This window comes from Paractinoplanes hotanensis (assembly GCF_023717965.1).
Classification (GTDB): domain Bacteria; phylum Actinomycetota; class Actinomycetes; order Mycobacteriales; family Micromonosporaceae; genus Actinoplanes; species Actinoplanes polyasparticus.
The window spans coordinates 1-55266 of the sequence record NZ_JAMQOL010000078.1 but is presented as its reverse complement, the minus strand read 5'-3'; the positions used below and the strand labels follow the sequence as shown (position 1 = coordinate 55266).

55 protein-coding genes and 2 pseudogenes (1 of these 57 only partly in view) are annotated in these 55266 nt (G+C 71.2%); 27 read left to right on the top strand and 30 right to left on the bottom strand.

Annotation, left to right across the window (positions count from 1 at the left end; all coding sequences use genetic code 11):
- A protein-coding gene (locus LXN57_RS44095) for a sensor histidine kinase (RefSeq protein WP_251804282.1) crosses the window boundary here: on the bottom strand, nucleotides 1–1799 show its 5' portion. It extends 175 nt beyond the left edge of the window; only the first 1799 of its 1974 coding nucleotides appear in the window; the start codon lies at nucleotides 1797–1799; the stop codon falls past the left edge of the window.
- 91 nt (nucleotides 1800–1890) lie between these two features.
- Here LXN57_RS44095 and LXN57_RS44090 point away from each other — a divergent pair, with 91 nt between their 5' ends.
- Nucleotides 1891–3066 (top strand): CPBP family intramembrane glutamic endopeptidase, encoded by a 1176-nt coding sequence (locus LXN57_RS44090; protein WP_251804281.1) that lies wholly within the window; start codon nucleotides 1891–1893, stop codon nucleotides 3064–3066.
- Nucleotides 3067–3176: 110 nt separating this feature from the next.
- On the opposite strand, the gene LXN57_RS44085 is transcribed toward LXN57_RS44090, so the two are convergent.
- The 6 genes from LXN57_RS44085 to LXN57_RS44060 all read right to left on the bottom strand — a co-directional run bounded on the left by LXN57_RS44085 (nucleotide 3177) and on the right by LXN57_RS44060 (nucleotide 8869).
- On the bottom strand, nucleotides 3177–3452 hold the full coding sequence (locus LXN57_RS44085; protein WP_221374631.1) for a hypothetical protein: 276 nt from the start codon (nucleotides 3450–3452) through the stop codon (nucleotides 3177–3179).
- Nucleotides 3453–3464: 12 nt separating this feature from the next.
- Nucleotides 3465–5321: a bifunctional sugar phosphate isomerase/epimerase/4-hydroxyphenylpyruvate dioxygenase family protein gene (locus tag LXN57_RS44080; protein WP_251804280.1), complete on the bottom strand. Its 1857-nt coding sequence runs from the start codon at nucleotides 5319–5321 to the stop codon at nucleotides 3465–3467.
- Between the two features lie 158 nt (nucleotides 5322–5479).
- Nucleotides 5480–6688 (bottom strand): FAD-binding oxidoreductase, encoded by a 1209-nt coding sequence (locus LXN57_RS44075; protein WP_251804279.1) that lies wholly within the window; start codon nucleotides 6686–6688, stop codon nucleotides 5480–5482.
- 110 nt (nucleotides 6689–6798) lie between these two features.
- Nucleotides 6799–7461 carry a hypothetical protein gene (locus LXN57_RS44070; RefSeq protein WP_251804278.1) on the bottom strand — a complete coding sequence of 221 codons (663 nt, stop codon included), beginning with the start codon at nucleotides 7459–7461 and terminating at the stop codon, nucleotides 6799–6801.
- The gene (locus LXN57_RS44065) at nucleotides 7458–8189 is read right to left on the bottom strand and encodes a hypothetical protein (RefSeq protein ID WP_251804277.1); all 732 of its coding nucleotides are present in this window, start codon (nucleotides 8187–8189) and stop codon (nucleotides 7458–7460) included. Before LXN57_RS44065 ends, LXN57_RS44070 begins: the two co-directional genes overlap by 4 nt.
- Entirely contained in the window at nucleotides 8186–8869 is a 684-nt protein-coding gene (locus LXN57_RS44060; protein ID WP_251804276.1) for an ABC transporter ATP-binding protein, read from the bottom strand. The genes LXN57_RS44065 and LXN57_RS44060 overlap by 4 nt, the downstream gene beginning before the upstream one ends.
- A 98-nt stretch (nucleotides 8870–8967) precedes the next feature.
- Between LXN57_RS44060 and LXN57_RS44055 the strand changes: the two genes are divergently transcribed.
- Genes LXN57_RS44055 through LXN57_RS44045 form a run of 3 tightly spaced genes read left to right on the top strand, consistent with a single transcriptional unit; the run spans nucleotide 8968 to nucleotide 11415 of the window.
- Nucleotides 8968–9936: a sensor histidine kinase gene (locus tag LXN57_RS44055; RefSeq protein ID WP_251804275.1), complete on the top strand. Its 969-nt coding sequence runs from the start codon at nucleotides 8968–8970 to the stop codon at nucleotides 9934–9936.
- On the top strand, nucleotides 9933–10637 hold the full coding sequence (locus LXN57_RS44050) for a response regulator transcription factor (protein ID WP_285904750.1): 705 nt from the start codon (nucleotides 9933–9935) through the stop codon (nucleotides 10635–10637). The genes LXN57_RS44055 and LXN57_RS44050 overlap by 4 nt, the downstream gene beginning before the upstream one ends.
- A complete protein-coding gene (locus LXN57_RS44045; RefSeq protein ID WP_438872983.1) occupies nucleotides 10606–11415 on the top strand; it encodes an SAM-dependent methyltransferase in 810 nt (269 codons plus the stop codon). The genes LXN57_RS44050 and LXN57_RS44045 overlap by 32 nt, the downstream gene beginning before the upstream one ends.
- 229 nt (nucleotides 11416–11644) lie before the next feature.
- Here the strand turns inward: LXN57_RS44045 and LXN57_RS44040 are convergent.
- Nucleotides 11645–11887, bottom strand: a pseudogene (locus LXN57_RS44040) (helix-turn-helix domain-containing protein); the annotation flags it as partial.
- A 193-nt stretch (nucleotides 11888–12080) separates the two neighbouring features.
- Nucleotides 12081–12632, bottom strand: a complete 552-nt coding sequence (locus tag LXN57_RS44035) for a CGNR zinc finger domain-containing protein (protein ID WP_251804273.1) — start codon at nucleotides 12630–12632, stop codon at nucleotides 12081–12083.
- Nucleotides 12633–12734: 102 nt separating this feature from the next.
- Between LXN57_RS44035 and LXN57_RS44030 the strand changes: the two genes are divergently transcribed.
- A complete protein-coding gene (locus LXN57_RS44030; protein ID WP_251804272.1) occupies nucleotides 12735–13685 on the top strand; it encodes an EamA family transporter in 951 nt (316 codons plus the stop codon).
- 6 nt (nucleotides 13686–13691) lie between these two features.
- On the opposite strand, the gene LXN57_RS44025 is transcribed toward LXN57_RS44030, so the two are convergent.
- Genes LXN57_RS44025 through LXN57_RS44015 form a run of 3 tightly spaced genes read right to left on the bottom strand, consistent with a single transcriptional unit; the run spans nucleotide 13692 to nucleotide 17045 of the window.
- Nucleotides 13692–14828 carry a winged helix DNA-binding domain-containing protein gene (locus LXN57_RS44025; protein ID WP_251804271.1) on the bottom strand — a complete coding sequence of 379 codons (1137 nt, stop codon included), beginning with the start codon at nucleotides 14826–14828 and terminating at the stop codon, nucleotides 13692–13694.
- Nucleotides 14829–14838: 10 nt separating this feature from the next.
- Entirely contained in the window at nucleotides 14839–15504 is a 666-nt protein-coding gene (locus LXN57_RS44020; protein ID WP_251804270.1) for a response regulator transcription factor, read from the bottom strand.
- A complete protein-coding gene (locus LXN57_RS44015; protein ID WP_251804269.1) occupies nucleotides 15495–17045 on the bottom strand; it encodes a sensor histidine kinase in 1551 nt (516 codons plus the stop codon). The genes LXN57_RS44020 and LXN57_RS44015 overlap by 10 nt, the downstream gene beginning before the upstream one ends.
- Nucleotides 17046–17281: 236 nt before the next feature.
- Between LXN57_RS44015 and LXN57_RS44010 the strand changes: the two genes are divergently transcribed.
- From LXN57_RS44010 to LXN57_RS44000, 3 genes are all read left to right on the top strand, one after another.
- Nucleotides 17282–18082 (top strand): CPBP family intramembrane glutamic endopeptidase, encoded by an 801-nt coding sequence (locus tag LXN57_RS44010; protein ID WP_251804268.1) that lies wholly within the window; start codon nucleotides 17282–17284, stop codon nucleotides 18080–18082.
- 68 nt (nucleotides 18083–18150) lie between these two features.
- Complete coding sequence (locus LXN57_RS44005; protein ID WP_251804267.1) at nucleotides 18151–18786, top strand: DedA family protein; 636 nt, start codon at nucleotides 18151–18153, stop codon at nucleotides 18784–18786.
- A gap of 45 nt (nucleotides 18787–18831) precedes the next feature.
- On the top strand, nucleotides 18832–19140 hold the full coding sequence (locus tag LXN57_RS44000) for an antibiotic biosynthesis monooxygenase (protein WP_251804266.1): 309 nt from the start codon (nucleotides 18832–18834) through the stop codon (nucleotides 19138–19140).
- Here LXN57_RS44000 and LXN57_RS43995 read toward each other — a convergent pair.
- The 3 genes from LXN57_RS43995 to LXN57_RS43985 form a co-directional block, all read right to left on the bottom strand.
- Nucleotides 19133–19372 (bottom strand): hypothetical protein, encoded by a 240-nt coding sequence (locus tag LXN57_RS43995; RefSeq protein ID WP_251804265.1) that lies wholly within the window; start codon nucleotides 19370–19372, stop codon nucleotides 19133–19135. The genes LXN57_RS44000 and LXN57_RS43995 overlap by 8 nt on opposite strands.
- A 139-nt stretch (nucleotides 19373–19511) precedes the next feature.
- A complete protein-coding gene (locus LXN57_RS43990; protein ID WP_251804264.1) occupies nucleotides 19512–21311 on the bottom strand; it encodes a potassium channel family protein in 1800 nt (599 codons plus the stop codon).
- Nucleotides 21308–21694, bottom strand: a complete 387-nt coding sequence (locus tag LXN57_RS43985; RefSeq protein WP_221374616.1) for a DUF6394 family protein — start codon at nucleotides 21692–21694, stop codon at nucleotides 21308–21310. The genes LXN57_RS43990 and LXN57_RS43985 overlap by 4 nt, the downstream gene beginning before the upstream one ends.
- Nucleotides 21695–21829: 135 nt before the next feature.
- Between LXN57_RS43985 and LXN57_RS43980 the strand changes: the two genes are divergently transcribed.
- A complete protein-coding gene (locus tag LXN57_RS43980) occupies nucleotides 21830–23464 on the top strand; it encodes a PAS domain S-box protein (RefSeq protein ID WP_251804263.1) in 1635 nt (544 codons plus the stop codon).
- Nucleotides 23465–23579: 115 nt separating this feature from the next.
- Here the strand turns inward: LXN57_RS43980 and LXN57_RS43975 are convergent, their stop codons facing one another.
- Entirely contained in the window at nucleotides 23580–25013 is a 1434-nt protein-coding gene (locus LXN57_RS43975) for an LVIVD repeat-containing protein (protein WP_251804262.1), read from the bottom strand.
- A 126-nt stretch (nucleotides 25014–25139) separates the two neighbouring features.
- Between LXN57_RS43975 and LXN57_RS43970 the strand changes: the two genes are divergently transcribed.
- From LXN57_RS43970 to LXN57_RS43950, 5 genes are all read left to right on the top strand, one after another.
- Nucleotides 25140–25811 (top strand): DUF305 domain-containing protein, encoded by a 672-nt coding sequence (locus LXN57_RS43970; RefSeq protein WP_251804261.1) that lies wholly within the window; start codon nucleotides 25140–25142, stop codon nucleotides 25809–25811.
- A 9-nt stretch (nucleotides 25812–25820) separates the two neighbouring features.
- On the top strand, nucleotides 25821–26933 hold the full coding sequence (locus LXN57_RS43965) for an NAD(P)H-dependent flavin oxidoreductase (protein ID WP_251804260.1): 1113 nt from the start codon (nucleotides 25821–25823) through the stop codon (nucleotides 26931–26933).
- Nucleotides 26933–28447, top strand: coding sequence for an acetyl-CoA acetyltransferase (locus LXN57_RS43960; protein WP_251804259.1), 1515 nt, complete (start codon nucleotides 26933–26935; stop codon nucleotides 28445–28447). Before LXN57_RS43965 ends, LXN57_RS43960 begins: the two co-directional genes overlap by 1 nt.
- Entirely contained in the window at nucleotides 28444–28923 is a 480-nt protein-coding gene (locus LXN57_RS43955; protein ID WP_251804258.1) for a hypothetical protein, read from the top strand. Before LXN57_RS43960 ends, LXN57_RS43955 begins: the two co-directional genes overlap by 4 nt.
- 93 nt (nucleotides 28924–29016) lie before the next feature.
- A complete protein-coding gene (locus LXN57_RS43950) occupies nucleotides 29017–31107 on the top strand; it encodes an MMPL family transporter (protein WP_251804257.1) in 2091 nt (696 codons plus the stop codon).
- A gap of 523 nt (nucleotides 31108–31630) precedes the next feature.
- Here LXN57_RS43950 and LXN57_RS43945 read toward each other — a convergent pair.
- Together LXN57_RS43945 and LXN57_RS43940 are read right to left on the bottom strand one after the other, a co-directional pair.
- Nucleotides 31631–32269, bottom strand: coding sequence for a response regulator (locus tag LXN57_RS43945; protein WP_251804256.1), 639 nt, complete (start codon nucleotides 32267–32269; stop codon nucleotides 31631–31633).
- Entirely contained in the window at nucleotides 32262–33401 is a 1140-nt protein-coding gene (locus tag LXN57_RS43940) for a GAF domain-containing sensor histidine kinase (RefSeq protein ID WP_251804255.1), read from the bottom strand. Before LXN57_RS43940 ends, LXN57_RS43945 begins: the two co-directional genes overlap by 8 nt.
- A 121-nt stretch (nucleotides 33402–33522) precedes the next feature.
- Between LXN57_RS43940 and LXN57_RS43935 the strand changes: the two genes are divergently transcribed.
- From LXN57_RS43935 to LXN57_RS43920, 4 genes and pseudogenes are all read left to right on the top strand, one after another.
- Nucleotides 33523–34203, top strand: a complete 681-nt coding sequence (locus LXN57_RS43935) for an SDR family NAD(P)-dependent oxidoreductase (protein ID WP_251804254.1) — start codon at nucleotides 33523–33525, stop codon at nucleotides 34201–34203.
- Entirely contained in the window at nucleotides 34200–35180 is a 981-nt protein-coding gene (locus tag LXN57_RS43930) for an S-adenosylmethionine:tRNA ribosyltransferase-isomerase (protein ID WP_251804253.1), read from the top strand. The genes LXN57_RS43935 and LXN57_RS43930 overlap by 4 nt, the downstream gene beginning before the upstream one ends.
- Before the next feature lie 172 nt (nucleotides 35181–35352).
- Entirely contained in the window at nucleotides 35353–35697 is a 345-nt protein-coding gene (locus tag LXN57_RS43925) for a GNAT family N-acetyltransferase (protein WP_308206707.1), read from the top strand.
- A 143-nt stretch (nucleotides 35698–35840) separates the two neighbouring features.
- A pseudogene (locus tag LXN57_RS43920) lies at nucleotides 35841–37440 on the top strand (ABC-F family ATP-binding cassette domain-containing protein).
- Between the two features lie 105 nt (nucleotides 37441–37545).
- On the opposite strand, the gene LXN57_RS43915 reads toward LXN57_RS43920, so the two are convergent.
- The 4 genes from LXN57_RS43915 to LXN57_RS43900 all read right to left on the bottom strand — a co-directional run bounded on the left by LXN57_RS43915 (nucleotide 37546) and on the right by LXN57_RS43900 (nucleotide 40874).
- On the bottom strand, nucleotides 37546–37992 hold the full coding sequence (locus tag LXN57_RS43915; RefSeq protein WP_251804252.1) for a DUF6918 family protein: 447 nt from the start codon (nucleotides 37990–37992) through the stop codon (nucleotides 37546–37548).
- Between the two features lie 202 nt (nucleotides 37993–38194).
- Complete coding sequence (locus LXN57_RS43910) at nucleotides 38195–38956, bottom strand: esterase/lipase family protein (protein ID WP_251804251.1); 762 nt, start codon at nucleotides 38954–38956, stop codon at nucleotides 38195–38197.
- A gap of 84 nt (nucleotides 38957–39040) precedes the next feature.
- Nucleotides 39041–39991 carry an ABC transporter substrate-binding protein gene (locus LXN57_RS43905; RefSeq protein WP_251804250.1) on the bottom strand — a complete coding sequence of 317 codons (951 nt, stop codon included), beginning with the start codon at nucleotides 39989–39991 and terminating at the stop codon, nucleotides 39041–39043.
- A gap of 115 nt (nucleotides 39992–40106) precedes the next feature.
- Nucleotides 40107–40874 (bottom strand): MBL fold metallo-hydrolase, encoded by a 768-nt coding sequence (locus tag LXN57_RS43900; RefSeq protein WP_251804249.1) that lies wholly within the window; start codon nucleotides 40872–40874, stop codon nucleotides 40107–40109.
- A gap of 93 nt (nucleotides 40875–40967) precedes the next feature.
- Between LXN57_RS43900 and LXN57_RS43895 the strand changes: the two genes are divergently transcribed.
- Nucleotides 40968–41924 (top strand): TIGR03885 family FMN-dependent LLM class oxidoreductase, encoded by a 957-nt coding sequence (locus LXN57_RS43895; RefSeq protein WP_251804248.1) that lies wholly within the window; start codon nucleotides 40968–40970, stop codon nucleotides 41922–41924.
- Here the strand turns inward: LXN57_RS43895 and LXN57_RS43890 are convergent, their stop codons facing one another.
- Entirely contained in the window at nucleotides 41925–42428 is a 504-nt protein-coding gene (locus LXN57_RS43890; protein WP_251804247.1) for a hypothetical protein, read from the bottom strand.
- A gap of 158 nt (nucleotides 42429–42586) precedes the next feature.
- Here LXN57_RS43890 and LXN57_RS43885 point away from each other — a divergent pair, with 158 nt between their 5' ends.
- Complete coding sequence (locus LXN57_RS43885) at nucleotides 42587–43387, top strand: methyltransferase domain-containing protein (protein ID WP_251804246.1); 801 nt, start codon at nucleotides 42587–42589, stop codon at nucleotides 43385–43387.
- Here LXN57_RS43885 and LXN57_RS43880 read toward each other — a convergent pair.
- A complete protein-coding gene (locus LXN57_RS43880) occupies nucleotides 43362–44543 on the bottom strand; it encodes an LCP family protein (protein ID WP_251804245.1) in 1182 nt (393 codons plus the stop codon). The genes LXN57_RS43885 and LXN57_RS43880 overlap by 26 nt on opposite strands.
- Nucleotides 44544–44847: 304 nt before the next feature.
- Here LXN57_RS43880 and LXN57_RS43875 point away from each other — a divergent pair, with 304 nt between their 5' ends.
- Nucleotides 44848–45267, top strand: coding sequence for a hypothetical protein (locus LXN57_RS43875; protein ID WP_251804244.1), 420 nt, complete (start codon nucleotides 44848–44850; stop codon nucleotides 45265–45267).
- On the opposite strand, the gene LXN57_RS43870 is transcribed toward LXN57_RS43875, so the two are convergent.
- Nucleotides 45213–45899, bottom strand: coding sequence for a S1 family peptidase (locus LXN57_RS43870; RefSeq protein ID WP_251804243.1), 687 nt, complete (start codon nucleotides 45897–45899; stop codon nucleotides 45213–45215). The genes LXN57_RS43875 and LXN57_RS43870 overlap by 55 nt on opposite strands.
- Before the next feature lie 156 nt (nucleotides 45900–46055).
- Here LXN57_RS43870 and LXN57_RS43865 point away from each other — a divergent pair, with 156 nt between their 5' ends.
- Together LXN57_RS43865 and LXN57_RS43860 are read left to right on the top strand one after the other, a co-directional pair.
- Nucleotides 46056–47492: an aldehyde dehydrogenase family protein gene (locus tag LXN57_RS43865; protein WP_251804242.1), complete on the top strand. Its 1437-nt coding sequence runs from the start codon at nucleotides 46056–46058 to the stop codon at nucleotides 47490–47492.
- 75 nt (nucleotides 47493–47567) lie between these two features.
- The gene (locus LXN57_RS43860) at nucleotides 47568–47723 is read left to right on the top strand and encodes a hypothetical protein (protein WP_251804241.1); all 156 of its coding nucleotides are present in this window, start codon (nucleotides 47568–47570) and stop codon (nucleotides 47721–47723) included.
- Between the two features lie 7 nt (nucleotides 47724–47730).
- Here LXN57_RS43860 and LXN57_RS43855 read toward each other — a convergent pair whose 3' ends face one another.
- The 3 genes from LXN57_RS43855 to lepB form a co-directional block, all read right to left on the bottom strand.
- Nucleotides 47731–48375, bottom strand: a complete 645-nt coding sequence (locus LXN57_RS43855) for a class I SAM-dependent methyltransferase (RefSeq protein WP_251804240.1) — start codon at nucleotides 48373–48375, stop codon at nucleotides 47731–47733.
- Nucleotides 48376–48379: 4 nt separating this feature from the next.
- Entirely contained in the window at nucleotides 48380–49429 is a 1050-nt protein-coding gene (locus LXN57_RS43850) for an alpha/beta fold hydrolase (RefSeq protein ID WP_251804239.1), read from the bottom strand.
- Between the two features lie 317 nt (nucleotides 49430–49746).
- Nucleotides 49747–50382, bottom strand: coding sequence for a signal peptidase I (gene lepB, locus LXN57_RS43845; RefSeq protein ID WP_251804238.1), 636 nt, complete (start codon nucleotides 50380–50382; stop codon nucleotides 49747–49749).
- Nucleotides 50383–50699: 317 nt separating this feature from the next.
- On the opposite strand from lepB, the gene LXN57_RS43840 reads away from it, so the two are divergent.
- Nucleotides 50700–51644 carry a DUF6928 family protein gene (locus tag LXN57_RS43840; RefSeq protein WP_438872982.1) on the top strand — a complete coding sequence of 315 codons (945 nt, stop codon included), beginning with the start codon at nucleotides 50700–50702 and terminating at the stop codon, nucleotides 51642–51644.
- Between the two features lie 143 nt (nucleotides 51645–51787).
- On the opposite strand, the gene LXN57_RS43835 is transcribed toward LXN57_RS43840, so the two are convergent.
- On the bottom strand, nucleotides 51788–52321 hold the full coding sequence (locus LXN57_RS43835; protein ID WP_251804236.1) for a GNAT family N-acetyltransferase: 534 nt from the start codon (nucleotides 52319–52321) through the stop codon (nucleotides 51788–51790).
- A 141-nt stretch (nucleotides 52322–52462) separates the two neighbouring features.
- On the opposite strand from LXN57_RS43835, the gene LXN57_RS43830 reads away from it, so the two are divergent.
- Together LXN57_RS43830 and LXN57_RS43825 are read left to right on the top strand one after the other, a co-directional pair.
- Nucleotides 52463–52747: a hypothetical protein gene (locus LXN57_RS43830; RefSeq protein WP_251804235.1), complete on the top strand. Its 285-nt coding sequence runs from the start codon at nucleotides 52463–52465 to the stop codon at nucleotides 52745–52747.
- A gap of 115 nt (nucleotides 52748–52862) precedes the next feature.
- The gene (locus tag LXN57_RS43825; RefSeq protein ID WP_251804234.1) at nucleotides 52863–53288 is read left to right on the top strand and encodes a hypothetical protein; all 426 of its coding nucleotides are present in this window, start codon (nucleotides 52863–52865) and stop codon (nucleotides 53286–53288) included.
- A 37-nt stretch (nucleotides 53289–53325) separates the two neighbouring features.
- Here LXN57_RS43825 and LXN57_RS43820 read toward each other — a convergent pair whose 3' ends face one another.
- Nucleotides 53326–54522: an MFS transporter gene (locus tag LXN57_RS43820; RefSeq protein WP_251804233.1), complete on the bottom strand. Its 1197-nt coding sequence runs from the start codon at nucleotides 54520–54522 to the stop codon at nucleotides 53326–53328.
- Nucleotides 54523–54605: 83 nt separating this feature from the next.
- Between LXN57_RS43820 and LXN57_RS43815 the strand changes: the two genes are divergently transcribed.
- Nucleotides 54606–55172 (top strand): CGNR zinc finger domain-containing protein, encoded by a 567-nt coding sequence (locus LXN57_RS43815; RefSeq protein ID WP_251804232.1) that lies wholly within the window; start codon nucleotides 54606–54608, stop codon nucleotides 55170–55172.
- Nucleotides 55173–55266: the final 94 nt, after the last annotated feature.

Sequence of the window (55266 nt, the reverse complement as noted above, 5' to 3'; positions counted from 1 at the left end):
CCGGCCGCGGACAGCACCGACGTCTGCAGGCCGGCGGCAACCCGTGCCCGCTCGTCGCGTGCCCGCTGCTCGGCGTCGGCCGACACGACGGCCACCGCGCCCTCCTCGTTCCGCAGGCGGCGTTGCCGGCGGCGGCGGGCGTCCCATCCGGCCAGCCAGCCCGCGCCGAACGGCACGGCCAGGGTGAACCAGGCGCAAACCGCGGTGAACAGAACCAGGGTGACCGTCTCGGCCGGGGTCAGGGGCGGGGGCGTGCCGCCGTACGCCTCACCGCCGGCGCCGTCCGAGAGGGCGAGCAGGACGGCGAAGCTGAGCGCGGACGAGAACACGAGGGCGACCAGGCCGATCCAGGTGAGCTTGGGCCGGGTCGCGTAGGCCGCCACCGCGTACGCCGCCGCGATGTCCGCCCCGAAGTTGAAGACGAAGAGCCAGGCCTCCTCGGGCGGCGCCAGGCCCACGGCCATCAGCAGGGGCCCGAGCCACGCGGTCAGCGCCACCGCGATCGTCGTGGTCCACGGGCGCTTCCGCCGCCACAGCAACGGAGCGGCGTGTGCGAGCACCGCCAGCAGCAGCAGTGTGGCCGCCGCGGGCGGCACGCTGCCCTCCTCGATCATGAGGGCCACCCCGGAGAGAGGCAGCAGCAACGTCAGAAGGGCCAACCCCGCGTCCAGTACGACCTGACTACGCAGCCAGACCCGGAGGCGCACGGGCGCGGCCACGGCCGGGAGCACGGCTCGGACCGACCAGCCTCCCTCCGTACGGGGACCGGCCGTGACCGTGCCGCCGAAGGCCGCCGCCCGCTCGCGCATGCCGGTGAGCCCGCGCCCGCTGCCCAAGCCCTCGACCGGCGCCGTGGCCCCGTCGTCCTCGACGGTCAGGGTGGCGCCCGTGCGGTCGTACGTCCGGGAAACCCGCACCGTCGCCCCGGGCGCGTATCGCAGCGTGTTGGTCAGCGCTTCGCGCGCGATGCCGTGCAGGGCTTCCGCCTGCTCGGGCGGCGGGTCGCCGGTGACCTCGACGTGCACGATCTGGCCGAGCTGGCGGAAGTCGTCGGCCAGATCGGCCAGATTCGTGGGCTCCTGCGCCCGGGGCAGCACGTCGACCAGCTGATGCAGGGCGGCCAGGGTCTCGCGGCCGGTGCGCGCGGCGAAGTCGAGCGCCTCGGCCCGCAGCTCGGGCTTGCCGATGAACTGGGCGGCCGAGGCGTTCACGACGATGGACGTCAGGTGGTGGGCGCTGACGTCGTGCAGCTCGCGGGCGAGGCGCCGCTGCTCGGCCGCCGCCGCGTCCCGCCGGGCCTGCTCGGCCTGCTCCAGCCGGTGGGCGGCCGCGTCCCGGTCGTCGAGCCAGCGCCGCCGCACCCGCCCACCCGCGGCCACCAGCGCATAGAACGCGACGGAGACGAGCAGGTCGAGCGGCTCGTCGTCGAACACCAGCGCGGCCTGCAGGACGAGAAGGCCGGCGACGACCAGCGTGGTCGCGCGGCGCGAACAGCGCAGGGCCACGTGGAACAGGGCGACGGACTCGGCGATCGAGAGCACGAGCAGCGCGTCGCCGGGAAAGAAGTATTCCTGCTGCGGGGTGGCCCAGGTGCCCAGGGCCAGCCCACCCGACACGATCGCGACCGCCACGACCGGCCGGCGTCGCCGCAGCACGAGACCACCGCCGACGACCGCGACGACCGCGACCGCCGCGGCCAGCCGGGTCGGGTCGGCCCGGCCGAGCACCGGCACGGGCCAGTACGCCAGCTGCGCCCCCACGAGCAGCGCGGGCAGCACCCAACTCTTCCAGCGACCCATGATGCGGACACCCTATCTATGCCCTGGGGCAGGGGTCGGATTCCGGCCCAGGCCGGATTCGCCGGGGGACGCGGATCGACAGACTTCTCCCATGCCTTCCGTGCAGTACCACCGCCTCGCCCGCACCCCCGCCCACCGCTGGTGGCGGCCCGTGCTGGGCACCCTGTTCATCCTGGCCGGCGGCGCGATCGTCGCCCTCTTCTCGTACCTTGCGGTCACCGCAGTGGCTCTGCTGGCCGGACAGCCGAACAACGCGGACGGGATGCCCAGCTTCGGCGACCGCGCCGACCTGGCCCTCGGCTTCCTGTCCATCGCGGTGCTGTTGCCGCTGACCCTGCTGGCGGCCCGGTGGATCCAGCGGCGCCCGGCGGGCACGCTGTCGTCGGTCACCGGACGGCTGCGGTGGCGGTTCCTGCTCACGTTGCTGCCGGTCGCGCTGGTCGCCGTCGCGGTGCTGCTGGCCGGTGGTCTGGGCTTGTCGACGGTGACCGGCGTCGAGGACACCGGCCTGGCCGACGACCTGGCCGGGTGGGGTCCGTTCGCTCTGTCGATGGTGCTGTTGCTGCTCGTGGTACCGCCGCAGGCCGCCGCGGAGGAGTATCTGACCCGGGGCTGGCTGCTGCAGGCGGCCGGGGTGTGGTGCCGCCGGCCGTGGGCGCCGATCGTGTTCCAGGCGCTGGTCTTCGCGGCCGCGCACGGATGGGGGACACCGTGGGGGTTCGCCGATCTGTTCGTCTTCGGCGCGGTGACCGGCTGGCTGACCGTGCGTACCGGCGGGCTGGAGGCGGCGATCGCCCTGCACGTCGTGAACAACCTGCTGGCGGCCGGGGTGGCGGCGGCGTACAACCGGCTGACCGTGACCGAGACGGCGGCTGACATGCCGTGGCAGATGTTCGCGGTCGACCTGGTGGTGCTGCCCGCCTACGCCGTGGTGGTGCTGGCGCTGGCCAAGCGGCAGCGCCTGGTCACCTCAGGCGACGTGGCGGGCGGGGGGCAGCCCGCCTCGGACGACGTAGTGGGCGGGGCGCCGTTCGCCTCAGGCGACGTGGCGGGCGGGGCGCAGCATGGTCAGGGCGCGCAGAGCCTCGGCGCGGGAGATGGGCTGGTCGTCCTCGGCCTGGACGGCCAGGGCCATTTCGATCGCCTGCCGGATCCAGGTGGTCTTGGGGACCTCGGCCGCCTTGGCGGCGGCCGCCACAGCCTGCTCGAGCTCGACCGGCAGGCGGAGCGAGCGGACGACCATGACGGTCGACCCGGCGGGCGGTAGCGAGTCGAGCAGGGCCCGCTCGTCCTGCGGGGCGGGCGGGGGCTCGAACGAGAGCCCGTTCATGAACGAGATGAGCTGTTCGGGGGTCTGCGGTGTCGCGTCGTCGTGACTCATCGGGTCTCCTCCCACCGGCTGAACTCTTTCAGCTCGTCGTCCGCCATCTCCCGCGCGCCGATGACCTTCCAGGTGAAGCCGGTGGTCTGGTAGACCGCGACGATCAGCGGTCGACCGGCCACCGTGCGGCTCCACACGGTGAGGACCGGGACGCCGGTGGCGCTCACGGCCCGCCGGGGCCAGCGCCGGCGGGCATCGAGCGCCTGCCAGACCTCGTAGGGCTCGATGCCGAGCAGGGCGGCCAGCGCCCAGTCCTCCCATTCGTACGGCACCACCCCAGCGTACTACGCGCGTGATACGAGGCGCTGGGCTCGATGGGCGGCCATCCGCACCGGATCGTTGGCGAAGCCGTAGCCGCGGTAGCCGCCGATCCGCTGGACGATCTCGATGAACACCCGGTGGCCGAGGACCGGCGTGAAGAGCTGGAGGTACTGGCCGTGCTCGTCGGAGTCGTAGAGGGCGCCGAGCTTGCGTACGGTGTCGCGCAGTTCGGGTGGCAGGTCCGTGCGAGCGTCGAGGTCGTCGTAGTAGTTGCCCGGGATGGGCACGGTCTCGAGGGCGGCGGCGGTGCGGGCCAGGTCGTCGGTGAGCAGGGTGAGGCTCTGCGGGTGGGGGACGGCGGGGGCCCAGTCGCCGCGGCGCAGCAGCGGCACACTGAGCGCCAGGCGGACCCGGCGGTTGGCGTTGCGGACGGCCAGCGTGCGGACCAGGCCGAACGGGGCCGCGAACTCGCCCGCCTCGTCATCGGTCAGGCCGAGGACGCTGCGGTAGAACAGGGCCGCTTCGTCGTAGCGGTCGAACGGCTGGGCCAGCGAGAGGTGGTCGATGGCGGTGATTCCGGTTTCCCGCGTACGGGTCTCGCCCGTCGGCAGGAAGTCGTCCAGCCAGTAGTCGCCCCGGCAGAAGAAGATCTCGGTGCCGTCCGGCGCGGACACGGCAGTCAGGTCCGCCTCGCTCTGTCGCCGGCGGCGGGGGAGGGGCTCGGCGAGCAGCTCGGCGGCTCGCCTTGCCGAGGCGGCCGGGTCGGTGCTCTCGAGCGCGAACGCGCGGATCGCGGCTTCGCCCTCGGCCGGGCGAGGCGCTCCCGAGTTGAGCAGGATCCGGGCGGAGCCCTGCTCCCACAGCTGGACAGCCTTGGACCGGTGCTGCCCGGTGTGCGCGAAACCCAGCGCCCGTAGCAGGTTGTCGAGCTCGGGTCCGGTCTCCGCGTCGACGCCGAGCTCCACGAACGCGATGCCGTCGAGGGCGGGCGCCGGGGTGAGCGTTTCGCATGGTCCGGCTGGACGGGTTTCGCGTGATCCGGCTGGACGAGTTTCGCTCGGTCCGGCTGGACGCGTGAGGGTGCCGGCCAGGGCGATCAGGGAGCGGCGGGCGTCGACGGCCGTGCGATGGGGGTCGGCCTGGCGGAAGACGTCGTTGAAGACCTCCAGCGACAGCGGGCCGCGGTACCCGGCGTCGAGCACCGACTGGGTGAAGCCGGCGAGATCGAGCCGGCCCTGCAGCGGGAAGAGGCGGTGGTGGCGGCTCCACTGCAGCACGTCCATGTCGAGGCGGGGCGCGTCGGCCAGCTGCAGGAAGAAGATGCGGTCGCCGGGCAGGCCGGCGATCTTCCCGTACGCGTCGGTACGCGAGAGAACGTGGAAGCTGTCCAGGCAGAGGCCGAGCGCGGGGTGCTCCGCGTGCCGCACGATCTCCCACGAGTGCTCCCACGTCGAGACGAACCGCCCCCAGGCCAGCGCCTCGTAGGCGATCCGCATGCCGCGCTCGTCCGCCATCTCGGCCAGCCGTCGCAGCTGGGCCGCTGCGAGCGCGTCGTCGTCGACGGTGTCGGGCGCGACGGACGAGCAGATGAGAACGGTGTCGGCCCCGAGCCGCGCCATCAGGTCGAGCTTGGCCCGGAACCGCCGCTCGACGGTGGCGAACCGCTCCGGCGGAGCGCCCTCGGCATCGCGGAACGGCTGGTAGAGGTCGATCCTGAGCCCGAGATCGGCCACCCGCTGCCGGATCGCCTCGGGTGAGCTGACCGAGGCGACGAGGTCGTTCTCGAAGATCTCGACACCATCGAACCCGGCGCCGGCCGCGGCGTCCAGGCGATCCTCGAGCGTCCCGGAGAGGCAGACGGTGGCAATACTCGTCCGCATCGGACCTCCTTTGTACGAACCAGTACGTTCACACTAGGAACGGCGAGGCGGGCCGGCAAGCCCAGACGGCGACCAGGCAAGGATCCTAGGACGGTTTACCCGTGGTGGCGCACGGCACCGCCCGGCCGCGACTGCATCTTGTCGAGGCGGATGGACGGTCAGGCCGTCGCGGCGAGGGTTGCCGGGGGGATGGCGTGGCCGGTGGTGAAGAAGTTGGTGGGGTCGTAGGTGGCCTTGATCCGGCGCAGGGTGGCCCAGTTCGCCGGGGTGAAGGCGGTGGCCGTGCGGGTCGGGTCGGCGAGGAAGTTCAGGAAGCTGGTGCCGTGCCCGGACGCGGCCAGGGCCGCGGCTGTCATGGGGGTGGGGACGCGGTCGAGGATCACGGAGAGCGGGTGGGCGCGGTGGGCGGCGGGGCCGGTGTCCTGGCTTGTGCGGCCGGCCCAGTGGCGGATCTCGACGGTGGTGTCGGGTTCGGTGATCAGGGCGGCGATCAGGCTGTCGTCCAGTGTGGAGACCTGGTCGAAGGTGCGGGCGGAGGTGCCGCCCATGGCCGCCTCGGCGTAGGGGAGGGCGCTCATCGTGCCGGAGCGGACCGGACCGGCCTGGGCCAGCAGCGGGGCGAGCAGGCGGCGGCCTTCGGTGGGGTCGCCGGCGTACAGGGACTTGATGGTCAGGGTGTTGTCGCGGGTCAGCACGACGGCGGTGCTCAGTTCGTCCGGGATGCTGTCGATCCAGTGGCGATAGAAGGTCAGCACGTCGGCCGCCCGGGTGCGGTCGAAGGTGACGGCGCCGGCGTAGACGGTCGATACGGGGTGCAGGCGGAACTCGAGCGCGGTGACCACGCCGAACGAGCCGCCGCCGCCGCGCAGCGCCCACAGGAGGTCGGGGGTGGCCGTGCGCAGGACTCCGTCGGCCGTGACCACCTGCGCGCGGAGCACGCTGTCGGCGGCCAGGCCGTACGCCCGGGCCAGCCAGCCCAGGCCGCCGCCCAGGGTGTAGCCGGTGACGCCGACGTCCGGCGACGAGCCGGAGAGCGGGGCCAGGCCGAACGGCGCTGCCGCCTTCAGGACGTCTCGCCAGCGGGCGCCGGGTGCGACGCGCGCGACGCGGCGGTCCGGGTCGACGAGGACGGAGGTCATCGCGCCGGTGTTGAGCAGCAGCGCCCCGTCGTGGGCGACGTGCGTGCCGTGGCCGGTGGCCTGGACAGCGAAGGGCAGCCGCTGTTCGCGGGCGAGACGGACGGCCGCCTGAACGTCGGCCGTGCTGTGGCCGCGCACCACGACCGCGGGTCGCGGGTCGAGCGCGGGGTTGAGTGGCCGGCGGAACTCGTCGTAGCCCGGCTCGCCGGGGCGGAAGGTCGTCGTCATGCCGTTTGGACCGGGCCGGCGACCGAAACTCATCGCCGCGCTGTCCCCGAACTGCCGGGGGCAGGTCGAAGGGGGAGTCAGGCGCGTTTGTGGAGGGCGAACGTCGTACCTCATGCGTTCCGCCGTCGGAGACTCACGGCGGCTGCGACAAGCAGCGCCACCGGCCAGAGGACGGCAGCAGCCGCCCCGCGCCCCAGCTCGAGCAGCGCGGTGTCGGGCAGCCACGCCGCGCTCGAGGGGAAACGACCCAGCATCACCGGGCAGAGGATGAGATAGAGGATCAGCCCGGCCGCGACGGCGGCCACCGCGTTGCGCAGAATCCCACCCAGCCCGGCGCCGGCGAGAGCCACGCTGACCAGATACGGCGTCCCGGCTGGGGCGGCGAGGACGGCGACGACAGCCACGAGCGCGATGGCCTTGGCGGCGGCGAGGCCGAAGCGCCGGGGGACAGCGAGCAACGTCGCCCTGATCTGACCACCCGACTCGTACTCGTGCGTCGCGGCCAGGACGCCGAAGACCAGGAACCCGGCCTGCGTCCACCGCAGCGCCGTCCGGATCGGATCCGTCCCCGGCGCCGCCCGATGGGCCGCCAGCGCCAGCACCACCGTGGCGGCCCAGGTGAGCCCGGCGGCCCACCGCAGCGACGGCAGCGTCCCGAGCTTGCGCAACTCGGCGTGGACGGCGTTTCCCAGCCCGGCCATGGCTGCGAAGCGGGCGGGCGGATGGGCGCGGGTGGGGCCGGCGGAGGAGCTGGGCGACGATGCGACGGTCATGCGGACCGCCGGGTGAAGAAAAAGCCGGCGGCGACCAGGAAAGCAGCCACCCAGGCCGTCATCACCAGGCCGGCGGTCACCGGCGGGATGTGGGTCTCACCGGGCATGCTGCGGAGGAACATGTGAGCGCCGACGATGTCGGGCAGGTAGGCCGCCCAGGGAGTCAGCTTGGTCAACAGGTAGGAGACCGAGACCACCGAGCTGTTCACGATGAAGACGGTCAGTGTGATGATGCCGTTTCGGAAGATCAGGGTTGTCGCGAAGGCCAGGAGGCCCAGCAGGGTCCAGTAGAGGACGGCCGCTGCTATGCGGGCCGGCGCGAACGGCGGCGCGTAGTCGGGCAGCATGACCTGAGTCAGCACCATGGTGGCGGAGGCGGTCAGCGTGCCCTGGACCGCCACGACGAGGGACAGGGCCACGCCCTTGGCGACCAGCAGGCGGGAGCGCCGGGGCATGGCCAGGAGCGTCGCCGTCATCTGGTGGGCGCCGGGCGAGTCGTCCCCGGTGGACGTGTATTCGCTGCTCACTGCCACCACGCCGAGGATCAGCGCGCCGAGCAGGCCGATGCCGAGGTTCTCGTAGCCCAGGTCGGCGATCCGCTCGGACTCGAGCGCCCGGCGCAGACCGGGGGTGTTGACGAAGACCAGCGCGGGCGCGGCGACCAGCCCCAGCGCCAGGCCGACCCAGGCAGTCGGCAGGCCGAGCAGCTTGGACAACTCTGCCCTCACCACGTGGCTGCGCCCGTCAGGGAGAGGAACGCGTCTTCCAGCGAGTCGTGGTCGCCCCGGACCTCGGCCGGCGTGCCGCGGGCGACCACCCGGCCGTGATCGATCACGACCACGTCGTCGACCGGGAAGTCGAGCAGATGACTGGAGAGCAGCACCGTGCGTCCCTCGGCGGCGCATCGGCTCAAAAGCGCGCGCATCCACTGGATTCCCGCCGGGTCGAGGCCGTTGAACGGCTCGTCGAGCACCAGCACCGGCGGGTCGCCGAGCAGGGCCGCGGCCAGGCCGAGACGGCGGCTCATGCCGAGGGAGAACCGGCCGGCCCGTTTGCCGGCCGCCGCGGTGAGGCCGACCGCTTCGAGCACCTCGTCGACCCTTGCTCGCGGCAGCGCGTTGCTCGCGGCCAGCCAGCGCAGATGGGCCCGCGCCGTGCGGGCGCGATGAGCGCCGCTGCCGTCGAGTAGCGCGCCGACGACCGTCAGAGGGCGCGGCAAGGACGCGTACGGCTGGGAATTGATCGTCGCCGTGCCCGTCGCGGGCCGGTCGAGCCCGAGCAGGATGCGCACGGTCGACGTCTTGCCGGCGCCGTTGGGGCCGAGGAAGCCGGTGACGCGGCCGGGGCGGGCCTCGAAGGACACCTCGTGCAGGATGCCGGGGCGGCTCACCCGGTCGATGGAAATCATGCGGGAAAGTCAACGGGAGGGCGCCGGCGATGTCGTCGGACCACGGTCAGAACTTTGGCGGCCTCTCGGACCAGGGTCTGAGAACTACAGTCGGCGGCATGAGCGCGAACCGTCGTCCCGAAAGGCGATCCCGGGCCATCCCGGTGCTGGTGACGGTCGGCGTGGTCACGGCCGTGGCGATGGTGACCGGCGGCGTCGAGGGCCGGTCGGCGACCGTCATCCCGGCGCTGTTCGTGGCCGGGGCGGTGACCGCCGCGGTCTGGGCCGTGCTGCGGTGGCGGGCCGACCGCCGGGCCTACGAGCAGCGGCTCACCGAGTGGGCCGCCGCCGAGGCCGTCCAGTCGGAACGCCTCAAGATTGCCCGCGACCTGCACGACATCGTGTCGCACGGGCTCGGGCTGATCACCGTGCGCGCGGCCTCGACCCGTCACCTCGACAAGCCGCCCGAGGTCGCCGACGCCCTCACCGACATCGAACAGGCGAGCCGCGGCGCCACCGCCGAACTGCGGCGCATGCTCACGGTTCTGCGCGAGTCCAGCGCACCGCAGCCCGGCCACGACATGCCGCCGTCCGACCGGAAGATGCCGCAGAACGGCCGGGCCGTGCCGCAGTCCGAGCGGGAGGCGCGGCGGCCCGGCTGGGAGGTGCGGCAGTTCGCGGTGGCCCCGCGGGCCCCGGTCGACGACCTCAGCGTGTTGCCGGCGATTGTCCGAGCGGCTCGGAACGCCGGTGTCCGCCCCGAACTGACAGTGACCGAACTCGGCGAGGTGTCACCCGGCGTGCAGCTGGCCATCTGCCAGACCGTGCGCGAAGCCCTGAGCAACACGGCCCGGCATGCCGGCCCCACCGATGTCCGTGTCGTCGTCCGTCGCGACCTTGAGGTGCTGGTGGTCTCGGTGGCCGACAACGGGCCCGCTCCGGGCTGGTCGCACGCGCCGGGCGCCGGGCACGGGCTGCTGGGCCTGCACGAGCGGATCACCGCGCTGGGCGGCACGCTGGCCGCCCGCGAGAATGGCGGCGGTTTTCAGCTCACCGCCCGCATTCCGGACGAGGCGGTCGCCCCGTGACCGCCGTCCGCGTCCTGCTCGTCGACGATCAGCCGCTGCTCCGCCGCAGCCTCGCGATGATCATCGACAAGGAACCGGATCTCGAGGTCGTCGGGCAGGCCGGTGACGGCGTCGAGGCGCAGCGGGAGGCGCGGGCCACCCGGCCCGATGTGATCCTCATGGATGTGCGGATGCCCCGGGTCGACGGCCTCGAAGCGACCCGCCGCATCTGTGCCGACCCCGCGCTCGACCGGGCGCGCGTGCTCGTGCTGAGCATGTTCGAGCTCGACGAGTACGTGCACGAGGCCCTGCGCGCCGGCGCGTCCGGCTTCCTGCTCAAGGACGCCCGGCCGGAAGACCTGCTCGAGGCCGTCCGCCGCACCCACCGCGGCGAGTCGCTGTTCGCGCCGTCCATCCTTACCCGGCTGGTCCACCACTTCACGTCCGCGCCGAACCCGTCGCCGCGCCGCACGTCGCTGGGCGGCCTCACCGGCCGCGAGGTCGACGTGCTCACGCTGGTCGGGCGGGGGCAGTCGAACGACGAGATAGCGACCACGCTGATGATCTCCGTGAAGACCGTCAAGACCCATCTGACCCACCTGCTGGCCAAGCTGCGGGCGCGCGATCGGGCCCAGCTGGTGATCACCGCGTACGACTCGGGACTCGTGGTTCCGCGGGTTGCGGAGCGGACTGTCCGTTCGGGACACTGCAGCCGTGACTGACGATCTGTCGACGAAGCTGAACGTCGAGTTGCCGCACTCCGCCCGCGTCTGGAACTACTGGCTGGGCGGCAAGGATAATTTCGGGCCCGACCGCGCGGTCGGTGAGCAGGTCAAGGCCGTGTTCCCCGAGATCGTCGACGCGGCCCGGCAGACCCGGGCGTTCCTGGGCCGCGCGGTCACATTCCTCGCGGCCGAGCGGGGCATCCGCCAGTTTCTCGACGTCGGCACCGGTCTGCCGACGGTCGACAACACCCATGAGGTCGCGCAGCGTGTCGCGCCCGACGCCAAGATCGTCTATGTGGACAACGACCCGCTCGTCCTCAGCCATGCCCGGGCGCTGCTGACGAGCACGGCCGAGGGCGTCACGACGTACATCGACAAGAACTTGAAGGACGCGGCGGGCGTCATCGAGGAAGCGAAGCGGACGCTCGACTTCTCGCAGCCGGTCGCGCTCATGCTGCTCGGCGTGATGGGGCACGTCCAAGACCCGGCCGAGGCGCGGGCCATCGTGCGGGGGCTGGTCGCGGAGCTGCCGCCCGGCAGCTACCTCACGATGTCGGACGGCACGGCCACCAGCGAGCGGGTCATCGAGTCGCACCGGCAGTACAACGAGAGCGGCGCCGTGCCCTACCACCTGCGGGAAGTTGCCGACTTCACCTCGTTCTTCGACGGCCTGGAGCTGGTCGAGCCCGGCATCGTCCCGATCCCCGAGTGGCGCCCGGCCACCGACGACAAGGTGACCGTCGACGGCTACGCCGGGGTCGCGCGCAAGCCGTAGTAGTGGTGCTGCGCCGAGGTCGCGCGCGGGCCGTAATGAGGTTGGCGACTGCGCCCAGGCCGTAGTGGGAGCGACGGCTACGCCAGGGTCGCCCGCAAGTCGCAGCGGGGCCGGGCGCCGGCTTTGCCGCGCTTGTCGGCGTGGGGGCGCGGGAACCTCAGGCGGCGAGTTCGAAGTCGATGCGCCGGGCACGCACTCGGCCGGCGGCGGGGTGCTGCTGCGCGGCGACCTCGAAGCGGTGCATGCGCGGCTGGAGGTCGCGGAGGACGGCGGCCAGCAGGTCGGTCATCGAGATGCCGAGCGCCCGGCAGATGGCCGCGAGCATCTCGGACGACGGTTCCTTGCGGCCGCGCTCGACCTCGGAGAGATGGCCGATCGACATGCCGACGGCGTCGGCCACCTCGCGCAACGTGCGGCGCTGCGCCAATCGCGTGCGCCGCAACACCCGGCCGATGAGCTCCCGCAGCATCATGAGCCGACCCTAGCGCCTGCCGCCCACCGACGCCGACCCGAAACGCGCGTGCCGCCCACCGACGCCGACCCGAAACGCGCCTGCAGTCCACCGACGCCGACCCGAAGCGCGCGTGCCGCGACGCCGACCTGGAACCGCGTGCCGCGACGTCGGCTCAGAGCGCGGGCGTGCCGTGGCGGTAGGCGTGGACGGGTCAGGCGCCGGCTTTGCGTTCGCGGAAGGCGATCATGTTCATCCGGTTGCCGCAGCGGACGGTGCAGAAGCGTTTCGAGCCGTTGCGGGACAGGTCGAGCACCAGGCCGTCGCAGTCGTCGGCTCCGCAGATGCGCAGGCGGCTCATCTCGTTCATGCGGATCACGTCGGTGAACGCCAGCGCGACCTCGGCCCGGATCCGCTCGGCCAGCGGCGCGTCGGGCGAGGTGGCGTGCATGTGCCAGTCGAGCCCGTCGTGCCGGGTGAGAAACGGCAGGGCCTTGGCGTCGCGCAGCATGCGGTTGACGACCTCGACCGCGTCGTCGCGGTCCAGACCCCAGACCGACCGGAGCAGCGTACGGGTCTCGCGCACCTCGTCCAGCTCGGCCTCGTCATGGTCGATGCGGCCCGTGTACGTGAACCGGGTCAGCAGCGTGGCGAGCTGCTCGACGGTGGCCAGCTCGTCCTCGCCGCTCCGGGAGCTGCCCGGTGTCGTGTTGGCCAGCGCCACCACGAAGTTGAGCGATTCCTCCGTGTCAGGGGCAAAAAGCAATTTGACTCCTCACTGAGTCGAGCCTAGCGTCAGGGGTATACGCAATTTAGCTCATGACAGCATCGCTCGGCCCATGCCAGCAACGCGTGATCGGAGGCGGAAGTGAAGCCCCAGCACCTCGGCGTGGCTGCGATGGTTCTGTCCGCAGTGTCGTTCGGCACGTCCGGCGCGTTCATCAAGCCGCTTCTCGAGGCCGGCTGGTCCCCGGCCGCCGCCGTCACCGTACGCGCCCTCGCCGGCAGCGTCGTCCTCCTGCCCATCGTCCTGTTCGCGCTGCGCGGCCGCTGGCCGGCCCTGTGGCGCGCACGCTGGCGCGTCCTCGGCATGGGCCTGATCGCCGTCGCGTTCACCCAGCTCGCCTACTTCGCCGCGATCTCCCGCATCCCCGTCTCGACCGCCCTGCTCATCGAATACCTGGCCCCGCTGCTGCTGGTGCTCTGGGCCTGGGCGACAACCCGGCGGATGCCCCGGCCGGCGGTCCTGCTCGGTTCGGTGCTCGCCATCGGCGGACTGGTGCTGGTCATCGGCCCGGGCGCGTTGCAAGCGGTCGACCCGCTGGGCCTGGCCCTCGCCTTCGCCGCCGCCGTCGGCTGTGCCGTGTACTTCGTGGTCGCCGCCCGCCCCGCCGACGGCTTGCCACCGGTGGCGCTGGCCGGGGCCGGTCTGCTGCTCGGCGGCCTGGCGCTGGGCCTGATCGGCCTGACCGGCGCCCTGCCGCTGGAGACGGTCGGCGGCGACGTGGCGCTGCTCGGCGGCTCCGCACCCTGGTGGGTTCCGCTGGCTGTCGTGGCCATCGCGGGCACGGCCATCGCGTACGCCACGGGGATCGCCGGATCGGCCCGCCTGGGCTCCCGCCTGGCGTCGTTCCTGGGCCTGCTCGAGGTCGTCTTCGCCTCGATCTTCGCCTGGCTGGTGCTGGGCGAGTCCCTGACCCTGCTGCAGATCCTGGGCGGCGCCCTCATCCTGGCCGGCATCGCCTCGATCCCGTCCGAGTCCACCGAGACGACTGCCGCCCTGGAGCCGCAACCCGAGGTGATCCCGGTCGCCGGCTGACGGACCTCAGGCGTGCGGCCCCACCTTCACCTCGCCGACGGTGAGGGTGGGCGTCGCGCCGAGGATGTGCCCGAGCCGCTCGACCTCGGTCTCCAGCGCGCTCAACCGTCGCCTCGGCAGTGGTTCCAAGGGCTCGACGGTGACCTGCACGCGACGGCCCGAGAGCCGATGGTGCCAGACACCGGCGGCTCGCCCGTCGATCAGCAGCACCGGATAGTTGCCGGCCTGGCCGCGGGCGAGCGCCCGCTCGAAGGCCCGGCCCGGAAAGGTCACGGCCCGGGGGCGCGCTCCCACGCCGTACGCGTCGAAGTAGGGCAGCAGCCGGACGCCCGCCGGCACGGATGCTCCGAAGGCGTCGTCCCCGGCCAGCAGCATGGTCTCGTCGCCGTCGATCGTCACCGGTTGCAGCTCGAGCGACGAGAACACGTCCGCGATGAAGCGCGGGGGAGCGGCCAGCCACCGCGCGACCTGCGCCGGCGTCGCCGGGCCGTACGACCGCAGGTAGCGCCGGACGACCTCCCGCAGCGCGGCCATCGGCTCCCACGGCTCGAACGAGGGCGTCCACACCGTGGGACTGGTGTAGGTGACGTTGCGCCCCCGCTGCGGCCCGAAACACAACACTCCCTGGGTCAGCGGCGAGCCGACGATCGTGCGCCACCGCGGCCACATGGTCTGGAACGCGGGCATGACCAGGTCGCCGGCCCACGGGCCGGCCCGCGCCGCCACCTCGGCCGACAGCTCGTCCATGGTGAGACCGCCCTCCGCCGCACGCAACGTCTCGTCGAGAGCCGACACGACCCGGCCGTTCTGCTCCGGCGTCATCCGTACGTCCGCCGCGAACGGCGAGGAGTGTGGCAGCGCCGCGAGCGCCCCCGTCCACAACCCCAGGTCGCGGGCGGGCAGCAGGTGCACCGTGCCGCGCGGGCCGAACGTCTTGACCAGCGACCGGTCCGTCCACAGCGCCTGGCGCACGTCACCCCGCGTGGCCCCCGGCAGCCGCATCGCCACCGAGATCTCGGCCGCGGACAGGATCTGCGCGTGCGCTCCGCACATCGCCGCGACGACGCCGGCCGGGTCGCTTCCGGGTGACGCCAGGTGGTTGCGCTCGACGCGGCGGGCGATGACAGCGGGCCAGGACAGCATGGAGCCGACGTTAGCCGCGATTGCGGTCACTTTCCGGCCGCAGGAACAGCAGCACGGCCAGCACCCGCCGCGACTCGCCGCCGGTGGCGGGCAGGCCCAGCTTGCCGAAGACGCTCGACACGTACTTCTCGACGGCCCGCAGCGTCAGGTAGAGCTTGTCGGCGATGCCCTGGTTGGAATGCCCGCTCGCCATGAGCTCGAGCACCCCCCGCTCCCGCGGGGTGAGCACGGCCAGCGGGTCGTCCGGCCGCCGCCGGGCGACCAGCGAGGAGACGATGACCGGGTCGACCGCGGTGCCGCCCGCGGCGACCCGGCGTACGGCCGAGAGGAACTCCGCGACGTCGCTGATCCGGTCTTTCAGCAGGTAGCCGGCGCCGGCCGCGGAACCGGCGAACAGGGTCATGGCCAGCGCGGGCTCGACGTGCTGGGAGAGCAGCAGGACGGCCGTGCCGGGGTGGTCGGCGCGGATCTTCACGGCGGCCCGCAGCCCCTCGTCGGTGTGGGTCGGCGGCATCCGGATGTCGACCACCGCGACCTCGGGCGCGAGGGTGGCCACCGCGCCGAGCAGCGCGGAGGCGTCGCCGCAGCGGGCCACCACCTCGAAGCCCGCGTCGGCCAGCAGCCGGGCCAGCCCCTCGCGCAGCAGCACGCTGTTTTTCGCGATCGCTACCCGCACGGCACCTCCGCCCGCACCCGGGTGCCGCCGCCGTCGGGGCTCCACACCCGCAGCGTGCCGCCGAGCGCCTCGACCCGGTCGGCCAGCCCGCGCAGCCCGCTGCCGCGCGTGGTGTCGGCCCCGCCCACCCCGTCGTCGGCGATCTCGACCACCAGCACCTTCCCGGCCGGGCCGACCTCGACCGACGCGCCGGACGCGGCCGCGTGCCGGCCCACGTTGGTGAGGCTCTCGCACACCACGTAGTAGGCGGCCACCTCGACCGGTTCCGGCAGGCGACCGTCCACAGTGATGCTGAGCCGCACCGGCACGGCGGACAGCGCGGCCACCGACTCGAGGGCCACCGCCAGCCCGTGCCCGCTCAGGACGGCGGGGTAGAGCCCGTGCGCGAGGTCGCGCAGCTCGGACAGCGAGGTCACGACCTCGGCCCGGGCCTCGGACAGCGCCTGCCGGACCGCCGGGTCGCCGTCGAGGTGCGCCTCGAGCAGGCCGAGCCGCAGCGACAGCCCGACCAGCCGCTGCTGGGCGCCGTCGTGCAGGTCGCGTTCGAGCCGTCGGCGTTCCGTGCGGCCCGCCTCGAGCACCCGGGCCCGGGACGCGCGCACCTTGGCCAGCCGCGCCCGCAGCTCGGCCCGCAACCGGCCGTTGTCGATGACCATCTCGACCGCCGCCACCACGGCCTGCAGAAGGTCGGGCTCGACCGCCGGGTGGTGGGCGAGCGCGGCCACCGGCTCGCCGTCGCGCAGGATCATCGTCACCGACGGCGGCGGCGTGGCGGGGGAGCCGTCGTGATCGACCCAGTTGCGGTATTGCGGCAGCCAGTAGAAGAGCGCGGCGGTCGGGTCGCGCAGGGCCCGGGTCAGCGCGGGCGTCAGATCGTCGGGCTCGGCCCGCAGTTCGACCACCAGATCGCCCACCGAGGCCCGGGCGAGCCGCGCGTCGAGCAGCCCGATCAGGAACGCCACCGGCGCCAGCCCGAGCACGCCCAGCGTCAGCCGCTGCACCAGCGCGAACCCGCTGACGGCGAACGCGCCCATGGCCAGCAGCACGGCGAGCGCGACCAGACCCAGCGCGAACGAGCCGACGAGCCACCGCACGGCCCGTCGCTCACGTCTCAGCCGTACGCCCAGAAGCCCCACCCCGGCCAGCAGCAGCCCGCTCAGGGTGATCAGTTCGATCCCGTGCAGCACGTCGACGAGCCCCGGCGCGTCGGTCACCGCGAGCAGATTCGCCTCGCCGAAGGCGCCCAGCAGCATGACCGTCAACTGCAGACCGATCGAGACCGCGTACGCCACCCCGACCAGCACACGGGCCGGGCCCCCGAGCCGGCCGCTCGGGAAGGCCAGGAACACGTGCAGGAACAGCGCCACGACGAGCAGATCGACCGCCTGCCCGACCGTGAACAGCAGCGGATCGGAGGAACGGGCCAGATTGGACAGTGCCGCCCCGAAACCGACCACGACCATGAGCCGCCCGAACCCGCTCTCGGGCCGTCGGCTCCAGGCGAGCAGACCGCAGAAGACGTACGCCAGAAGGATCCACACGAACAGGGCGGCCGGCCCGAGCTGGCCGCTGGGGCGGGCGAGGGCCAGCGAGACGACCGCCGCGGCGAGGCCGGCTGCCGCCAGGCTCCACCGCAGCGTACGGCTGGGAACCGCGCGCTCGTCGATGCCAGCAGGATAGGCCGGTCAGCCCCGGAAGGAACATGCCAGAAAACCGGCCTGTGGACAGCGGGCAGGCACGGTGCCGCCGGCGCCCGGACCGGACGACCGTGAACGGCATGACAGCACTTGCCGCGGCGATCCGCCGCCACCCCCTGATCACCTTCTTCGTCCTGGCGTTCGTGATCGGCTGGTCGCCCTGGCCGTTCGGCATCGAGGGCACCGCCCTGCTGCCGTGCGCGCCCCTGGTCGCCGCCGTGATCGTCGGCGCGGTGACCGGCACCCTGCGCGACCTGGGCAGTCGCCTGATCCGCTGGCGTGTTCCGTGGTACTGCTACGTGGCCGCCATCGGTCTGCCCCTGGTCGTCATCTTCGGCACGGTGGGCCTGCACGGCGGCGCGTCCTGGCAGTTCGCCTGGGCCGACCTGGCGATCCTGTTCGCGCTGCGCTGGATCAACCCGCTCGACGGACCGCTCGGCGAGGAGCCCGGATGGCGCGGTTTCGCCCTGCCCCGGCTGGACGCCCGCCACGCGCCGCTGCTGTCGGCTGCCGTGCTCGGCCTGGTCGCGGCGGTCTGGCACCTGCCGCTGGTCTTCGTGACCCAGGGCAACAAGGTCGGCTGGGTGGGTCTGCTGACCACGTTCGTGATCACCTTCGTCTACTGCTGGCTGTTCCGCCGGGCCAACGGCAGCGTGCTGCTGGTCATGCTCTTCCACGTGATCCAGGGCACGATCGTTCCCGGCACCTTCGGGTACGAGGGCCAGGACGTCGACGACGTGCTGACTCTCGGCTTCTACGCGTGGATGACGGTCGCGGTCGCCCTGGTGGTCTTCGACCGCGCGGCCTGGCGTCCGGCGCCGCGTGCGGTCGGCGTCCGTCCCTCGGCCGGGGTCCTGACAACCCCGGTGGTGCAGCCCTGAGCATTCTCAGGGTGATCTCCGGGTATGGCCCGATGGCCCGGCGAGCATGGGATTGGAAGGCTGATCCCATGCTCGCCGACGTGATGAACACCGCCGCCGCCTTCGTCGACTGGTTGTCCACGCTCGACCGGTGGATGATCCTCGGCTTCACGTTCCTGTCCGCCGCCATCGAGATGACGTTCCTGGCCGGCTTGCTGGTGCCGGGCGAGTCGGTGGTCATGCTGGCCGGGTCGTTGCCCGACGGGCCGCTCGGTTTCGTCGCCGTTCTCGCGGTGGGCACGGCGGGTGCTCTGGCCGGGCAGATGGCCGGGTACGCGGTGGGCCGGGCCTTCGGGCCCCGGCTGCGCACGACCCGGCTGGGCCGCCGCATCGGCGCTGCCCGCTTCGACCGCGCCGAGAACTACCTGCGCGACCGGGGCGCATCGGCCCTGGTGGCAGTGCGCTTCGTCGCGGTCGTGCACGCGGTCGTCCCGATCGTGGCGGGCGTGGTGCGCATGCCGTTCGGGCGCTTCGTCCTGTGGTCGGGCCTCGGCACCGCGCTGTGGGTCGGCGCGTTCGCCGGCGTCGGCCTGCTGACCGCGGGCGCCGATGCCACCGGTGGCCTGGGCCTGCTGCTCACCGCGATCGGCGCCACCTGCCTCGGCGTCGTCCCGATCCTGGCTCGCCGCCTGCGCCGCCCGTCCGTGGTGGCCTGCGCCTCGTAACTCCGGCATGCTGAGGTCTCGGACGGACCGACGAGGGGCGACGGCATGATCGCGCGGACCTGGCGGGGTTGGACCAAGGCGTCGGAGGCCGACGACTATCAGCGGCACTACGCGACGGTGGTGGCCACCGAGTTGCGGGGCATCGAGGGTTTCCGGGGCGCCCGGCTGCTGCGGCATCAGGCCGGCGACGACGTGCGCTTCACGTCGATCACGTTCTTCGCCGACATCGACGCGATCCGGTCGTTCGCGGGCGACGACTACGGATTCGCCGTGGTGGCCGAGGAAGCGCGCACGGTGCTGACCCGCTGGGACGAGCGGGTCACCCACGACGAAGTGGCCGTCTTCGTCACCTAGGCCGCACGGTGGGCAGGCGAGAGGCGCGCACCGTGGCCCGGCGGGGACCGACGATGCGGCCCTGGTCGCTCACCTCGATGCCCTCGACCTCGTACCAGAGATCACCGTCCTGGTGGACGGGGGCGCCGGCCAGGATCCGGTCGATGCGGAGCCGCAACGGGCCGATGCCGTATCGGTAGTCCTCCTCGGCGAAGGTCCAGATGGTGCCCGCGGGTCTGTCGTCGATGGTCATCTCACCTCGCGGGGCCGAGCGGCGCACGGCCGCGTCAGTATGTGGAACGCTGGCGTCCATCCTGCGCGGTGCTGTGCAGCTGCACAAGGGCATCTGCACGTGCATGTGCTCTTGCATGAGGGAATTATGTCCGATTGTCTTATGGATCGTCCGACGAACGCCCCGGCGAATCGCCGCTTTCGACCTCTGTCGGTATCTTTCCCGTCACGCGTTGCCACACCCAGCCGGCCGGGACCTCGCGACCCGAGATCACGTATTCGGCCACGACCCGGTTGGTGACCGTGTCGACCAGCGCCCGCCGCGAGTAGGGCCGGCCGACGAACAGGATCTCGTCGCCCGTCCGCACCTGCACGTCGTCACCCGGGCCGAGCACCGTCCCGCCGTCGCGCGCGAGCATCAGCGGGACGGTGTCCAGCCGCTTGTCGCGGTCGCGCGGGCTGCGCACCAGGTCGCCGAGCGCCACCCCCGACCGCAGCCACGGCTGCAGGGCCGGCGCGTCCCGCTCGGAGAGCGTCATCTTCCACAGCGCGCCCAGCCGCGCGCCGCAGTAGGCCCGCATGCGGTCGAGCGTGTCGGCCGCCCAGTCGTCGCCCAACTCGGGCATCTCCCGCAGGAAGCGCCACAGCATGGGCGTGCTCAACCGGGCGTAGATCTCGCGGGCGGCCATCTCGCTCGGCACCAGCAGCCAGTCGATCTCCATGGCGGCGAACAGCGGGGCGTTGGCCGGACGGTTCTGCCGCGCCCCGATGAACAGGGACGGGTTCGCCGTGCGGGCGGCGGCCACCAGCGACAGGTTCGTGGCGTCGTTGTCGGTGCCGGCCACGAAGCCCGCCGCGGTCGACAGGTCGGCCTCGGCCAGCGCCGACGGCTCCGACGCGTCACCCGCGATGATCCTCAGGCCGGGCTTGGCGTCGGGGTGCGGGTCGATCACCGTCACGTCGAGGCCGTCGGCGCGCAGGTCCTCGGTGAGCTTGTGCCCGAACCGCCCGAAACCGCAGACCACCCAGCGTCCGCTGCCCGGCGGGCGCCCGAGCTGGGGCATCTCGGCGCCCTCCTCGCGGATGAGCCACGACAACAACAGGTACGACGAGGGCGCGTGCAACGCCAGGCGCAGATGATCCCCGTACCGGTCGAAGGGGTTGACCACCGTCGGCGAGCCGAACGCGCGCATGCGGTGCTCGATCGCCGGCGAGACGGTGCGGGCGATCACCGGCAGCCCCGGGCGCACGAGCGCGACCGTCATGGCCACGATCAGGTTGACCTCGTCGTCGTCGGTCAGCGCCACGACTCCCTCGCAGCCCGGGTGCTCCAGGCCGGCGACGCCCAGCGTGTGCGGATTGCGGGCGTCGGCCACCAGGCCCGGGATGTCGGAGAAGTAGGGGTCGATGTCGAGCGTGTCGATGTGCTCGGGAGAGCTGTCGACGACGACCAGGCGGCGGCCCATCGAGTCGAGCGCGTGACCGAGCAGCTGACCGGTCTGCCCGTACCCGACGACCAGCAGGAACGGTTCGCGCAGGCGCTTGACGGTGCCGGTGAAGCGGCGCAGGGCGAGGGCCTCGCGGAACGCCCGGTCGCGCAGGGTCGCCAGCAGCGAACCGATGGCGTAAGCCCACCCGATCACCGTGAGGTAGATCGTGGCGGTCACCCAGAGCCGCTGAGCGCCGGTGAACGGGTGCGGGATCTCGCCGTACCCGATGGTGGTGGCGGTGTAGCTCATGAAGTAGAAGGCGTCGAAGAACCCCATGCGTACGGGGTTGCCCTCGGCGTCCTGCCCGGGGATCAGGGTGAGGCCGAAGACGCTGATCGCGAAGATGAGGATCAGCACGATCAGGGGCGCCCGCATGCGGCGCAGCACCAGGAAGACGGTGGGGGAGCTCTCGGCGGGGCGCGCGATGGCCGTGTGCCGGTGGAAACGTCCGCGGGGGACGGGCCGCTTCATCGCCGCTGGAAGGTCGTCGTCTCGATCACCAGCAGGGCGACGGACACGAGATTGGCCAGCAGCGCCCCGCCCGAGAGCGAGACCACACTGGCCGTGGCCTCGGGCGTCATGCCCGCGGTGGAGATCTGCGTGGCGTACACCCAGGTGAGCGTGGCCGCGATGAGCTGGAGGTCGGCCACCAGGCTGGTCGCCAGGTGCACGGCGCCGATCTGGGTGCGGTCGCCGAACTTGAGCACCGTGGCGATCAGGTTGACCACCACGGCGGCGAACAGCTCGTACTCGTTGTGCAGGGCCGCGTTCGAGATGTCGCCGATGAAGAACCCGAAGTTGAGGGTGGCTGCCAGCAGCACGAAGAAGCCGAAGATGACCTTCTCTAGACTCATGAGCCGTCCGCCACCACGGCACACACGCTAGTGCCTCCGGCGTTTCCGTGCATGACTCTCGACCATGTCGTCGGCCGGGACGGGTCGCTCTGTCGGCCCATGGCGCGAGTGCGACGCCGCTGGTAGTAGTTAGGCGTGCTGAGGGCCATCGAATGGGCCGTGCTCGGAATCGGTAGCGCGGCCGCCATCGTCTACGGGGTCCGTCGCCACCGGCCGGCCCGGATCGGCCCCTGGCTGCTGCTCGCCGGGGCCATCGTGGCGAGCACCGCCGGTGACGTGCTGACGGCCTTGAACCGGCCTGCTGCGGCCGTTGTCTTCTTCTACGTCATGTTCGTGCCGGTCACCTGGGCGCTGCTGCGTCTGACCCGCGTCGGTGCGATTCTCGTCGACCGGGCACGGCTCATCGACCTGCTCGCGTTCGCGTGCTCGGCGCTGCTGGTGGTCTGGGTGTTCGTCATCGGCGATGCGGGCCGGATCGGGAACATCTCCGGGGCGTACGTCATCGGAGCCCTGCTGCTCCTGGCGGTGGTCGTCCGTGTGCTGGTCGCCGTGGGCCGCAACGTCTCGGCCGCGCTGCTGGTCGTCGGTGCGGTGGGCGTCCTGGTCAGCGACATCGTGCAGCCGCTGTGGCCGGGCCGGCTGAGCGAGTCCGGGTTCGTGGTGCTCTATCTGTCCTGGGGCGCCGCCGCGCTGCACCCGTCGATGGTGCGGCTCACCGAGCCCGCGGCGCCACGGGCGAGCTCGTGGCGCATGCGCTGGGCGGTGCTGTTGGGCATCTCCGTCGCGACCCCGCCGGTCGTTCTGCTGATCGAGGCGATCAACGGCACGGTCGGCGACGGCGTGGTGATCGCCGTGGCCGGCGCGATCACTCTTCTCCTGACCATCACGCGGCTGACCGACTCGGTGACCCTGAACGGTCAGGCCCTGACGCGTGAGCGCGGCCTGCGGCAGGCGAGCGCCGCGCTGGTCGCCGCCGCCGACACAGCCGCTGTGGACGAGGCCGTCCGAGCCGCGATCGCCGAGCTCATGCCGCCGGACGCCGTCCGGAGCACCGTGTTCGCCGTCGACGACCGCCAGCCCACGCTCGAAGCGGTGCCCGGACTCGGCGCCGGCCCACCGACCCGCAGCTGGTGGGCCGAAAACGAGGACGACGGCTACGCCACACTCGTCTGCCCGCTCTGGCTGGAACCGCTCGCCGTCGCCCGTCCCGGCGGCGGCGCCCTGATCCTGGTCGGTCGCCGGGACATCCTCACCGCCACCCGCGACACCCTCGAGGTGCTGGCCGGTCAGGCGGCGCTCGCGCTGGATCGCATCTCGCTGGTGGAGGCGGTCGGCCGCCGCGACAGTGACCTCTATCTGCGCGCGGTGATCCGGAACAGTGCGGACATCATGGTGGTGATCGACGAGGACCAGCGCATCCGGTACGCCACTCCGTCGCTGCGCGAGCTGCTCGGCGCCGACGACCTTCCGCCGCTGGCCACACTCGACGATCTGGTGCATCCGGACGATCGCCACCAGCTGCGTCAGGCCTTCCGCAGCTCGGGCGACGGCGTGGTGTTCTGCTCGCTGGTGCGGGCCGACAGGAGCCAGGTGCTGGTCGAGGTCACGTACCGCGACCTGCGCGCGGACCGCCTGGTCCAGGGGTTCGTCGTGACGATGCGGGATTTCACCCAGAGCCATGAGCCGAACGAGCTGCGCCATGGCGGCAACCTGGACGAGTTACCGGCGCGGATGAACCGGCGCAGCTCTCGGCACAAGTTCCGCTACTGAGCCGGAAACGGTCAGGTGATCAAGGGCAGGTCTGATCAACCCCGAGAGCCAGGTCCTGACCAGCGGAGTCCGGTGCCCGCCGCGGCATGACGCCGGGCGGGCACCGGGTCAGCCGCTACCAGCGCAGGTAGTTGTCCTGCGTCTGGGCGTTGAAGGTGTCGGTGCGGAAGAACTTGGCGATGTTCGTGCGGTAGTCCTTGAGCTCGAGCACGTCGACGCCCTTGGTGATGTCGTTCGAGTAGATGTAGCCGTTGTACCAGTAGGCGGACCACGAGCCGCCGCCGGTCAGAGTGCTCAGGGAGAGCGGGCCGCGCTCCCAGTAGGCGATCTCCTTGGGCTTGCGGGAGTCGGTGAAGTCCCAGACCGAGATGCCGCCGAGGTACCAGGCCTGGACCATGATGTCGCGGCCGGGGACGGGGATCAGCGAGCCGTTGTGGGCCACGCAGACCTCGGTGTCGGCGTTGTAGCGCGGGATCTTGAAGTAGCTGCGGAAGACCAGCTTGCGCTTGTTGCCGTGGCCGACGATGTCGTAGATGGCGTCGGCGCCGCGGTTGGGGCCGACGGTCGCGTTGCAGGTGGCCGCGCCGCCGCCGCCGAGTTCGTCGGTGAAGACCACCTTGGTGCCGCTGTTGTTGAACGTGGCCGAGTGCCAGAACGCGAAGTTGACCTCGTCGCGGACCGTGTTGATGATCCGGGGCTTGACCCTGTCCGAGATGTCGAACAGGACGCCGTCACCCATGCAGGCGCCGGCGGCGAGGTTCTTCTCGGCGTACACGGTGATGTCGTGGCAGCCCGTCGTGGCGGAGCCCCGCTCACTGCCGGGGAAGCCGCCGTCGGGGAAGACGACCGGCGTGGCGACCACGGCCGCGGCCGTCGGGTTGCGCACGGGCACCTTGACGATCGAGATCTTGTCGTGCGGCAGCGCGCAGTTGGGCAGGTCGACGCCGGCCAGGTTGTACGACGAGATGTACAGGTAGACGTTCTTCTCGCCGCGCTTGCCGGGGACCAGCGTCTGCGTGTGCGAACCGCAGTCGGTCTTGACGGACTTCAGGTATTTCGGCGTCAGCGGGTTGCTGATGTCGAAGATCTTGATGCCTTCCCAGCGCTCACCGGGCACGGCGGTCGTGGAGGCGGAGTTGACGCAGGTGTCGTTCGTGCGCTGCGAGTCGGTGCCGAGGAAGAGCAGGTTGCCGCTGATCGAGATGTCGTTCTGCGAGCCCGGGCAGAGCACCTGGGCCGCCACCGTCGGCGCCTTGGGGTTCTTGACGTCGTAGACGTAGAACCCGTCGTAGTTGCCGCCGTACGCGTACCGGCCCTGGAACGACCAGTCCGTGTTGGCGCCGGTGAGCGGGCCGGACTTGTCGAGGTGAGCGACCTGCTTGAGGTTCGGGCTGCTGACGATCTCGTCGATGCCCGGTATCGTGTTGCCACCGACGGGCGTCTGCGCCGCGCTGCTCCCCGGAGCTGTCAGCAGACCGGTGATCAGTGCGAAGGCACTGACAGCGGCCAGGCGCTTGAGCATCCGCCCTCGTGGGGCAGTGTGCTTCATGGGTCTCCCTCCCTGGACGCTTCGTGCGGCGAGGTGGCGGCGCACGATGCGTATTCACTTTTGTCGTTACAGTAGTGGCCGCGGGCGGTTCCGGAAACATCTTTGATGATCGATACGGGAGGACCGGTGGGTCGGGTCAGGACATCGACACTCGTCGCGGCTGTGGTCGTCCTGGCGGGCGCCGTGACCTTGGCGGTGGCGGCCCGCATGGGCTCCGACGGGTCGGCGGCCGCGCCCCGGCCGAGTGTCAGCGCGGCTCCGCCGCATCGGGTCGTGCTGCCGGGCGCGCCCGGCGACGAGGCCGTTGTGAGCGACTCCGACAGGGTCAAGGCGCCCGACGGGTCCACCTACAACGCCATCGACACCACGTTCGTCCAGATGATGATCGTCCATCACCAGCAGGCGATCGAGATGGCGAAGCTCGCCCCGGGTCGCGCCGCCAACGAGCGCCTCGGCGGGCTGGCCGACCGGATCGGCGACGCCCAGCCGTTCGAGATCACCTTCCTGCGTACGTGGCTGAAGGAGCGAAACCTGCCGGAGAACGACCCCAAGCATGATCACGGGTCGATGCCGGGCATGCAGAGCGACGCCGACATGGCCGCCCTGGCCGCCAGCACCGGCGCCGCGTTCGACACCAGGTTCGCCACGATGATGACCGACCACCACCGGGGCGCGCTCAGCATGGCGGCCGACGTCATCAAGGGCGGCAGCGACGAGAAGCTGCGCGAGGTGGCCAACGAGATGGCCGTGGAACAGGGAAGTGAGATCCGGCGCCTGGCGCAAGTGACCGCCGGGTAACGTGTCGCCATGCGTACGGCATTGACCGACCTGCTCGGTGTCGAGCACCCCGTTGTCGGCTTCAACCGATCCCCCGCCGTGGTCGCGGCGGTCACCAACGCGGGCGGCTTCGGCGTGCTCGCCGCCTCGGTCTACGGCCCCGAAGAGCTCGACGCCCAGCTCACTTGGATCGAGGAGCAGGTCGAGGGCAAGCCGTACGGGGTCGACCTGCTGGTCCCCGAGAAGTTCGTGCCCGGCGACCCGGCCGACCTGGTCGCCAGCATGCGGGCCCAGATCCCCGAGGAGCACTTCGCGTTCGTCCGCGGCCTGCTCGAGAAGTACGACATCCCGCCCGCCCCGACCGTCGACCATCAGCAGGTCGCGGCCTCGCTGACCACGCCGGGCGCGATCGCGCTGCTCGACACCGCGTTCAAGCACCGCATCGCGCTGATCGCCAGCGCGCTCGGCACCCCGCCGCCCGAGCTGGTGGCCCGGGCCAAGGAGCTCGGGGTCGTGACGGCGGCGCTGGTCGGGCAGGCCCGGCACGCCGAGCGGCAGATCGCGGCCGGCGTCGACGTGCTGGTCGCGCAGGGCACCGAGGCCGGCGGGCACACCGGCACGATCGCCACGATGGTGCTCACCCCCGAGATCGTCGACATCGCCGGGGAGCGGCCGGTGCTCGCCGCGGGCGGCATCGCGGACGGGCGGCAGATGGCGGCGGCGCTCGCGCTGGGCGCGTCCGGCGTGTGGTGCGGCTCGGTCTGGCTCTCGAGCGCCGAGGACGTCGCGGTGCAGGCGATCAAGAACAAGTTCCTGGCCGCGAGCTCGGCCGACACGTTGCGCTCACCCACCCGTACGGGAAAGCCGGCCCGCCAGTTGCGGACAGCCTGGCACGACGAGTGGGCGGCGCCGGGCAGCCCGGCCCCGCTGCCGCTGCCCCTGCAGCCGATGCTCGTCGACGAGGCGTGGCAGCGGATCGACGCGGCGGCCGAGGCCGGGCACGAGGGCGCGCTGCAGCTCGAGTCGTTCTTCGTCGGGCAGGTCGTCGGGTCGTTCCGCGACATCCGCCCGGCCGGCGAGATCACCCGCACGATGGCGGCCGACTGCGCGGCGCGGATCCGCGAGCTCGCCGAGCGTCTGTGATGGTCGATCCCCGCACGCCGGTGCTGGTCGGCGTGGGTCAGGTGTCGGAGCGGCTCGACTCGCCGGGGTATCAGGCGCGCTCGCCGGTCGACCTGGCCGCCGATGCGGCGCGGGCGGCGCTGGCCGACGCCGGCGTGGACGCGTCGGCGGTCGACACGGTGGCCGGTGTGCCGCAGTTCGAGATCTCGCTGCCGTGGGCTGTGCCGCCGCTGGGGTGCTCCGACAACTTCCCGCGTTCGGTGGCCGGGCGGCTCGGGGCCACGCCGCGGCGGGCGGTGCTCGAGGTCGGTGGCGGGCAGGCGCCGCAGCATCTGGTGAACGAGTTCGCGGCGGCGATCGCGGCCGGCCGGGCCGACGTGGTGCTGTTGTTCGGCTCCGAGGCGATCTCGACGATCACGGCGCTGGCCACGACCGATTCGCCGCCCGATTTCACCGAGCGCCCGGGCGGATCGCTCGAGGCGCGCGGGCACGGGCTCGACGGGATCGTGTCGATGCACCACGTGGCGCACGGGCTGTCGGACACGCCCTCGCAGTACGCGCTCATCGAGAACGCGCGGCGGGCCCGGCTGAAGGTGTCCCGGGACGACTACGCGATGGCCATCGGAGAACTGTTCTCCCCGTTCACGGCAGTGGCGGCGGCCAATCCGCACGCGGCGGCGCCGGTGTTCCGCGACGCCGTTTCGCTGGTGACTCCCACTGCCGCCAACCGGCCGATCGCCGATCCGTACACGCGCTACGTGGTGGCGCGCGAGAAGGTGAATCAGGGTGCGGCCGTTCTGCTGATGTCGGCCGGGAAGGCACGGCAGCTCGGCGTACCGGAAAGCAGTTGGGTCTTTCTGGCCGGGCACGCCGATCTGCGGGAGCGGAATCTGCTGGAACGGGCCGACTACGGCACTTCACCGGCCGCGGCCCGGGCGGCGCAGCACGCTCTCGAGATCGCGGAGATTTCCAGTTCGGACCTGACGGCGATCGACCTCTACAGCTGTTACGCGGCGCCGGTTTTCATCGTGGCCGAGGCCCTGGGAATCGCGACGAACGACGCCCGCGGGCTCACGGTGACCGGCGGGCTGCCGTTCTTCGGCGGGCCGGGCAACAACTATTCGATGCACGCCATCGCCTCGGTGGTCGGACGGGTGCGGTCGGCTCCGGGCTCGTACGGCTTCGTCGGGGCCAACGGCGGCATCATGAGCAAACACTCGACGGGCGTCTACACCACCATTCCGTACGCCTTCCGCCCGTCCCGCAGCGAGCAGATCCAGGCCGAACTGGACGCTGTGCCCGCGCCCGCCGAGGCTTTGTCGGCCGACGGCCCGGCCGTCATCGAGACGTACACGGTGAAACACTTGCGCGACGGCCGCCGCGAGGGAATCGTGCTCGGCCGCCTGGAGGACGACGGCCGCCGTTTCGTGGCCCGCGCCGACGCCGTTCTCGACCTGCTCACCGCGGGCGAACCGATCGGCGAGCGTGTGACGGCACGCTCCACGACCGACGGAAACGTTGTCGTGCCCCGGTGACCACCACCCTGCGGCTGACAGTCACCGCGCTGGCGATCCTGGTGTGCGGGCTCGCCGGCATGGGCTGGTCCCTGCTCACCAGTCCGTACGGCGCCGACCCGAACACCACCTCGGCCGGCTGGTTGTTCCTGTTCCTGGCGGCCGCCGTGGCCGGGCTGACCGTGGCGACACTGCGCGGCAGCCTCAAGGCCTGGCTCGCCACCTGCGTCATCGCGGTGCTGATCGTGCTGGTGCCCGCGACGTACTGGCTGTCGGAGGCGGCCGGCAGCCTGGGCGAAGCACCCGAGGACACGATCCGGTTCACCGCCACCGCCACCGCCACCGCCACCGATCGCTCGTCGTCGTTCGCCCTGGGCGAGCTGAGCTCGTTCATCGCCTTCGCCGGAGCGGCCGGCGCCATCGTCCTGCGGCTGCGGCCCGCCACCCGCCTGGCGCTGACCCGACGCCGCACCCCGCCGGCCGGACCTCAGGACTGAGCGTCGCTTGCAACGGCCTTTAGGCCGGGCGCAAGCGGATCGCAAGCGGGCCGGGTGAACCTCTCCTCCGAAAACGTATGGAGGAGAGAAGACATGTCTCGCTTGCTTGGTCGGCTCGGAGGAGCGGCGGCCGCGCACCCCTGGCGCACGGTCGGCGCCTGGCTGGTGGCGCTGGTAGCCCTCACCGGCCTGTCGCTGGCCGTCGGTGGCGCGCCGCGCGACGACTACAACGTTCCCGGCACGCAGTCGCAGGCCGGCACCGAGTTTCTGCGGCAGCATCTTCCGCAGATGTCGGGGACGGACGCGCGCGTCGTCGTGCACTCGGATCGGCCGATCGATCCCGCGGCGCTCGAAGCGCTGCGGGAGCGCCTGGCCGAGGTCGACGGTGCGGCGGTCGTCGCACCGGCCCGGATCTCGGCCGACGGCGACACCGCGCTCGTCGGCGTCCAGTACGACATCCCGGTCACCGACTTCCGGGGCGCCGAAGGCATCGACGCGCTCCGCTCGGCAGCCGCGCCGCTGGTCGAGAACGGCCTGCAGGTGGAGTTCGGCGGGCAGGTCGCCGAGAACGTCCAGGCCCCCAGCGGTACCGCCGAGTTGGTGGGCATCGTCGCCGCGCTCGTGATTTTGGCGTTCGCGTTGGGCTCGGTCGTGGCGGCCGGGCTGCCGATCGCCGTCGCCATCGCCGGGCTGGCCGGCAGCGCGGCGCTCATCACCCTGGCGGAGCGGGTCACCGACGTCAGCTCCATCGCGCCGACGATCGCGACGATGGTCGGGCTCGGCGTGGGCATCGACTACGCGTTGCTGCTGGTCGCCCGGCACGTCGAAGGACTGCGGGCGGGTCTGACGCCCCGGGCGGCGGCTGCCGCGGCCAACGCGACGGCGGGCGTGTCCGTGGTCGTGGCCGGGCTGACCGTGCTGGTCTCGTTGTTCGGCCTGAAGCTGTCCACGCTGCCCACGTACTCGTCGTTCGGCTACGCGACGTTCTTCGCGGTCACGGCGGTCATGGCGGCGGCGCTCACCCTGGTTCCGGCGCTCTGCGGTCTGGCCGGCCACCGCGTCCTGCCCCGGAGATCGCGCCGGGCGCCTCGGCCCGCTCTTACGGCTCGGTGGGCGGCCGCGGTGTGCCGGCGGCCGGGGCTCGCGGCGGTGGCCTCACTGATCGTCCTGGCCGTGCTGGCCGCGCCGATGCTGGGCATGCGCACCTGGCCCCAGGACGCGGGAAGCATGCCGGAATCGCACACCACCCGCAAGGCGTACGACCTGGTGGCGGCCGAGTTCGGAGCCGGCGCCAACGGTCCGCTGATCGTCGTGGCCGATCTGGCGAAGGCCCCCGATCTGGGGGCGCTCTCGGCGGCCCTGCGCGCCCAGCCCGGCGTGGCCTCGGTGGCGCCGCCGACGGTCGAGGGTGGTGCGGCGGTCATCGTGGTCGAGCCGGCCACCGGCCCGCAGGACGAGGCGACCACCGGCCTGCTGCGCCGGTTGCGCGACGACGTGCTGCCCAGCGGCGTGCTCGTGACCGGCCTGGTCGCGGTGTTCGCCGACATCTCGGACCGGCTGGCCGACCGGCTGTGGATCGTGGTCGCCTTCGTGGTCGCGTTGTCTCTGGTGCTGTTGACCGTGCTGTTCCGCGCCCCCGTGGTGGCCGTCAAGGCTGCGCTCATGAACCTGCTGTCGGTCGGGGCCGCGTACGGGGTGCTGACCTTGATATTCCAGAACGACGCCACCGCGCGGCTGGTCGGCCTGCCCCATGCCGTTTCCGTGTCGAGCTGGGTGCCGGTGCTGCTCTTCACGGTGCTGTTCGGCCTGTCGATGGACTACGAGGTGTTCCTGCTGTCGCGGGTCCGCGAGGACTGGCTGCGCACCCGCGACGCCCAGGGCAGCGTGATCCGCGGCCTCACGGCCAGCGGCCGGGTGATCAGCAGTGCGGCCGCCATCATGGTCGCGGTGTTCACCGGCTTCGCCCTCGACCCCGACGTGACCGTCAAGATGATCGGCCTGGGCATGGCCACGGCCGTGCTGATCGACGCCACGATCGTCCGGCTGGTGCTGGTCCCGGCCACGATGACGCTGCTGGGCCGGGCCAACTGGTGGCTCCCGCCCTTCCTCGACCGCATCCTGCCCCACGTCGAGGCCGAGCCTGACGCGCCGGAACCGGTCCGCCACCCGGAGCTGGTCGGCTGACCTTCAGGAAACGGACGTGGAGGGGAGCCGGGTCAGCACCGCGAGCACCCGCTTGTTGGTGGTGGCCCGGCCCGCCCCGATCTTCAGATCCATGCCCAGCCGAGCGGGAGCCGGGGCCTTCAATCTCTTGGGCGGGGCATCGAGTTCAATACGCCGGCCGAATTTTGGCCCTCCTGCGCAGCCACAACGCTCATCTCAACTCGGCCTTCTCGCAAGTAGGATCGGCCTTTCGTGGGTTGGTCCACGTTCAAGTGAAGCCTTGTCACGTTGCCGACAAGGCCTCGAACATAGATTTGTGTCTTCCGGATCGCTGAGCTGCTGGCTTTTCCGCCGCATGGGATTCCGGCTGAAGTGGACCGAGCATGTTGAGAGCTCGTCGTCTTGTCGCGGTAGTGGTCGCCGGCCGGATCGACGTCGACGAGGCCGCGCATCCAGACGGGCACCTGCGTGGCCGGCCCGTAAGCGTGCCCGAGCCAGCCCCAGTCGATCTCGTCCAGGCCGCTGAACATCGCGGCATCGCAGATCAGTCGTGGCCGGAGTCGCGGGGGACGAGGCCCGTGCGGACGGCGTGCAGGGCGGCCTGAGTGCGGTCGGCCAGCCCCAGCTTCATCAGGATGCTGGAGACGTGGGTCTTCACCGTCTTCTCGGCCACCACCAGGGCGCGGGCGATCTCGCGGTTGGAGCGGCCGTCGGCGATCAGCGCCAGCACGTCCCGCTCGCGGGCCGTCAGCGCGGGGGTGTCGGCCGGGGCGCCCAGCAGGGTGGTGGCGACCTCCGGTTCGAGCAGAAGGTGGCCGGCGTGCACCGAGCGCACGGCCGCGACCAGGGCCTGCGGGTCGACATCCTTGGAGAGGTAGCCGCGGGCGCCGGCGCGGACGGCGGGCAGCAGGCGGGCGCGGTCGGTGAAGCTGGTGACGACCAGGACCCTCGCGGGCAGGGCGCGGCGGGCCAGTTCGCGCAGGACGGCCACACCGTCCATGCCGGGCAGCACCATGTCGAGCAGCACCACGTCGGGCGCCGTCTGCTCGACGAGGTCGATCGCGGTCGGGCCGTCCGCGGCCTCGCCGGTCACCCGCAGATCGGCCGCCAGTTCGAGAAAGATGCGCAACCCCCGCCGTACGGCGGGATGGTCGTCGACGATCAGCACCCGGATCTCAGTCACCGGGCACCTCCAGGAGCACCGCCGTGCCTTGGCCGGGCGTCGACGTGAAGACGGCGTGGCCGCGCACCGAGCAGGCCCGGTCGCTCATCGACCGCAGGCCCAGGCTGCGCCCGGCCTTGAGGGTGGCGGCGACGTCGAAACCGGCGCCGTCGTCGGCGACCTCGAGCCGCACCCCGCACGACCCCAGCCGGGCCAGGCTGACCCGGATGACGTGGGCGCCGGCGTGGCGCACGGCGTTGTGCAACGCCTCTTGGGCGACGCGCAGCACCACCGCCTGCTGCGCCGGGGACAGCACGGGCGGATCGTCCTCTGTGTAGTGCAGGCGGGGGCCGTCGGCGCCCGAGGCACGGTCGAGGACCTGCACCTGCTTGCGCAGCACGTCGGGCAGGCCGTCTTCGTCGAGCCGGGCCGGCCGCAGCTCGAGCACGGCCGCGTGCAGCTCTTCGGCTGCCTCGCGGGCCAGCGCGGTGACCTCGGCCAGCCGGGCCCGGGCGGCGGCCGGGTCGCGCTCGATGAGCAGGTCGGCCGCCTGCGCGGTCAGCCGCAGTCCGAACAGGCGCTGGGCCACCGCGTCGTGCAGGTCGTGAGCGATGCGGGCGCGTTCCTCGGCGATGGTCAACTCGCGGCTGCGCGCGTAGAGCCGGGCGTGGGTGAGCGCGATCGCCGCGTGCGCGGCCAGCACCCGCACCAGCTCCTCGTCGTGGGCGGTGAAGCCGCCGGGCTTGTTGGCCAGATAGAGCGCGCCCAGGATCTCGTCGCCGTTCATGATCGGCACGCCCAGGAACGCCTCGAGGACGGGATGGGCCCGGGGCCACCAGTCGAACCGCGGGTCGGCCCGGATGTCGTCGAGACGCTGGACGACCGGCTCGCGCAGCGTCACCGCGAGGAAGCCGTGCTGGCGGGGCAGCGGGCCGATGGCGGCCTGCTGCGCGGGGGAGACACCGGAGACGAGGAACTGGGCGAACGAACCGTCGTCGTCGGGCACGCCGAGCGCCGCGTACTCGGCTGCGGCGAGCTCGCGGGCCGTGTCGACGATCGTCTGCAGCACCTCGGGCACGGTGAGCTGGTCGCTGACCGCCAGCACGGCCGCGGAGAGGCGGCGTGCTGTGCTGAGCTGGTCGGCGGCGGTCACGGGCCCACCATAGCCACGAGCAGGGCCGGCCGCCTCGGGCCACGGTCCTAGGACCAAGGTCGTGCTCAAGAGCCGACCTGGGTCCGACGCCGCGGGCCGCCGGAGCGGGCAGGGTCGGGGCATGACGAACACAGCCGTTATCACCGGCGCTTCCCAGGGGCTCGGCGCCGCCCTCGCCCGCACGCTGGCCGGCGCCGGTTGGGCCCTGGTCATCGATGCCCGTACCGGAAAAGACCTGGAGGTGGTGGCCGCGGAACTCGGCCGGGTGACAACCGTGGTGGCGATAGCGGGCGACGTCGTCGACGACGACCATCGCGCCGAACTGGCCGAGGCCGCCTCGAAGCTGGGCGGGGCCGACCTGCTGGTCAACAACGCGTCCACGCTGGGCGGCAGCCCGCCGCCCGCGCTGGCTGACTTCCCGCTGCCGGCGCTGCTCGAGACGTTCGAGGTCAACGTGCTCGCGCCGATCGCGCTGACTCAGCTCGTGCTGCCACAGCTGCGGCTCTCGGACGCCGGGGCGGTGCTGAACATCAGCTCCGACGCTGCCGTGGAGGCGTACGAGGGCTGGGGTGGTTACGGCGCCGCGAAGGCCGCGCTCGACCACGCGAGCGCGGTGCTGGCGAAGGAAGAGCCGGAGGTGCGCGTGTGGTCGGTGGATCCGGGCGACCTGCGGACGCGGTTGCAGCAAGAGGCATTCCCCGGCGACGACATCTCGGATCGGCCGCTGCCGGAAACGGTCGGGCCGTACTTCGTGAAGCTGGTCGACGAGCGGCCGGCCTCGGGAAGGTACGTCGCCCGATGACGCTCGTCGATTTCGAGCTGCCGACCGGACTCGAGGCGCGTGAGCCGGTGGAGGCCCGCGGTCTGACCCGCGAGGGCGTCCGGCTGATGGTGAGCCGGGGGAGCGCGGTCAGCCACCACCGGTTCACCGAACTGCCGCGCCTGCTCGGCCCGGGCGACCTGCTGGTCGTCAACAACTCGGCGACGTTGCCGTCGGCGATCGACGCTTCGGGCGTACGCCTGCACGTCTCGACCGAGCAGGCCGACGGCAGCTGGCTGGTCGAGGTGCGCGACGCCCCGGCCCGGGCCGGGCTCCGGCTCGAGGTGCCCGGCGGCGCGCTCACGCTGGTCCGCCCGTTCACGGCGCGGCTGTGGGCGGCGACCCCCGCGGTCGGCACGGGCCGCGTGGAATACCTGACGCGGCACGGGCGGCCGATCCGCTACAGCTACACCGACCGGGACTGGCCGTTGCACGTCTATCAGAACGCGTACGCGACCGAGCCCGGCAGCGCCGAGATGCCGAGCGCCGGGCGGCCGCTGACCGGCCGGGTGCTGGCCGAACTGGCCGGCCGGGGCGTGGTGGTCGCGCCGGTCACCCTGCACACCGGGGTGGCGTCGCCCGAGGTCGACGAGCCGCCCTACCCGGAGTGGTACCGGGTGCCCGCATCGACCGTCCGCCTGATGAACCACGTGCGGTCGGCGGGGAACCGTGTGATCGCCGTCGGGACGACGGTGGTGCGGGCGCTGGAATCGGCCGTCGCCGGGCCCTCGTCGGGCTGGACCTCGCTGGTCATCGAGCCCGACCACGTCGTGCGGTCGGTCGACGGGCTGCTCACGGGCTTGCACGAGCCGCGTGCCTCACACCTCAAGATGCTGACGGCCGTGGCCGGTGAGGACGCTCTGCGGGCGGCCTACGCCGAGGCACTGCGCGAGCGCTACCGGTGGCACGAGTTCGGCGACGTGCACCTCATACTCGGGCCTCAGACCGGCGGCGTCTGACGCAGGGCGGAATACGGCTCGGGGTCGCCGCGGAGCATCGCGGACAGGCCCTATGCGGCCGCTCACAATCGCAGCGCAGCCCACTGTCCGCGCGGTAGGAAAGACCGCATGACAACCGTGGACCGGGCCGTGCTCGACAATCCCGCGTGGACCCGCGGCGGACGTGCCCGAGATGCTCGACCTCGTGGCGCGCGCGAGGCCCGGGCCGTTCGGGCCGCGTACCCGTGAGCCCGGCACCTATCTGGGCATCCGGCGCGAGGGCGCGCTGGTCGCGATGGCGGGGGAGCGGATGCGCCCGCCCGGCTGGGCCGAGATCAGCGCCGTCTGCACCGACCCCGCGTTCCGTGGTCAGGGCCTGGCCGCCCGGCTGATCCGGGCGGCCGTCCGCGAGCGCGGCGAGACGCCGTTCCTGCACGCGGCGGGCACCAACACCGGGGCGATCCGGCTCTACCTCGCCATGGGCTTCCAGCATCGGCGGGACATCAATTTCCATGCGTACCGGCGGGTCGCGAGCTAGACTCGCCGCAGTCTTCCGAGAGCAGGAGCAAACAGATGGCAGGCGACGACGACATCTCCGGGTGAGGTCCCCGGTCCACGTCGTCCCTCGCTGTCTCCCGCCCGGCCCACACGGCCCGGCGGCCTTCTTCGCGGAGCCTCTTCATGTCCGACGCTTTTGTCGTCTGCACCTCCCTGTCCTTTTCCTGGCCCGATGACACCCCGGTCTTCGACGACCTCACGGTGTCGGCGCCGGCCGGGCGCAACGGCCTGGTCGCGGCCAACGGCACCGGCAAGTCCACGCTGCTGCGGCTGATCGCCGGCGAGCTGACACCCACCGGCGGCACGGTCACCGTCGGCGGCGTGCTCGGCTATCTGCCCCAGCACCTGCCCTTCGCCTCGGAGCAGTCGGTCGCCCAGGTGCTCGGGGTCGACCGCACGATCGCCGCGCTGCACGCCGTCGAGGCCGGCGACGCCACCGAGGAGCACTTCGCCACGGTCGGCGCCGACTGGGACGTCGAGGAGCGCAGCCGGGCCGAGCTCGACCGGCTCGGCCTCGGTGACGTGGCCCTCGACCGGCGTCTCGCCACGCTCAGCGGCGGTCAGGTGGTGTCGCTCGGGCTGGCCGCGCAACTGCTCAAGCGGCCCGACGTGCTGCTGCTCGACGAGCCGACCAACAATCTCGACGGCGAGGCTCGCGAGCGGCTCACCGCGGTGCTGCGGACGTTCGCCGGGTGCCTGCTCGTGGTCAGCCACGACCGGGCGCTGCTCGACGAGATGGACCGCATCGCCGCCCTCGAGCACGGGGAGATCCGGTGGTACGGGGGCAACTTCACCGCGTACGCGGAAGCCGTGGAGGCCGAACGTGAGGTCGCCGAACGGCAGGTGCGCAACGCCGAGCAGGACCTGAAACGGCAGAAGCGGGAGATGCAGCAGGCCCGTGAGCGCACTGCCCGGCGGCAGTCGACCGCCGCCCGCAACCTGGGCAGCGCGGGCCTGGCCCGGATCCACGCGGGCAACCTCAAGAACAGCGCCCAGGTCTCGGCGGCCCGCTCGAACGACGTCCACGCGTCCCGGGTGGTCGACGCGCAGGCCCGCTACGACGAGGCGAGCTGGGCGGCCCGGCAGGGCGACCGGATCGTCGTCGACCTGCCCGGAACGGCTGTGCCGGCCGGGCGCACGGTCTTCACCGGGACGGGGCTGCAGGCCACGTACGACGGGCGGCCGGTCTTCGCCGGCGCGGGCATCGACCTGATCATCCGGGGGCCGGAGCGGATCGCGCTGGTCGGGCCGAACGGCGCCGGCAAGTCGACGCTGATGCGGCTGATCAGCGGCGACCAGCAGCCGAGCGCGGGCACCGCCGCGCGGGCCGAGGGCCGGGTGGCGTACCTGTCGCAGCGCCTCGACCTGCTCGACGGCGATCTGACGGTGGCGCAGAACCTGGCCCGTTCGGCCCCAACGCTGGCCGACGCCGAGCGGATGAACCTGCTGGCCCGGTTCCTGTTCCGCGGCGACCGGGCCCACCTGCCGGTGCGGGGTGCTCTCGGGCGGCGAGCGGCTGCGGGCGACGCTGGTGTGCGTGCTCTTCGCCGAGCCGGCGCCTCAGTTGCTGCTGCTCGACGAGCCGACCAACAACCTCGACCTCGAGAGCGTCGGCCGGCTCGAGGCGGCCCTCACGGCGTACCGGGGAGCGTTTGTGGTCGTCAGCCACGACGAGCGGTTCCTGGAGGCGATCGGGATCGACCGCCGGATCAGCCTGGCCTGAGAGAGCCGCCGGATCAGCCTGGCCTGAGAGCCGCCGGATCAGCCTGACCTGAAAGAAAAAGAGCCGCGCCCGTCGCTCGGACGGGCGCGGCTCCTCATGGGCGAATCAGGCGGCGTACTTCTCCACCAGGCCGCCGAGGGCCGGCAGAGCGGCCTCGATGTGCTTCGAGGCGCCACCGCGGACGGTCTTGTAGGCCTTGACGACGACGGCCTTCTCGGAGGCGTTCGCCATGTCGTCGGTGACCAGCAGCATGGCCGGGGTGACCTCGTCCTGGCGCTTGGCCAGGTATTCACCGAAGGTGCCACCGCCGGCGGCCCGGAAGTCGGTCCAGAACGGCTGCAGCTGCTCCAGCATCGACGGGACCATGATGTTCAGGGTCTCCTCGTAGTAGCCCGGCGCGAACGAGGTGACCGCCTTGTAGGCAAGCTTCACCGCGCCGGCGGAGATGCCCGACTTACCGGCGAGCTCGGCCTCGACCAGCGCCTGGGCGTCCTTGACGATGGCAGCCTTGGTGGCCGGGTTGTCGGAAAGCTCAAGAAGGTTCAAAACCATGGGTGTACGCGCTCCTCATCACGGGACAACGGCGAGCACACTACTCAATGCAGAATCACTTTCAACTCCTGCCTCTGCCGTCTCGCCAGATGCCCCGCCCTGGCTAGGATCTTCGGTCTGAACGGTCATTCGGATGACCCGTTCGGCCGGGTGGCCACGCCCCCGCCGGTAACCCCCGTCTGCTAGTGGCGCGGCACGGTGGTCAGGCGGCGGGGCAGGTTCGCGGCTCGCTCAGCGGCTCGGCGCCGAGGGCGTCGAGGACCAGAGCGGTGACGTACGGATCGGTCGGCAGCTCGCTGTGGGCGGTGCGCGCGGCCGGGCAGATGCTCTGCAGCGACACATTGACGGCGCCGTCCAGGCGGGCCGAGTCGGGCGGCTGGACGGTCTCGTCGTTCTCGGTCCAGATCGACAGCCAGGGCAGCCGGCCCGGCAGCGCGCCGTCGATGCTGTCCAGCAGGTCGCTGCCGGGTGCCAGCTCCTGACAGGCCCGCGGGCACTGTGCGCCCCCGAACCGCGCGCCCAGCCCGGCCAGCCGGGTGCCGTGCAGCGGCGAGCCCAGCGAGACCACCCGCCGGGCCACCTCGGCCCCGTCGTGGCGCTCGACCCACAGCCGGGTGACCACGCCGCCGGCCGAGTAGCCGATCACGTCGACCGAGGGCGCTCCGGCGGTCACCGCCTGGCGGGCGGCGGCGTCGAGCAGGTCGGCCTGCTCCTCGAGCCGGCCGGTGCCGTCGCCGGGCAGGGTCAGCACGGTCGCCGTGCGCCCCTCGGCCCGCAGCCGGTCGGCCAGCCGGCTCAGCCCGGCGCGGTTGCCGCCGTAGCCGGGCACGAGCAGCACGGTTCCGGGCCGGGCTTGATCGGGCCGGGGCCCGTCGTCGTCCTCCCCACCGAGCAGGCGCACGCCGGCCAGCGTCAGCAGCAGGAGCACCAGGGCGCCGGCCGCGGCCGGCAGCAGGTACCGCACCGGACCATCATGCGGCAGCGGGCCGCGCCGATTCCGGCGTTCGGGCCAGACCGGCCGGCCACCAGCAGCGCCGGCGGACGAGACTCAGGGCAGCAGCTGATCCAGGGTCGGCGCCTTGGTGAAGATGCCGTCGCGCTCGCCCAGCAGCGCCACCCGCTCCAGCGAGCGGCGGTTGATGTCCTCGGGCCAGCTGGGCAGGATCATCGCGATCCGGACGGTGTCGTTGATCTGGGTGTACGTGCCGACGACGTCACGCACCTCCTCGGGGTGGCCCGCCGCGTAGCGCATCGACTCCTTGATGGCCTCGGTGAAGTCGGTGACCAGCTTCGGCTTCGCGGCCATGGTGCCCTGACTGGTGAAGTAGAGCGCCACGGTCAGGTCGGGCGCGGTGTCGACGAAGTTCGAGGCCAGGATCTGCCCGCCCTGGGTGAGCACCGCGCTCAGCGCCGGCTCGACCACCCACGCCGCGTCCACCTTGCCCGCCTGCAGCGCGCCCGGCATGTCAGGGAACGGCATGGCCTGGAAGCGCAGGTTGCCCGCGTCGCCGCCGGCCCGCCGCACCGACTGGCGCACGGTGGTGTCGCCGAGGTTCTTCAGCGTGTTCACCGCGATCCGCTTGCCGGCCAGGTCGCGGGCCGAGCGGATCGGGCTGCCGTCGGTCACCACGATCGCCGAGAAGTCGCGCCCGGCCCGGCCGTTGGAGGCGACGCCGCTGGCCACCGCCTTCAGCGGCGCGCCGCCCGACTGCGCGGCCATCAGCGAGGTCACGTTGCTGAAGCCGAACTGGTACCTGCCGCCGAGCACTCCCTCGACGATGGGCGCGCCACCCTGCTCGGAGGTGAGCGAGAGGTCGATGCCGCGCTTCGCGAAGTAGCCCTTCTGCTTGCCCAGATAGATCGGCGCCACGTCGATGATCGGGATGACGCCGACGCTCACCTTCGTGCCGCCGGCCGCCTCGGGCTTCTTGTCGTCGGAGCATGCGGCGCCGGCGAGCACCAGGACGGCGGCAGTGGCGGCGGCGAGGATCCGGCGCATAGTGTGCCCTTTCGGATACGCGGCGCAACTGCGCCGGGCGCAATTTACCGGATCAAGGGCATCGTGGGCTCGGGCGGAAAGGGAAAACTAAATGTCTGCCCGTCCGTCGCGCGCGTCAGCCCGTCGCGGCCAGTCGCTTCAGCGCCGCGGCGGCGTTCGAGCTGATCGGGGCGCCGTGGCCGGGCAGGATCGTGCGCACGTCGAGGGCGGCCAGTTTCTTGATCGACGCGGCGGCCGTCGTCATGTCCTCGCTGTACTGCGGATCGGGGCCGACCAGGCCGTCGGTGGTGGTGCGCAGCGCGTCCCCGGTGACCAGCGTCCCGGTCGACGGGTCGAAGATGGCGATGTGCCCGGCGGTGTGGCCCGGCGTGCCGATCACCTGCAGTCCGAACACCTCGTCGCCGTCCTTCAGCGGGGTCAGGGGCTGCGCCGACTGGATCGAGGAGACGTCGGCCTCGCCCGTGTAGAACGTGGCCCCGGTGGCCTGCGGCTGGACGTCGCCGAGACCGCCGGCGTGATCGTCGTGCTTGTGGGTCAGCACCACATGGCGTACGGCGGAGAAGCCGCTGCCCGCTGCCGTGAGCCCCTTGCCGATGGCATCGCCCGAGCCGGGTACGCCCAGATCGACGATCGCCGCCTCGGAGCCCCGGATCAGCAGGTACGCCGAGACGAACGAGAGGTCGACCCGCTTCCAGGCGCCGGGACCGGCCGAGCCCGAGGGCGCCGCGCCGGACGGTGGGGCAGTCGTCGTCCCGCCCGCCGGCGAGTTCGTCGTCCCGCCCGACGGCGAGGAGGAGTCCGAGCAGGCGGAGAGAACGGCCACGCCGAGCACCCCCGAGCCCGCGGTGAACAGAAGCCTTCGGCTGAACCGAGCATCACCCATGACCCGATGCTCGGCCGCGCGGTCGATGATCGCCACCGGTACGTGTCGTTCGTATCCGATTCTTAGCCGCCCGAGCTGGGTATGGGGCCAGCCATGACGGAGTACGGAATCCATGCCTCGCACGAGCAGATCCCGCCCGCCGAGTTGCTCGCCGCCGTGGTGGCTGCGGAACGCGCCGGCTTCGAGGCGGCGATGTGCTCCGACCACTTCTCGCCGTGGAGCCGGCGGCAGGGCGAATCCGCCTTCGCGTGGTCGTGGCTCGGCGCCGCGCTGCAGGCGACCAACCTGTCGTTCGGCGTCGTGAACGCGCCCGGTCAGCGCTACCACCCGGCGATCATCGCGCAGGCCATCGGCACGCTCGGCGCGATGTATCCGGGTCGGTTCTGGGCCGCGCTGGGCAGTGGCGAATACAGCAACGAGCACATCACCGGGGATCCCTGGCCGCGCAAGGAGGTGCGCGAGGCCCGCCTGCTCGAATGCGTCGACGTCCTGCGCGATCTGCTCGCGGGCGAGGAGGTCACCCGGGACGGCCTGGTCAAGGTCGACCGGGCCCGGCTGTGGACCCGGCCCGAGGTGTCGCCGCCGCTGATCGGGGCCGCCGTGAGCACGAAGACGGCGGCGTGGTGCGCCCGCTGGGCCGACGGGCTGGTCACGGTCAACGCCCCGGAGGACCACCTGCGCGCGATGATCTCGCAGTACCGGGATGCCGGCGGCCGCGGCCCGATCTGCCTGCAGGTGCACCTGAGCTGGGCGCCGACGCAGCACGAGGCCGAGGCCATCGCGCACGACCAGTGGCGCAGCAACATCTTCGCCCCGCCGGTGTGCTGGGACCTCGAGACGGTCGACCACTTCGACGTGGTGAGCGAGAACGTCACGGTCGAGCAGGTCGGGAAGGTCGTCAACATCTCGGCCGACCTCGAGGAGCACGTCGAGAAGCTGCGCGGCTACGCCGCCCTCGGATTCGACCGGATCTATCTGCATCACGTGGGGCAGGACCTCATCCCGTTCGTCGAGACCTTCGGGTCCAAGGTCCTGCCCGCCCTGCGGTGACTAACCGGCGTTGACGCTGCAATCGCCGCGGAACTGGTAGGTCGTCGTGTTCACCTTCGAGCCGCCGAGGTAGTCGATCTGCATGCCCGAGGCCGAGCCGTCCAGCGCGCCGCTGCGGCTCACCACGAGCAGTAGGTTGGCCTCCTCGCCGGCTCGGATCGTGGCGTTCTCGGCGGGCATCCGGAAATCCCAGGTCGGGTTGGCCGCCGGGGGGTAGTTGGCGTTGCCGATGGGGGTGCGACCGCTGCTCAGCGGCACGATGAACGCCTTGCTCGCCTTGACGCCCCTGGCCCCGGCGAGGCCGATCTTCTGAACGACGAGGTCGGAATCGGCCGGGGCGCGCAGCACGTCGCCGACCACCATGGATGCCCCCTCGGCCACGCGCACGCACTGCGTGACCGGGTCACCGCCGAACACGAGCTCGTCGCCGCCGTCCGACCCACAGGCGGTCATGCCGACCGCCAGAACAACACCGAGCGTGGCCAGGCCACTCCGCCGAATCATGGTCGGGGACCGTACTGCCCGTTTGTTACGGGTTGATCTCAGTGCGTAATGATTTTTTTCGACCGGCAACGGCTGCGGAATCCGTCGTGGACGGTCCTCTGTGGCGTCGTTTCCGGGGCGGTCGAACACGGTTCTGGCCAAGTGTCAAGACACCCGCGATGATGATCGTCGTGGTCTGGCGCAAGTACCTGTTGATTCCCCGGCTCACCCTGGCCGCGCTCGGCGCGCCGCGTTCACAGTCCCGCGCCTGGGAGCGTTACTGGGCCGGCGTCACGCGTACCGGGCCGGGCGGTGACGTGTTGTGGGAGGCCGACGAGCCGGCCGAGAACGAGCTGCTCGCGCAGGTGCTGCGGCGGCACGCCGACCCGGACCGGCCGATGGTCGACCTGGGCTGCGGGTCCGGGCGTCAGGCGTACGCGTTGACGGGTTTCGCCTCGCGGGTCATCGGCATCGACGGCTCGGCGGCGGCAGTGGCCCGGGCGTCCGGCGCGTTCACCGGCCTGACCTTCCGGGTGGCCGACATCGCGTCACCCGGCCTGGGGGAGCGGCTGCACGACGAGTTCGGCGACGCCAACGCGCACATCCGCGGTGTGCTGCACGTGCTCGACGACGACGCCCGCCGTGCGGTGGCCGCGAATGTCGCCGCGCTGCTGGGTGAGAGCGGAACGCTGTTCCTGAGCGAGACCAACCACACCGGCGACCCGCTCGACTATCTGCTCGACCAGGGCGCCCGGCCGACCCGCCTGCCACCGCTGGTGCACCGGCTGATCAGCGCGGGCGTGCGGGCGCCGCGCCGCTTCGGGGCCGAGGAGGTCGCCGCGGCGTTCCCGGGCGACGCCTGGCGGGTGCTCGAGCAGGGCGCTACCGACGTGTACGGGGTGCCGCTGGAACCGGGCGGGCCGGTCCAGCGGATTCCCGCGTGGTACGCCGCCGTCAGGACGCGGCGCTCCCGTCCGTGATCACGTTCTCCGGGTGACGCAGCAGGAACTCGGGCAGCTTGTCGGCCGAGGTCGCCTCGAACAGGGCGCGGGTGTCGTCGCTGATCGCCTCGCCGCCGTCGCCGCCGTTGAACGTGCCGCCGTTGGTCTTGATCGGGATCAGGTCGCCGGCGGCCAGGCCCTTGAGGCCGAAGATGAAGTTGTCGACCGGCACGCCGTTCGTGTCCATCTTCAGCGACTTGCCCGCGGCGGCCAGGATCTTGGCGACCTTCGACGGATTGCCCATGATGCCGGCGCTGCTGGCCTTCTTGGCCATCGCGCGCAGCAGCTGCTGCTGGTGACGCTGGCGGTCGTAGTCACCGTTGGTCGAGTGGCGCAGGCGCGAGAACTCGAGCGCCTCCCACGGCTGCATGTTGCGGCAGCCCTTCTTGAACACCAGGGCGTCGCGCGGCTTGCTCTTCGGGTCGGCGCCGTGCGCGTACTCGATCTTGCCGTTCTTGACGAGGTAGTGGCTCGACCACATCTCCTTGTCGATGCAGAGGTGCACGCCGCCCATCGCCTCGAGGATGCCCTTGAAGCCGTTGAAGTCGATCACCATGACGCCGTCGAACTCGATGCCGGTCAGCTCGTGGATGGCCTTGGTGGCCAGCTTGGCGCCGCCCTGCCAGCCGCGTCCGCCCTGCGAGCCGAACAAGTAGGCAGCGTTGATCTTGGTGCGCTGCTCGGGGACACCCATCGCCTCGTCGGCCGGGATCTTGGCCACGGTGTCGCGGGGGATCGAGATCATGTACGCCTTGTCGTGCGAGGCCGTGATGTGCAGGATCAGGATCGTGTCCGACCGGGACTCGCCGTCGCCCCAGCCCGTACGGGTGTCGAGCCCCAGCAGCAGCATGTTCATCGCGCCCTTGGGCAGCTGGCCCGCCTTGGCGTTGGTGTTGCCCAGCCCGCCCGAGGCGCTCAGCACCGACGAGGTGGTCTGGATGTTGGAGGTGAGCTGACCGAGGAAGTACTTGACGCTCACGAGGCCGCCGACACCGACCAGCGCCATGATCACGCCGAACGTGGTGAGCAGTTTCGCCCACAGGGGGGCTTTGTGGCGCTTGGACTTCTTTTTGCCGGTTCCGCCGCCACCCTGCGCCTTGCGCCGGCCCGGACGGGCGTCGTGATCGCCTCTCATGGCGGTCCCAGCCGGCATAGGTGGTAGCTCCCTCGTGTGACGCGGTGCGTTTGGCAACGCGCCGGGCTCAACGCCGTCAGAACAGATATATGGTCACGATCTATTAGTCAACCCCGCTGGACGCGGGGTGACGTCGTGGCAACGTTTCGAATTCAAAGGACCAAATTTCGGTACGCTGAGTAGTGAACCGAGCGCACCGAGGCGCCTTCCATTATTCGACGAGCGTCAAATGGTTGCCCACCCCGTTGTCCGATTCGGGCAGTTTCTGATCTCTAGCTGATAGCGATCCCACACTTTCTGGGAATTGCCTGAGCGCCATTTCCGTACGCATTGGATAACCCGATCGCGACGCGCTCTCCGTCGGGCGGGGCTCGTCCGCCGGCTCGGATGGGATCTGCTGCGCGACCTCGACGCCGACGAGGCCGCCCGCCTGGCCATGGTGCGCAAGCCGCTGATGACCAAACCCGACTTCCGCGAGCTGGTCAAGGTGCACGGCTACCGGACGCTGGTCGTGCCGGACTTCCTGACCGGGTGCGGGGTGCTGGATCGGTATGCCGCGGCCGCATTCCGGAGGGGGAGGCCGCGGGTGGCCCGCATCGCCGTGGTCGTCTTTCTGGCGACAAGGAACCCGGAGCCGGCATGTGTGCCGGCCCCGGGCTCAGAGGTGTGTCAGACGCCCGCGACCGAGCTGATCCAGGAGCGGTTGTACGCGACACTGCCGTAGTACTGGCGGGCCGTGCCGTCGGCCGTGGACGCCACGCCCACCTGCGCGCCGTTGTAGACCTGCGGACCGCCGGAGTCGCCGCGCCAGGCGTTACCGTTGATCCGGGTGCTGCCGATCGCGCGGCCGCCGTAGGCGTCGGTCTGGTTGGTCGAGGTGACCTGCACGGAGGCGGTCTTCAGCGTGGTGGAGGCGCTGCACCCGCTGTAGCAGGTCATGCCCCAGCCGTAGATCGAGTTGGTCGACCCGACCGGCGGGTAGGAACTCGACAACGGCATGTACGACGTGGTGATCGGCGACGCGAGCCGCATCAGGGCCAGGTCGTAGCGGGTCGACGTGCTGCTCACGGCCCGGGTGGTGCCGCCCGATGTGCGGTTGACGCTGCCCACCCGCACGGACATGGTGCCCGAGATGCAGTGGCGCGCGGTCAGCACGTAGTTGGCCGAGATGATCGTGCCCGAGCAGGTGAAGCTGCCGTTGCTGAGCACGGCGGCCGCCCACGGCGCGGACGAGACGGTGCCGCCGCCGATGATGTTGGTGCCCGGGTCCTCGACGGCGGCCGAGACGGCCGAGGGTGCGGCCAGGACGCCGGTCAGGACGGTGGCCAGCGAAGCGACGACGATGCGGATGCGCACGCCGGACTCCTTTCGGGGGGATCGTCGACACCTGCGCCGGCCGGGTGCGGCGCCGTATCGAAGGCTGTCGAAGTACCGTACGTGCCGCGGCGGAGAAACGGTTACAGCCCAATTCGCCCCTATCACCGGTGTGATGACCGCCGATAGCCTGGCCGGGTGGATCTCGCGATGTTCGTCGGCGGCGCCTGGGTGCCCGCTCGCTCGCACGCCACCACGGTGGCGACCAGCCCGGCGACGGGCGAGGCGCTCGGCCGCGTACCGGAAGGGGACCGTGACGACGCCCGGGCGGCCATCGCGGCCGCACGCTCGGCGGCGCCCGGCTGGGCCGGGCTGACGGCCTTCGAACGGGCCGCGCTGATGCACCGCGTCGGCGACGTGATCGAGGCCCGGCGCGACCAACTGGCCCGCACCCTGACCCTCGACCAGGGCAAACCGCTGCGCGCCGAGGCGTACGACGAGGTGGGCGAACTCGTCACCTACTGGCGGATGGCGGCCGAGGACGGCAAGCGCCTGGGCGGGCTGCTGCCGAACTCGTCGTCGCCCGGCAAACGCGCCCTGCTGATCCGCCGTCCGCGCGGCGTGGTCGGCGTGATCACCCCGTGGAACTGGCCCTACACCATGCCCGCCGAGCTGATCGCGCCCGCGCTGGCCGCCGGTAACACCGTGGTGTGGACGCCGGCCCCGTCGACCTCGGTGGCGGCCGTCGCGCTGGCCGAGTGCCTGGCCGAGGCCGACCTGCCGCCGGGTGTGGTCAACCTGGTCACCGGTCCCGGGCCGGTCGTCGGGGACGAGATCGCCCGCAACCCGGGCACCGACGCCGTCGCGTTCATCGGCTCGACCGCCACCGGACGGCTCGTCGCGAACGCGGCCGCGGGCAAGGCGACCCTGCTCGAGATGGGCGGGAACGGGCCGATCGTCGTGCTCGACGACGCCGATCTCGACCGGGCGGTCGCCGGCGCGCTGGTCGCCTGCTTCCTGTGCGCGGGACAGAGCTGCACGGCCGGGGAGCGGCTGCTGGTCCACTCGGCGGTCAGCGACGAGTTCGCGGCCCGGCTGGCCTCCGCCGTGCGGGAGCGGGTCAGGCTGGGCGACCCGTTCGACGACGCGACCACGATGGGCCCGCTCAACAACGCCGCGGTGGCCGCCAAAATGGACGAACACGTGGCCGACGCGGTGGCCCGGGGCGCGACAGTCCTGACCGGAGGCGCGCGCGCCGGCAACTTCAAGACCGATCTGTACTGGCCGCCCACAGTGCTCACCGACGTGCCGGCGAGCGCGTTGGTCGCCACGGACGAGACGTTCGGCCCGGTGGCGCCGATCGTCGGCATCGGGTCGCTCGACGAGGCGATCGAACTGACCAACGCCTCCCGCTACGGGCTGCTGGCCGCGATCTACACGGCCGACCTGACCAAGGGGCTCGCCTTCGCCGACGCCGCGCGCACCGGCTGGGTCAACATCAACGAGTCCTCGAACTACTGGGAGAGCCACCTGCCGTTCGGCGGCCGCTCCGGCTCGGACAGCGGGCTGGGCCGGGTGGGCGGCGCCCACCCCATGGAGGCGTTCACCGAGCTGCAGACGGTCATCATCTCCTGAGCACCTCCCTGCTACGGCGGGCGACGTCACAAAACCGAGGGTGTACACGCGTGGGCCGCGGGGCACTCCACAGACATGCGCTCCTTCCTGGTCATGCTCGGCGTCATCGCCGTTGTTCTCATCGTGCTCGGCCTCGTGCTCAAGGCCGTCAAGTGGCTCATCATCATCGGCCTGGTCGCCTTGGCCGTCTCCGTCGTCATGGGCTTCGTCAAGGGCCGCCGGTCGGTGTGACCACCCGTCAGGCGTGGGCCACGCCGGCGATCTGCGTGTTGAACGTGATGAACGGGCTGTGCAACCGATACGGCGTCAGCTCGACGTCGGTGAAGCCGGCGGCGCGCAGCGCTTTCGCCAGGTCGCGTTCGCACGAACAGCCCTCGAACGTCCACGCCCACGGGCGGCGCAGCGCTCGCTGGAGCCCGCGCGTGAAGGTGCCGGCGGGAGCGGCCACGTGCTCGACGAAGCGGAACGTGCCACCCGGTCGCAGGATGCGCCGCACCTCGGTCAGCACCTCGGCCGGGTTGGACACCGTGCACAGCACGAGCGACGAGATCACGCTGTCCGCGCTCCGGTCCGGCAGGCCGGTCTGCTCCGCGGTGCTGTCACGCAGGTCGAGCCGGACGCCGCGCCGGTCGGCGGCGGACCGCAGCCGACGGTGCATCGCGGTGTTGGGTTCGATGGCCACGAGCGTCGACCCCGGCCGCAGGTAGCGCAGGTTGGCGCCCACGCCGGAGCCGATCTCGACCACGGCGCCGGGAAGGCCCGCGAACACCCGCCGCTTGTGGTGCCGCACGTTCCACTCGATGTACGGGCCCATCAGGCCGAAGAACGTGGCGTTGAAGGGCCCGCGGACCCGGTTCACTTCGTAGCTGGTTGCCAGTGACATGGCCCTATCGTGGCCGCGCGCCGGCACCCGGGGCAGGCGGGGAAATACCCCACTGTGCGCTGTACCAGGCGGCGATCTGGGCCCGGGACCGGAAACCCAGGCGCAGCCGGATCCGTTCGACGTGGCCCTCGGCCGAGCGCTCGTCGATCCCCAGCCGGATCGCTATCTCGCGATTCGTGCAGCCCTGGCTGACCAGCGCGGCCACCTCGCGCTGGCGGGCGGTCAGCCCCTCGGCGCGGCGGCGCGCCACGGGCCGGCCGAGAAAGCGGCGGATCACCCGCACCAGTTCGTCGCGGTCACCGGCGTACGGCAGATGCGACCGCCCGGGCAACAGAGTCAACCGGGCGCCGCTGATGCCGGCGGCGAGAGCCTCAGCCTGGGCGACGGGCGCCGCTCGATCGCCGGTGCGGTGCACGACCAGCGTCGGCGTCCGCACCCGGCCCAGAAGGTCACCGACGTCGAGGTCGTAGCTCAGCGCCAGCAGGTCCCGAGCGGTGGCAGCACTCGAGCACGCGCGCTGGTAGCGAGCCTGCCCAGCCCGGGTGGCGGCGTCGGCATCGGGGGCGAAGATGTCGGTCAGCACGTCCGACCCGAGCCCCCAGTGCGCCTCGACCAAACCCAGAACGTTTTCCCGTACGCCCGGAGCCGACAGTTCCGCGCCACGCACCCAGCCGCCATAGAGGACGAGGCACCGCACCGACGCCGGATGAGCTGCCGCCCACGCCGCCGCGACGGGCGCCCCCATCGACGTCCCCATGAGGTCGAACGGCTCGCCGAGCGTGGCCGCGACGGCGCCCAGTTGTTCGAGCTCGTACGCCAGCGAAGCGGGCCGCTGCGTGGCCGGCGACAGTCCGCACCCCGCCCGGTCGTATCGCACGAGCCGCCCGCCCTGCGCCAGCGCCTCGTAGAGCGCCCTTTCCGCCGGCAGCTCCCACCCCAGTCGCAGATGTGTGAGCCAGCCCATCACGTACACCAGGGGCCGCCCCGAACCGATCGAGGCGTACGCCACCGCAGTGCCGTCGTCCAGCACCACCCGATCCAGCCGCTGCCGCACCCCGCCATTGTCCTACGCAGGACTGCCATCCAGGGATGCCGAGCCCAGCCGCCTCGCACCCGTGACAGCTCGCAATCGCCCGTGAGCTCCCGGGGACGAGGTGTCGCCAAGTTCTGGCACCACCGAGATCTCGTCCGTCCCGACTCTCGCGAGTGCGGATGCCGACCCCTCACCAGAACGGCTCCCACCTCGTTGGCCGGTGCACCGATCACTCACGGTGATGGGTGCTGGAGACGGAATGCGCCTCGTACAGGCCCTTTCGAGGCGAAGGTCTGGACCTGATGACGCCGGACCGGCATGCGCCGAGGTCGTGTGGCTCAGGGAGCGGGCACGTCGTCGAACGTCGGGGGCACGGTCAGCCAGGCCACCCGGTCAACCGGCCAGAACAGCGTGAAGGCGCGTCCCACGATCGAGTCAGCCGGAATCGTCGCGTCGTCGATGTTCTCGTCGGTCAGCCAGTGTTCGAGCGAGTCCGCGGAGGCTGCGCGGTGGTCGCCCATCACCCAGATCCGGTCCTTCGGGACCGTGATGTCGAAGGGCTCGCGGGCCGCCTCGTCCGCCACTCCGTCGACGCCCTCGAAGACGTACGACTCGTCGAGGGCGTGGCCGTTGACCGTGATGCGGTGGGCGGCGTCGCAGCACTGAACACGGTCGCCGCCGACCCCGATGATGCGCTTGATGTAGTCCTCGTCCTTGTCGCCGGTCCGCCATTGCTGGGGGGCTTCGAAGACGATGATCTCGCCGCGCCGGGGGTCGCGGACACTGTAGACGAGCTTGTTGACCAGCACCTTGTCGTTGATGTCGAGCGTGTGCTCCATCGACTGGGAGGGGATGAAGAACGTCTGCACCACGAACGCCCGCACCAGGACGGCGACCAGCACAGCCACCCCGAGAAGGATCGGCAACTCGCGCCAGACCGAACCTCGGCGCTTCTCGGTCTGCTCGTCCACCACGAACAGATCCTACGTGTCCGTAGCCAACCACCAGCCCTGAGATCAGTCGCACGAACCGTAGTTCCCGAGACCGGCGACCGCGCGACGTGACGATCACCGTACCTGTGCCGGCTCGACGCCTATGTCGTGCCTCAAACAGGGCACCGCCCTCCCAGCACGCTCCCGGATCCCGGCAGATCCGCGCACGCGGTCTCGTGCGCCACCCGCGATCCGAAGACCGCGGCAATCCTGTCACCAAGTGGTCTGCCGGGTGGCCTCTCCGGGGTGCGTGCTGGGCTGGCGAGCCGCGGGGTGCGGTTGCCGTAGCGTGTCCGGGCATGGGTGCCAAGACAGCGCTGCTGGTTTATGCCGACGGCGATGCGGGTCAGGCGCTGCGCAACGCCGAGGAGTTCGATCGAGCGGCGACTGAGGCGCTGGTGGCGCGGCTGCTGCCGGGGCTCAAATTGGTTGCGGTCACGGACGGCAACCTGGGCTCGAACATCAATCCGCCGGCCGGCCTGCTGTATGCGGGAGTGTTCCGGGATCTCACGGTCATCTGCGCAGCCGAGCTGGGCGAGATCCGGCCGGGTGATCTACGGCCGGGTTGGCTGGCCGAGGGTGCGGGCCGACGCGTGATCCTGCACTCGATGCACAGCGTCTCGGATTTTCTCGGCTTCGCGGCCTGGGGCGCAGACGGCACGCTCGAACGGGCGCTGTGTCTGAGTCCTGGCGACGGCATTGTCGAGGATCGCGGTGACCGGCTGCCGTTTGAACGGGCGTACTGGGCCGGGCGGCATCCGGTCGAGGATGACGACGAGCCCTACCCGCTGCCGTTTCATCCGCTGGATCTGGGTGAGGACGCGCTGGCGGCGTTGTGCGGGTTCGTGATCGAGGGCATGCCGCTGGCGGGTATGCCGGACCAGGGCCGGGTGCCGTTGGCCGGGTTCCGGCTGGGTGTCCCGCAGATGACGCTGCAGCGATCGCATGGCCGCCCCATCGTGCAGCCGTCGGCCATCGATGTCGATTCACAGGTCCGGCGCCTCGGTGACGGCCTCGACTATCTGATCGTTGACGTAGGTGGCCAGAACTACCTCCAAGCAGCCATCGGCGGCCGCTACGACATCCCGGCCGGAGTGTTCTGGGTCGAACGACGCGAGGGCAGCCCGGACCTGCACTTCCGATGCGAAGTCGACACACTCGAGGAAGTCACCGAGATCTACCGCGGCTACCTCAACGACCAGGACGGCTGGGGCGACCGCCACTGGGAGCAGATCTGGCTGTAGCCAGCATCCTGAGCCGAGTGACGACAGCCAGGACCACTGATTTCCGTCTTCAGTAACGTCCTCAATTCGGCTACTGCGAGCCGAGATGCCGCAGCCGTCATGGTCCGTGTCGAGCTGATCGCGGCAGATGCGCGCAGTTAGTTTCATGTCACGGTTGGAGCGGTCCAGCGGTGAACGTATGAAACTGTCGACCAGGACTCGTCCTTGACCTCGCGGACTTTGTCCCGCTCCGGATCCCTGAGGTAGCCGGCGCGCTCTGCCACCGCTCGAGATCCAGTGTTGTTGACCTGGGCCCAAAGCCTCAGTTCAGAAAGGTCCAGCACAGTGTGTGCCCAGTGAGTGAAGAGGCGCAGTGCCCGCGTGGCGATGCCACGTCCACGTGCATAATCGGCGAGCCAGTACGAAACGTCGCCGACAGCCTCCTCGTAGGTGAGAGCGATGTTGCCGAGCCGCTGGTGGCTGTCGGCGTCCGCGATGAGGAAGCCGGCCGCGTCGGTAGGCTTCGCGAGGAGTCCGCGGATGGCCGAGCGCACGTCTTCAGCGGTCACCGTCGGCAGCTCCGCGGTGAACTGCTGGATCAGCGGATCTGCGGAAACCGTTTCGGCGTACCATGGGGCGTCGTCGGTGCTCCATCGTCGAAGAGCAACAACGCCATCGCTGATCTCGTGACCGTCCATCTCTGCAGCACAGCATGCCGCGGGCATGCGATGTCGGCCGACTTCCGCTCATCGGCCACGAGCGTGCGCCGGACCGCCCCGGTATGCGTCGCGCGCGGTCGGCGGCAGAAGAGGACGCCGCGCATCGGTACTCTTTCGGCCGTGCCGAATCGCTTCTACCGCCGTCGGTGGACCGAGACCCGAGGCGACGAGTTCGCAGATTGGGGCCACTCGGTCTGGTATCTCGAGGTCGCCGAGGACGGCTGGCCCGTTCGTCAAGTTGAGGCATATGACGCTGGCCGCGTTCTGCGCTACGGCCCCAGCCACGTCGAGGATCGCTTTGGCGGCCTCGGTGAAGCGAGCCTCTACGACTCTGGTGAAGACTGGGCCTGCTTTGAGATCACGGAGGCCGATTTCGAGCGAGCATGGATCTGGAGCGGAGAGTGACGACCCTGCCGTTCACCAGCGCTCGGATCGCGGCAGCAGAGTTCATGTGATCAAGCGGCCACACCGATGGCTGTCGGCCACGTACGCAGCGCGCATCGTCTGCCAGTATCAACGGGTGGAGTTTGCGGTTCGGCAGCCCTTTCCGCTTCTGGACGTGATGCCGCCGGTTCTGGATGACGTCGTGCTCAACTTTGTGTGGGACCGCGAACGGTTGTGGAGTCTGGACCTGCCCGAGACGTGGGTTCCGATGGCAGAACTTGGCTGGCACCTCCGGCTGCCGATGTGGGCGTTCCGAGGCCGGCCGTTCGTGCTCACACCCGAGCAGGTGGCACAGAGTCCGCGAGCTTTCAGCGAGCAGTACGCGCGTACGTTCGCGGCGGATATCAGCTTTCCGCTGCACGTGCTCGAGCGACCGAATCGGCTGACCGTGCTTGATGGCATGCACCGGCTTCTGCAGGCGCGCCTGAAGGGCTGTGCGGGGGTCGTGGTGAAGAAACTGCCGATCGGGCGGCTGGACGAGATCGCTTGCTCTGGGCCCTGAGCGGCCACCGAATGCGGATCGCTGCGGAAGCAGACGCTCAATGGCGTGTCAGTCGGCGCCCGAGACTCGGCTGGACGAGGGCGAGGAGAACGCTTGCCGTGGCCATGGTTGACCATGTCAGAGGTGGGCCGCCCAGTTCGAGGAGCCAGGTGCCGGCTGTTGGGGCAATGATGGCAGCGATGCCCCAGCTGGTCCCGTAGACCGCCAGGTATTGCGCGCGTTTGGCGTCCGGGGCGAGGGAGGCGACGACCGTGAATGCGCGGCCGATCAAAACGGCGTCACCGAGGCTCCAGATGACGGTGGCTGCGGCGAACGCGGCGATCGTGGTAGCGAAGCCGTAGACGGCGAGACCGGCACCGAGCAGCAGGTAGCCCAGCGTCATGATCCGGAAGTGTCCGAGCAGCCGCAACCGCGAGCGATTCAGCACGGGCTGCACCAGCACCAAGGTAAGCGTGGACAACACGAGCAGCACTCCGACGACGCTGACGGGCAGGTGTCGTTGCGTGATCGTCAGGGGAAGAGCGATCGTGATCTGGAGGTAGATGGTGGCGAAGATCGTGCCGACCGCCAGCATGGCGAGTAGGCGCCGGTCCGACCAGGCGCCGCGCTCGCGTGAGCGGTGCGTGTCGCGTTGTCCCCGCGCGGTTTTGTCGGTCAGGGCGAAGGCGACCACGGCTGCGCAGAGCAGACAGGTGGCGGCGTCGATGATGAACAGCCATCGAAGGTCGATCCCGGCCACGACTGCTGCCAGTAGGCCTGCGCCCATCCCTGCGACGGCCATTGCTACGGCGAGCAGGTTGTAGGCGGCCGGCCGCTGATATTCGTCGGTGACGTCGGCGATCAGCGCTTGGCTTGCCGGTTCATAGATTTCGAAGAACAGTCCGAGCAGGATCACTGCGAATATGGCCTGGGTGAAGGTGTGGGAGCCGGCCACGAGTAGTTGCGCGGCTGCCGTGCCGGCCAAGCCCAGGCAGATGGTTGCCTTCGGGCCGAACCGGTCGGCCAGGTGTCCGCCGAGCAGCCGGGACGGGATCGTGGCCAATCCGAAGGCGCTGATCAGATAGCCGGCGGAGGTGAGCGAGGCCCTGAAGTCGTTGACCAGCACGAGCGACAGAAACGGCAGACTGAACGCCCCCAGCCGGTTCACCGCCCTTGCCAGCAAAAGAACCCAGATCGCGCGCGGCAGATCGCGCCACACCACGACGGCGCCGAGGATCGGTTCACGGTCGGTCATCGACAGAGCGCCGGTGACTGGCAAGATGGTCTTTGATAGTCACTCACGGGCGGGACGGTACGAGGAAGGGTGTGACTGGTCAAGTGACGTTCGACAGTCACGTTTTCACGTTGGTGGACGTCGCAGCTCGTTTGGTCAACCGGCTGACCGACGGCAGCGACCGTGGACAGCCCGTCAGCCGGCCGGTCGGCCCGGAGTTGGTGACCGCGACAAGAGCGGCTCTGGCCGGCGATGGCCGGCGAGACCCGGTAGTAGCCGAGTCCGACGCTGTTGCGCTTGCCGAGTGCGCGGCGGCGATGCGGCCGGTCTTCGAGGCAGCGCATCGGGGCGACGTCGACACTGCGGCCGGCCAGCTGAACGGACTGCTTGAACGCTCGGGAGCCCGACCCCAACTGGACCTGAGCCACGGCGGCGGCTGGCAGGTGCACTTCCATGGCTCAGACGAAGGGCTGGCCTCCGGCTGGGCCGCCGGATGCGCCACCGGACTCGCCCTGGCCGTCGGCAGCAACCTGGCGGGGCGTCTAGGGGTGTGCGACGCCGACCGATGCGACCGCGTCTTCGTCGACACGTCCAAGAACAACGGGCGACGCTTCTGCTCAACGACATGCCAAAACCGAACCAAGACCGCCGCGTATCGCGCCCGAAACTAAAGATCGGCACTGAACTGGGCGAGTTCAGCCAGTCGTAGCATTTGATCTTGGTGGTTTGGTGGGACAGGATGCCCGCCGTGCGCAACATGTTGAC

Coding starts and splice junctions, on each gene's coding strand:
- LXN57_RS43905 (WP_251804250.1), bottom strand. CDS start 39,991: ATGCGCCGGATCCTCGCCGCCGCCACTGCCGCCGTCCTGGTGCTCGCC.
- LXN57_RS43960 (WP_251804259.1), top strand. CDS start 26,933: ATGGTCGATCCCCGCACGCCGGTGCTGGTCGGCGTGGGTCAGGTGTCG.
- LXN57_RS44000 (WP_251804266.1), top strand. CDS start 18,832: ATGATCGCGCGGACCTGGCGGGGTTGGACCAAGGCGTCGGAGGCCGAC.
- LXN57_RS43840 (WP_438872982.1), top strand. CDS start 50,700: ATGGGTGCCAAGACAGCGCTGCTGGTTTATGCCGACGGCGATGCGGGT.
- LXN57_RS43995 (WP_251804265.1), bottom strand. CDS start 19,372: ATGACCATCGACGACAGACCCGCGGGCACCATCTGGACCTTCGCCGAG.
- LXN57_RS44010 (WP_251804268.1), top strand. CDS start 17,282: ATGACAGCACTTGCCGCGGCGATCCGCCGCCACCCCCTGATCACCTTC.
- LXN57_RS43880 (WP_251804245.1), bottom strand. CDS start 44,543: ATGAGAGGCGATCACGACGCCCGTCCGGGCCGGCGCAAGGCGCAGGGT.
- LXN57_RS43975 (WP_251804262.1), bottom strand. CDS start 25,013: ATGAAGCACACTGCCCCACGAGGGCGGATGCTCAAGCGCCTGGCCGCT.
- LXN57_RS44090 (WP_251804281.1), top strand. CDS start 1,891: ATGCCTTCCGTGCAGTACCACCGCCTCGCCCGCACCCCCGCCCACCGC.
- LXN57_RS44070 (WP_251804278.1), bottom strand. CDS start 7,461: ATGACCGTCGCATCGTCGCCCAGCTCCTCCGCCGGCCCCACCCGCGCC.
- LXN57_RS43915 (WP_251804252.1), bottom strand. CDS start 37,992: ATGGTTTTGAACCTTCTTGAGCTTTCCGACAACCCGGCCACCAAGGCT.
- LXN57_RS43820 (WP_251804233.1), bottom strand. CDS start 54,522: ATGACCGACCGTGAACCGATCCTCGGCGCCGTCGTGGTGTGGCGCGAT.
- LXN57_RS43965 (WP_251804260.1), top strand. CDS start 25,821: ATGCGTACGGCATTGACCGACCTGCTCGGTGTCGAGCACCCCGTTGTC.
- LXN57_RS44060 (WP_251804276.1), bottom strand. CDS start 8,869: ATGATTTCCATCGACCGGGTGAGCCGCCCCGGCATCCTGCACGAGGTG.
- LXN57_RS43935 (WP_251804254.1), top strand. CDS start 33,523: ATGACGAACACAGCCGTTATCACCGGCGCTTCCCAGGGGCTCGGCGCC.
- LXN57_RS43925 (WP_308206707.1), top strand. CDS start 35,353: ATGCTCGACCTCGTGGCGCGCGCGAGGCCCGGGCCGTTCGGGCCGCGT.
- LXN57_RS43985 (WP_221374616.1), bottom strand. CDS start 21,694: ATGAGTCTAGAGAAGGTCATCTTCGGCTTCTTCGTGCTGCTGGCAGCC.
- LXN57_RS43950 (WP_251804257.1), top strand. CDS start 29,017: ATGTCTCGCTTGCTTGGTCGGCTCGGAGGAGCGGCGGCCGCGCACCCC.
- LXN57_RS43890 (WP_251804247.1), bottom strand. CDS start 42,428: ATGATTCGGCGGAGTGGCCTGGCCACGCTCGGTGTTGTTCTGGCGGTC.
- LXN57_RS43895 (WP_251804248.1), top strand. CDS start 40,968: ATGACGGAGTACGGAATCCATGCCTCGCACGAGCAGATCCCGCCCGCC.
- LXN57_RS44005 (WP_251804267.1), top strand. CDS start 18,151: ATGCTCGCCGACGTGATGAACACCGCCGCCGCCTTCGTCGACTGGTTG.
- LXN57_RS44055 (WP_251804275.1), top strand. CDS start 8,968: ATGAGCGCGAACCGTCGTCCCGAAAGGCGATCCCGGGCCATCCCGGTG.
- LXN57_RS43855 (WP_251804240.1), bottom strand. CDS start 48,375: ATGTCACTGGCAACCAGCTACGAAGTGAACCGGGTCCGCGGGCCCTTC.
- LXN57_RS44080 (WP_251804280.1), bottom strand. CDS start 5,321: ATGCGGACGAGTATTGCCACCGTCTGCCTCTCCGGGACGCTCGAGGAT.
- LXN57_RS43835 (WP_251804236.1), bottom strand. CDS start 52,321: ATGGACGGTCACGAGATCAGCGATGGCGTTGTTGCTCTTCGACGATGG.
- LXN57_RS43930 (WP_251804253.1), top strand. CDS start 34,200: ATGACGCTCGTCGATTTCGAGCTGCCGACCGGACTCGAGGCGCGTGAG.
- LXN57_RS43860 (WP_251804241.1), top strand. CDS start 47,568: ATGCGCTCCTTCCTGGTCATGCTCGGCGTCATCGCCGTTGTTCTCATC.
- LXN57_RS43900 (WP_251804249.1), bottom strand. CDS start 40,874: ATGGGTGATGCTCGGTTCAGCCGAAGGCTTCTGTTCACCGCGGGCTCG.
- LXN57_RS43885 (WP_251804246.1), top strand. CDS start 42,587: ATGATGATCGTCGTGGTCTGGCGCAAGTACCTGTTGATTCCCCGGCTC.
- LXN57_RS44075 (WP_251804279.1), bottom strand. CDS start 6,688: ATGACGACGACCTTCCGCCCCGGCGAGCCGGGCTACGACGAGTTCCGC.
- LXN57_RS44025 (WP_251804271.1), bottom strand. CDS start 14,828: ATGCTGTCCTGGCCCGCTGTCATCGCCCGCCGCGTCGAGCGCAACCAC.
- LXN57_RS43990 (WP_251804264.1), bottom strand. CDS start 21,311: ATGAAGCGGCCCGTCCCCCGCGGACGTTTCCACCGGCACACGGCCATC.